We start from the raw sequence: 57,671 nt of genomic DNA on the forward strand, positions 1-57,671 counted from the left end.
AGAAACTTGTAGATGACCAGAAGAAAGCATTACAAGTATTTGCTTTTAGCGGTGCTCAAGAAGATTACGGTTCTTACTTAATAGGAGCGTTACCTCTAGGCGAAAACTCTCTAGAAGATTTAATAACAGAAATGGATGAGGAGATTGTAAAACTTCAAACAACGCTTATATCTGAAAGAGATTATCAAAAACTTCAAAATAAATTTGAAAACCGTTTTGTAAACTCTAACAGTAGTGTAGAAGGTATTGCAAATTCACTTGCTCGTAACTACATGTTATATGATGATACTAATCTTATTAATACAGAGATTGATATTTACAGATCTATAACAAGAGAGGACATTAAAGCAGCTGCTATAAAGTACCTCAAAGAAAATGAGCGTGTAATATTAGAGTACTTACCAGAATCTCAAAAAGAAAATTAATGAAAAAGCATATTATATTAGGTGCACTATTAATGCTAGCAACTGCTGGTTATGCACAAGTAGACAGAAGCATACAACCTAAGCCAGGTCCGGCTCCTGAGATTAATTTAAAAGATCCAATATCTTTTGAGCTCAAGAATGGCCTCAAAGTAATGGTTGTTGAAAATAAAAAGTTACCTAGAGTATCTATTCAACTTACGATGAATAATCCTCTTATTGTAGAAGGAGATAAGGCAGGCGTTGCTTCCCTTACGTCATCTATGCTGGGTAAAGGTTCTAAAAACATTGAAAAAGATGTTTATGAGGAAGAAGTAGATTACTTAGGAGCAAACATAGGTTTTGGTTCTCAAAGTGCATTTGCTAGCGGACTATCAAAGTATTTTGAGCGTCTTATAGAACTTACAGCAGATGCTGGTATCAATCCTAACTTTACACAAGTAGAGTTTGACAAGGAAAAGGAGCGTCTCATAGAAGGTTTAAAATCTAATGAGAAAAGTGTAAGTGCAATTGCAGGTCGTGTACAAAGCGTTCTTGCTTACGGTGCAGATCACCCTTATGGAGAATTTACTACAGAAGAGACGGTAAATAATGTAACTCTTGCAGATGTAAATAAGTTTCACTCAGATTACTTCAGACCTAATAATGGATATTTAATCATTATAGGTGATGTAGATTTTGATAATGTAAAGAAGATTGTAACGAAGAACTTCAAGAGCTGGAAAAAAGGAAACATTCCTGAAACACCATTCTCAGAGCAAGGAAATGCATCTACTACAGAAATCAACTTCATAAACATGGATAACGCTGTACAGTCAGAAATTGCTGTTCAGAACACTGTAGAATTAAAAATGACTGATGCAGATTATTTTCCTGCATTGATTGCAAACAACATCTTAGGTGGTGGTGGAGAAGCTCGTCTTTTTAACAACTTACGTGAAGATAAAGGGTATACTTACGGTTCTTATTCTAGAATAGGATCTAACGAGAAAACGGTAACACGTTTTAGCGCTACAGCAAGTGTACGTAACGTAGTTACAGATAGCTCTGTGGTTGAGATTGTAAAAGAGATTAATCGCATGGGATCTGAGCCAGTATCTGCCGAAGAGCTTGCAAATGCTAAGGCAAAGTATACAGGTAATTTTGTACTAGCGTTAGAGCGACCACAAACTATCGCAAACTATGCTTACAATATTGAGAGCAAAGGACTTCCTAAGGATTTCTACAAAAATTACCTTTCTAATATTGATAAAGTATCTCAACAAGACGTGCAGAATGCTGCAAGTAAATTGTTTAAAGGAGATAATGCTAGAATCGTAGTTACTGGTAAAGGTAGCGAAGTTATTGATAACCTCAATAAGGTTGTTATTAATGGTAAAGCTGTACCTGTAAAGTATTTTGATGTGTACGGTAAAGCAATTGCAAAGCCAGAATTCAAGAAAGAACTTCCTGGAGATTTAACGGTAAATAAAGTGCTTGAATCTTACATTGCTGCCATAGGTGGCAAGGATAAGATTGCTGCAGTAAACTCTGTGTATATCAAGGCACAAGGTACTGTGCAAGGTATGACGTTAGATTTTGAGCTTAAAAAGACTACCAAAGAGCAATTTGTACAGAACATCATGATGGGAGGTAATTCTCTTTCTAAGCAAGTGCTAGATGGTGAGACCGCTTATATGGTAGCACAAGGACAGCGTAAAGACCTAGAAGGTGATGATATTGCCAAAGTAAAAGCAGAATCTTCTCCTTTTCCAGAAGTAAACTGGTTAAGTGGTGGAGCTACTCTAGAAGGTATGGAAAAAGTAAATGGTGAAGATGCTTATGTTGTAAAGGTTGATGGAGGTAAAATGGCTTATTACAGTGCAAAAACTGGACTTAAACTTCAAGAAGTTTCTGTACAAGAAGCACAAGGTCAAACGTTCAAGACTACGATCGTTTATAGCAAGTATCAAGATGTAGGAGGAATTATGTTTCCTTTTACATTGAGCCAGTCTTTAGGCCCACAAGCTATAGAATTTAATGTTACAGAGATCAAAGTAAATGAAGGAGTTTCAGATGCAGATTTTGAGTAATCATTAATCACATAATTTTAAAAAGGTCAGCGGTTGCTGGCCTTTTTTTATGCTCTTAATTTCCCTTGCACATTGTTATAAACTCCTTATTGCTACTTTACTTCTCAGAATATTCAAAAAAAGCTGGAAGTATATGGTTTTACGCTTTCGCGAAAGCGTAATAATAACCCATCAAAAAAGAGAAATTATAAATTTTACAATGTATTAATTGGCTATTTGCTAATGAGGTTGACTCATAAACGAGTGTAATTATGAGATTCTGAAATTTAACAACCCTATATAGTAAGTGAAAAGTGATATGTACTTTTAATAAAAATAATACCCATGTCTAGAGAACCAAAAATTGAGAGATTTAATACAAATGTAAAGTCAAAATATGAAGTGTACAACGCTATATTTATGACACTTCCCTTTGACGGTATTTCAAATACGGGAGTACTTCTACCGCTTTTTCATTCTATTTGTAAAGCAGGATATGAAGACAATAAAAATCCTTCTGAAATCATTGAGTACTTTTTTGAAAGATACATGAGAGATGCTTCGGTAAAGGAAAGGGAAGATTTGCTGTTTAAATTTATACAATATATAGAGCGTCAAGTGGTACTTTTTGATGCGATAGAGGATGCTTCATATCGTATTGTAAATAACATGGACGGCCGCGGAACACTGCGTAACATAAAAGAAGAAGCAGAGGCAACTGGTAAAAAAGAAGAGCTTATTGCTTATTTAAATACTTTTAAAATAAGACCAGTACTTACTGCACACCCTACGCAGTTTTATCCAGGAGTGGTGCTAGGTATTATTAATGATCTTAGTGAAGCAATACGAGAAGACCGTCTAGAAGACATAAAATCATTACTGGCTCAATTAGGAAAAACACCCTTCTTTAAGAAAGAAAAACCAACGCCTTATGATGAGGCAGTAAGTTTAATATGGTACCTAGAAAATGTGTTTTACCATAGTGCAGGTGCTATTTATGATTACTTACATAAACACTTAATACAAGACGAAGCTTTTAGTAACTCACTAGTAGACCTAGGATTTTGGCCAGGTGGAGATCGCGATGGTAATCCATTTGTGACTACAGCAATCACGCTTAAAGTTGCACGTAAATTACGCAGCACCGTACTAAGAAATTATTATCGCGAACTAAGACAACTGCGTCGTCGTATAACTTTTCAAGGTACAGAGGAACTTCTGGGATCATTAGAGGCTGCGTTGTATAAAGCGATTTTTATAGAAGGTAAGCCAGAGATTGATCAAAAGCATATTCTTACCGTTCTTAAAGAGGTGCGTGATGTAGTAAGAGATAAGCATCAAAGTTTATACTTAGACCATATAGATAGCTTAATTCACAAAGTAGAACTGTTTGGGTTGCATTTTGCCTCCCTAGATATAAGACAAGATAGTAGCATCCATAAAATTGTGTTTGAAGAAATAGTAGCACATGCTCAGATAGATGGTAAAGCTATATTTCCAGAGAACTACTTGAGTCTAGATGACGAAGCGCAGATTGCATTTTTAAATGATGTTTCTGGCTCCTTAGATCCAGAGAGTTTTAGTGAAGAAGTTGTCACGAAAACACTAGGTTCTATTTATGCAATGAAAACCATTCAAGAAGAAAATGGAGAAAAAGGTTCCAACCGTTATATCATAAGTAATTCACAAAGTGCATTGCATGTAATGCAGGCGTTTACTTTTTTAAGACTATGTGATTGGGATATGCCTACTGCAGATGTTTCCCCACTTTTTGAGACCGTTCCAGATTTAATTGCTGCTCCAGAAGTGATGGAGGCGTTATATACAAACCCAACATACAGTGCGCATTTAAAGCGTCGTGGCATGCGCCAGACTATTATGCTAGGCTTCTCTGATGGAACCAAGGATGGTGGGTATCTCATGGCAAACTGGAGTATTTTTAAAGCCAAAGAAGCGATGACTGCCATGTCTAGAAAATACGGAGTTACTGTAATCTTCTTTGATGGTAGAGGAGGGCCACCAGCACGTGGAGGCGGAAAGACACATCAATTTTATGCATCTTTAGGGCCAAAAATTGAAGCCCAAGAAATACAACTTACAGTACAAGGACAGACCATCAGTTCAAATTTTGGGACATTGGATTCATGTCAATATAACCTGGAGCAATTATTAAGTAGTGGTGTTGCAAATGAAGTTTTTGCTTCTGCAAATAATGACATTACAGATACCGACAGAGCAACACTAGAAGCACTAGCTCAAAAGAGTTATGAAGCTTATACAGCTTTTAAACAGCACGATAAATTTTTGCCATACTTGGAGCGTATGAGTACGCTTAAGTATTATGCAAAAACAAATATTGGTAGTAGGCCAAGTAAGCGTTCTCAGAAGTCTACGCTAGATTTTGGGGATTTAAGAGCAATTCCTTTTGTGGGAAGTTGGAGCCAACTTAAACAAAACGTTCCAGGATTTTATGGCGTAGGTACTGCGCTGGCTTCTTTTGAAGAAAAAGGAACACTTGACGAGGTAAAAGAGCTTTATAAGAACAGTTCATTCTTCCGTACGCTGCTTGAAAATAGTATGATGAGCCTTACCAAGTCTTTCTTTGGCTTAACCGCTTACATGGCAGATGACGAGGAGTTTGGTGCTTTCTGGAAAATTCTATTTGATGAATATGAGCGTAGCAAGCGATTAATGCTTGAAGTGTCAGGACTCAAGGAGTTAATGGAAAATGAGCAAGCTGGTAAAGCATCTATACAAGAAAGAGAACGCATTGTATTACCCCTTCTTACCATCCAGCAATATGCATTAAGAGCTATACAAGAAATGCAAAAATCTGGAGAACAGTCAGATAAGCTTGCTGTGTATGAGCAGATGGTGACGAGATCATTATTTGGTAATATTAATGCGAGTAGAAACTCGGCATAAAAAAGCATCATAAGGGAGTAATGCGTTGCTCCCTTATAATAGTTAGAGTACCTTTGCGCCAGCAGGCCGCCTTATTGATCCAGCAATGGATAGGAAAGTCCGGACACCAAAGGATAGCATAGCGGCTAACGGCCGTCACGCTAAATTTATTTTTAGTGGAGGACAAGTGCAACAGAAAGAATGTACAGGTAATGCTGTAGCGAACCCAGGTAAACTCTATGCGGTGCAATGTCAAGTATACTCACAGTTAAGTGCGATCCGCGCGTTGTGGGAGGGTAGGCAGATAGAGGTTACTAGTAATGGTAATCCCAGATAAATAATAAGGAATCTCTAGAATCATCTAGAGTGAACAGAATCCGGCTTATAGGCCTGCTTTTTTTTAAGATTTTACAAGCTTTTTATAGCAAATAAATCCCGCTAGTTGCGGGATTTATTTGTTATACTATATGTTGTTACGCTTCCCGAAGTTAATTCGGGACGAGTCTCGCGAAAGCGTGCTTGAATAAATTACTATTCCTCTTCGTCGCTTTCTGGCATTTCAAAAAAGCTGAAGGCATTCCCACCATAATTACGTGTTTGTACATAATTAGAAAACGAGTCCATTTTAGTATATTTTCCGTGTTCTATGATCAAGGTACCATCTTGATCTAGCAAATTTTGTTTAAAAACAAGCGTTGCTATTTTTTCAAAATCCTTAATGTCGATGTCGTAAGGTGGATCTGCAAAAATGATATCATAAGTGCCTCTTGCACGCTCTAGATACTTAAATACGTCACTTTTTATGGTTTGAATTGAAAATTCAAACTCCTCTGCCGTTTTATTTATAAACTGCACACAACCATAATTTGCATCTACGGCTGTAATCTGGTCTGAGCCGCGTGAGGCAAACTCATAACTTATATTTCCTGTACCAGCAAAAAGGTCTAAAACCCTAAGCTGGCTCATATGGTAATTGCTTCTCAGAATATTAAACAATGCTTCCTTTGCCATATCTGTGGTAGGGCGAACGGGTAATTTTTTTGGAGCAGCGATGCGACGTCCTTTATATTTTCCTGAGATTATTCTTGTCATAGTAGTGTTGCGAGTAGGGATTGAGATCTTGTGAGGCTGGTAGACGGACTATCTTTAATAATAAGATGTCTGATGTACGTATGTGCTATACTATAAAATTCTTCATCCTTTTCTATAGTACCTGTAAGTGTTACAGGTGTATTTTCTGGATTGAGTTCTAGTTGTTCTAGTGTAAAGAGTAGGTAATATATAAAATCTTCTTTGGCGCGTATTTCAAACCTATTAATAAAAAGTAGTTTTTTATTCTTTACAACGCCCATCTCAAAATACGAGCTTTGTAAATTTATTAATACTTGAGCTTCTTCATTATTAGAATACTCCGTAAGAAGATGTTTTGCAAATATTGTAGTGCTGTGATAATACTCAAAGGATCCAAAAGTGTCAAAAAAGAAGTTGTTTATGTTTGAATACGGCACGTAAACATTGATAAGATCATAAAAATCTATGGTGTCATGTGCAATATAATCGGTACTTAAAATCTTTGTATTAAACTTAAGATAGTCTGCTGCCTTCTCACTATCAAATAGCGCCTGTGGGACAAGCGTAAACAATTCGTTAGCATATACCACAGTAACCTTAGAAAAGGGTTGTGCAAGCGCCTCTATCTCTTTGAAAGCCTTTTCTATCTCAACAAGTAGGGTGGTAGGATTCACGTTTTCGCGAAAGCGTACTACCTCTGCATCCTTTACATCCTTAGAATGGATATGTTGAGTAAAAAAAGAAAGTCCATCCAAATGTATTTGGATGGACAGACTATATAATGAATTTGTATGCTTGCTATTAGTCATTAGCACCGTAACTCTTAGGCCAGTTACCATTTGTATTAATAGAAACCATTGACCCTACTGTCAAGGCATCACCATTTACACCATCTACAGATACAATTTGTTTTTCTTTTTGAAGATAGTCTCTATCTTGATCTGCAAGTAAAATTTCCTTTTTTATAGATATTTCAAAAACAGGATACATTGTGTTACTTTTCTCAATTTCTCCAGCGTCCATAGTATACTTTGCATCAATCCCTTCAATAGGAACATTTATCATTGTCTTATAGCGATCTGAACCTTTAAATAAAGAGTCCTTGATAGATTTAGTACCTAATGTATCTGTAACAACAATTTCTTTGAAAGTATCTACACGGAAACGCTTAGTTTTTTCTACATCAAGTATAGTTGTATCTCTACGTTGAGTTATTGTGAACTCAGCTGTGTCTATAAAACGAACTAGTTTGTCAAAGTCTTTTTCATATTTACCTGTTACAGTTTTATGAGCTAATTGAGCCTGACGTAAGTCTCTCATATTGGTAATAGCGGCCTTATATCGCTTTTCTTTTATTTCATTAAATTCTACCTCTCCCCAAACTGCGTTAAAAAGAAGGTAACCTAAAGCGGCAATTACTACCCAAAGTACAAGCTGTATTACTAGTTTCATGTAATGATGTTTAAAATTAGTTATGGTTAGGAACAAATCTACAATTTTTTTTTACACACAAAAATTTATTATCTCATTTTTCATTATGTAATTTGCGAGCATTCTCAACCTCCTATGATTAAAGAACCCAGAGCATTCTACAAGCAGTTAGTTAAAGACTTTGTACACACACCTACTTTAAAGCAAGACAGGCTGTTAGAGCAACTGTCTACTTTTCTATTTGACACATCTAAGGATAAAGTGTTTGTTCTTAAAGGGTTTGCAGGTACAGGTAAAACAACAGTAATTGGGACTGTAGTTAAAAATTTATGGCAAGCTGGCATGACATCTGTGCTCATGGCACCTACAGGAAGAGCGGCAAAGGTGGCGAGTAATTACAGTAAAAAGCAAGCCTATACCATCCATAGAAAAATTTATTTCCCAAAAAAAGAGCGAGGAGGCGGCGTTTCTTTTAGTCTGCAACCGAATAAGCATAGAAACTGCATTTTTATAGTTGATGAAGCATCTATGATTTCTGATAGGGCTGCAGAGTCTAAGTTTTTTGATAATGGGTCACTACTGGATGATATGATGCAATACATTTATAGCGGTCATAATTGTAAGCTCATTCTGGTAGGTGATGAGGCGCAGTTACCACCAGTAAAGCTTGATATGTCTCCTGCACTTGACATTAATCTGCTTTCCATGCAGTATAATAAAAATGTTGAGACCATACAGCTTGATGAAGTAATGAGGCAAGCAGAGGATAGTGGTATCCTTATGAACGCAACCGCTTTAAGGGAGCAACTCTCTGAAGAGTTTTATGAAGGTTTTAAATTTGATATCGCAGGATTTACAGACGTGGTGCGACTTATAGATGGTCATGAGATTATGGATGCTATCAATGACTGTTATAATAGTGTAGGTACAGAAGAGACAGCCATTATCGTACGATCGAACAAACGAGCAAACTTATATAATCAGCAAATAAGAAACAGAATTCTATTTCAAGAGGAAGAAATTTCGGCTGGAGATCACTTAATGGTGGTAAAGAATAACTACTTCTGGATTGATGCAAAAAGTGATGCTGGATTTATTGCAAACGGCGATATTGTAAAAGTGCTAGAAATTCTAGCAATTAAGGAACTCTACGGTTTCCGTTTTGCAGAGGTAAAAGTGCAAATGGTAGATTATCCACAGATGCAACCTTTTGAAACTGTTGTCATGCTTGACGTACTTACCCTTGAGACGCCAGCACTTCCTTATGAGCAAGGTGACACCTTATATAAGGAAGTTCAAAAAGATTATGCAGACGAAACTTCTAATTACAAACGTTTCCAAAAAATAAAGAATAATAAATTCTTTAATGCCTTACAGGTTAAATTCTCCTATGCAATCACCTGTCACAAATCACAAGGTGGACAGTGGGATAATGTTTTTATAGAGCAACCCTATCTTCCTGACGGAATGAATAAAGATTATTTGAGATGGTTATATACAGCCATCACACGATCTAAAAGTAAGCTGTACTTAATAGGCTTTAAAGACGATATGTTTGTAGAAGAGGCTTAAGTTGTAGGTCTTTTGGAGCTATTTCCCGCTTTACGTTACAATTCCTCATCGCGGCTACGCCAGCTCCTGCGGGATTTTCACTGCAATCGGGGCTAGGGGATAGGTTAGTTCGTTGGCACTTTTCTTTTTCATTATTACCTTGTGCACATTATTAGTTAAGTTTACCATTATGAGTTTTGAATTAATTGTAAGTATTATTCTAGGATTTTCTCTGGCGGCATCTGCAGGCTTTAGAGTGTTTGTCCCTTTATTAGTATTAAGTCTCTCGGCTCATTTTGGCTGGTTTCCTGTAAACAATTCATGGGAATGGGTGGGAAGTGTTCCCGCATTAGTGTTACTAGGAGTCGCCACAATTTTTGAAATAGGAGCCTACTTTATTCCTTGGGTAGATAATATTCTAGACACTATATCGGTACCACTAGCTGCAGTAGCAGGTACATTACTAATGGTAGCAACGATGGGAGATATGGATCCTACCATCACTTGGGCACTTGCTATTATCGCTGGAGGCGGAGCAGCGGCAGCAGTTTCTGGCACTACAAGCGCTACAAGATTGGGAAGTACTGCAACCACTGGCGGACTCGCAAACCCGGTAATCGCTGGGACAGAAACAATTGCTGCGACTACAGTCTCTGTGGCAAGTATATTTTCTCCTATTTTGGCACTTATTCTCGTATTGTTATTAGTAGGCTTAGTTTGGAAGGTAATTCGTCGTCTTAGAAGAGCATAGCTTTTGTACTCTTTTCACTAACTTCGCTACTTGTTTTGAGGTGATGTATCACGCTGTCGAGAAACTCGTCCCGAATTTACTTCGGGAAGCGTAAACACATCCTTTGTAATTTTCTAAAAATATCTTTTTTGAGTAAACAACTTAAAATTATAGCCATGATTCCTGCTCGCTATGCAGCCTCACGTTTCCCAGGCAAAATGATGAAGGATTTGGCTGGTAAGCCAGTAATTGTGCGCACTTACGAAAGTACTGTGGCAACGGGACTTTTTGATGAAGTATTTGTAGTTACTGATAGTGAGGTTATTTACAAAGCGGTAGAAGATGCTGGAGGTAAAGCAATCATGAGCATAAAGGAACATGAGTGTGGTAGCGATCGTATTGCAGAAGCTGTTGCAAGTCTTGATGTAGATATTGTGGTAAATGTACAAGGTGATGAGCCTTTTACTACACGAGAAGATCTTGCACCGGTACTAGATGTATTCTATGGTGACGATGCAGATCAAATAGATCTTGCAAGTGTAATGATGCCCATTACAGATGTATCTGAAATTGAAAATCCTAACAATGTTAAGGTAATAGTAGATAACGCAGATTTTGCTCTGTATTTTTCTAGATCTCCTTTGCCTTACGTGAGAGATACTACAGCTGGAATAACGACCTACAAGCATAAGGGAATATATGCTTTTAGAAAGCAAGCTATTTTAGACTTTGCTTCTATGAACATGACACCATTAGAAAAAGCAGAAAAGATAGAATGCATCCGCTTTTTAGAATATGGTAAAAAGATAAAAATGGTACGTTCTTCCAAGCTAGCCATAGGAATTGATACTCCAGAAGATCTTGAGAAGGCAATAAAAATTTATAAAGATTTATAAAAGTTATGGGATTTTTTAAATGGATATATAACGATGTTATAGGCTGGAAAGCAATAGGTGATTTTTCTCAAGATACTGTAAAAAAAGCAGTGGTAATCGCTGTGCCGCATACCAGTTGGCATGATTTCTATATGGGGATTTTATTACGAAGCGCACTTGATGTAAAAATAGGTTTTATAGGAAAGAAAGAACTGTTTAAGTGGCCTATGGGTCTTCTTTTTAAGGCAATGGGAGGCGCACCTATAGACAGAACTCCAGGTCAAGATAAAGTACAGTCTATCGCAGATGTCTTTAAGGATAAAGAAGAATTTAGACTTACAATCGCTCCAGAAGGAACGCGTAAGAAAGTTGATAAACTAAAAACCGGCTTTTATTACATAGCCTTAGCAGCAGAAGTACCTATCATTATGGTAGCTTTTGATTTTGGTAAGAAAGAGCATCGTATTTCTCAACCATTATATCCATCTGGAAATATTGAGGAAGATATGAAAACTATCTATGCATTTTTTAAAGGAGCAGTAGGGAAGGTGCCTGAGTATAGTTTTACTCCAGAGGAATAAAAGAATTGTTACAGACGTAAAAAAGCTCAATTACAAAATAGTAATTGAGCTTTTTTAGTAACATATGTGTTAAACTTATGCTTCAGTGTATGTTCCTGCTGTTTTCTTTCTCCATGCATCCAGCATCCAGCTTGTTTTTTCTAATTCACGTATATATGCTCCAATGAGATCAATAGTCCCTTCGTCACCAGCGTCATCTGCTTTCTTCACAACAGCACTTAGTTGTTTTAAAATAATTCCATGATCTTCAAGAATGTTATCGACCATATCTCTATCTGATAAATCTGATTTTGCCTCTTTGATGCTTGATTTTTCTAAGTAGTCAGAAAGATTACTAGTAGGTGCAAATCTTAGTGTAAGAATACGCTCTGCGATTTCGTCAATTTTTAATTTTGCATCATCGTATAATTCTTCAAATTTAATATGTAAGTCAAAGAAATTTACTCCTGAAATGTTCCAGTGAAAGTTACGGAGCTTTTGGTAGTACACGTGGTAATCTGCAAGCAGCGTGTTGAGTTCATTTACTGTATGTTTACTCTTTTCTGTATCTAAGTTCAAATAATTCATAGTTTTATTTTTTTATTTAAATAAAGTTACAAATGTGTTTAGGATTAATATCAAATATACATTTGGTTTAGTATAAGTTTAACCACAAATGCTAAGGATATGGTAAAACAAACAATCTTCTTTAGACAGTCAAAATACTTTATATTTGCTCAAAATTTTTTTTATGATTGATAGTGTATATTCTCAAGTCGAGGGAAAGAAGGTGTTAGTAACTGGCGGAGCTGGATTTATAGGTTCAAATATTTGCGAGGTATTGATTGAGAATGGAGCAATTGTTACTTGTTTAGATAATTTGGCTACAGGCCATAAACATAACCTTGATGCTATTATATCAAATCCTAACTTCACATTTATAAATGGTGATATTAGAGATATTAAAGTGTGTGAGAACGCTGTTTCTAATAGTGACTATGTACTTCATCAAGCAGCATTAGGCTCAGTTCCAAGGTCTATTCAAGATCCAGCAACAAGTAACGAAGTAAATGTAGGAGGTTTCTTGAATATGCTTATAGCATCTAAAGACAAAGGCATAAAACGTTTTGTATATGCTGCCAGTTCTTCTACTTATGGTGATTCCCAGGGGTTACCTAAGAAAGAAGATATTATTGGTAAACCATTATCACCATATGCCATCACAAAATATGTGAATGAGCTTTATGCAGATGTATTTCATAAGACATATGGATTAGATTGTATAGGACTTCGATATTTTAATGTTTTTGGTCGTAAGCAAGATCCTAATGGAGCGTATGCAGCTGTTATTCCTAAATTTACAAAGTTATTAATGGACCATGAATCACCAGTTATGAACGGTGATGGTACTTTTTCTCGTGATTTCACGTATATTGACAACGTAATTCAAATGAATATCAGAGCAATGCTCACTGAGAATGAGGAGGCAATTAATACAGTTTACAATGTTGCTTACGGAGAAAGAACTGATTTAAACGAACTTGTTAAGATTCTAAAAACTGAATTAAGTCAATTTGACAGTGGAATTGCAGATGTTGAAATAAAATTTGGACCCAAAAGAGCTGGTGATGTTCCGCATAGCCTAGCAAGTATTGATCGTGCAAAAATGAGAGTAGGATATGATCCTAAGTATAGTATTAAGGATGGTCTCAAGGAAGCGATGGCTTGGTATTGGAAAAATTTAAAATAAAAGTAAAGGTCTTTACAATAAAAGCATATAAAGAAAATTAATATGACAAAAATTAAAGTAGGAGTTATTGGATTAGGTTATGTTGGATTACCATTGGCTAGGTTATTTGGAACTAAGTATAACACGGTAGGATTTGATATAAATGAAAAACGTATTGCAGAACTTCAATCAGGTACAGATAGCACATTAGAGGTTTCTGATGAGGTGTTACAAGGCGTACTTAAGACTGAAAATAATGACTTAAATGGATTGTTATGTAGTGCAGATAGTAAGGATATTGAAGATTGTAATTATTATATTGTAACCGTGCCGACTCCGGTTGATAAAAATAACAGACCTGTTCTTACTCCTTTATATAAAAGTAGTGAGACTGTAGGTAAAGTTTTAAAGAAAGGTGATATCGTTGTTTATGAAAGTACTGTGTATCCTGGTGTAACAGAAGATGAGTGTGTGCCAGTTTTGGAACGCGTAAGCGGACTTAAGTTTAATGTAGACTTTTTTGTAGGGTATTCTCCAGAACGTATTAATCCAGGAGATAAAGAACATACTGTAGAGAAAATACTAAAAGTGACCTCTGGAAGCACTCCTGAAATAGGGAAGAAAGTAGATGATTTGTACAGCTCTATAATTACTGCAGGAACGCATCTAGCTCCAACTATAAAAGTAGCAGAAGCTTCTAAAGTAATCGAGAACTCTCAACGTGACATCAATATTGCTTTTGTAAACGAACTAGCTAAGATTTTTAATTTGATGGGTATCAATACACATGATGTTCTAGAAGCAGCAGGTACAAAGTGGAATTTTTTACCATTTAAACCTGGCCTAGTAGGAGGTCACTGTATAGGTGTAGATCCATATTACCTAGCACAGAAAGCACAAGAATTAGGATATCATCCAGAAATTATTTTAGCAGGACGTCGACTTAACGATAGTATGGGAGCATATGTAGCCTCTGAGGTGGTAAAGCTTATGCTTAAAAACGATATCAAAGTAAAAGGTTCTGAGTTATTGATTCTAGGTATCACTTTTAAAGAAAACTGTCCAGATGTACGTAACACGAAAGTTACAGATGTTATAAGACACTTGAAAGAATTTGGGGTTAATGTAACTATCTTTGATCCATGGGTAAATGCAGCCGAGGTACACCATGAATACGGTCTAGATGCTCTTACAGAAGTTCCAAACCAAAAATATGACGCCATCGTGCAAGCCGTGGCGCATAAAGAATTTGCTTCTTTAGATTTAAATTCTCTTAAGAATGATAAATCTGTAGTTTATGATGTAAAAGGGGTGTTAGGTAATAAAGCAGATGCTAAGCTGTAATGAACATTCTTATTACAGGTGGAGCAGGTTTTATAGGGTCTCAAGTGGTGAGACTATTTTTAGAAATTTTTCCCAAAAGTCATATTTACAATCTTGATGCGCTTACTTATGCTGGAAACCTAGAAAACCTTTCTGATGTAGAAACTTCTAGCAATTATACATTTATAAAAGGGGACATCAATGATGCCCCTTTTTTAATGAATCTGTTTTCTAAATATCAATTTGATAAAGTAATTCATCTAGCTGCCGAATCTCATGTTGATAGAAGTATAAAGGATCCAATAGCCTTCGTGCAGACTAATGTTATTGGAACACTTAACCTTCTTAATGCGGCAAAGAGTATTTGGAAAGAAGATTATTCGTCAAAACTTTTCTACCATATCAGTACAGATGAAGTGTACGGTACACTTGGTGATACTGGTTTGTTTACAGAGAATACGTCATACGACCCAAACTCGCCCTATGCAGCGTCTAAGGCGAGCTCAGATCATTTTGTAAGAGCTTATGGAGAAACTTACGGTTTGCCATATATTATTAGTAATTGCTCTAATAATTATGGTCCTAACCAATTTCCAGAAAAATTAATTCCTTTATTTATAAATAATATTATCGAGGGTACATCTTTGCCTGTTTATGGCGATGGAAATTATACGAGAGATTGGTTATTTGTAAAGGACCACGCAGTAGCAATAGCACTCATATTTGAAAAAGGTACATTAAAGGAAACCTATAACATAGGCGGTTTTAATGAGTGGAAAAATATTGACTTAGTAAAGCTATTATGTGATATAATGGATGAGAAGCTTTCGCGAAAGCGGGATTCTTCAAAATCACTTATAACTTACGTGAAAGATCGTCCTGGTCATGATAAGAGGTATGCAATAGATGCAACAAAAATTGAAAAAGAACTTGGTTGGAAACCATCAGTTACCTTTGAGGAAGGTCTATCGCTTACCGTAGATTGGTATCTTGCTAATGATCAGTGGCTCAAAAATGTAACTTCTGGATCTTACCAAGAATATTATAAAAAAATGTACTCATAATGAAAGGTATTGTACTAGCAGGCGGCTCGGGGACGCGTTTATCACCACTTACCATAGCGGTAAGTAAGCAGTTGTTACCTGTGTATGATAAACCTATGATTTTCTATCCTATCTCTGTGTTAATGCTTGCGGGTATAAGAGAGATATTAATAATAACTACACCTGAAGATGCTCACCTTTTTGAGCGTTTATTGGGTGATGGAAGCGCGCTAGGCTGTAATTTTCAATATGAAGTTCAAGAATCACCTAACGGACTCGCAGAGGCATTCATAATAGGTGAATCATTTATAGGTCCTGATAAAGTAGCACTAGTTCTAGGAGATAACATTTTTTACGGTAATGGCCTTAGTCAGTTATTGCAAAGTAAGAATGATGTTGATGGTGCGGCTATTTTTGCTTATCCCGTTAGAGATTCAGAACGATTTGGTGTTGTGGCTTTTGATAAGGAAATGAAGGCAACAAGCATTGAGGAAAAGCCTAGTATACCAAAATCTAATTACGCAGTTCCTGGAATTTATTTCTATGATAACGAGGTAGTCGGGATTGCAAAGAAAATAAAACCGTCAGAACGCGGAGAGCTAGAAATTACTACAATCAATCAAGAATATCTCGAGAAGAAAAAACTTTCAGTAGGTATCATGAGTAGAGGTATGTCTTGGTTTGATACAGGTACAGTAGACGCGCTAGATGATGCAACAGAATTTATAAGAGTGATACAGCGCAATCAAAGTACAATGATAGCATGTCTTGAAGAAATTGCTTACAAAATGAATTGGATATCATACGAAGCACTTAAGGCAAGTGCATCAAGGTATGGTAAAGGTGCTTATGCACAATATATAAATACACTATAGTGGAATTTCAAAAAACAGCATTCAAAGATTTAATTATATGCACTCCAAAGGTGTTTGAAGATGACCGAGGATATTTTTATGAATCATATAATTCAGAAGCTTTTAAAAAATTTGTAGGTTTCTCCCCATCGTTTGTTCAAGATAATCAGTCTAAATCTACGTACGGGGTACTAAGAGGGCTCCATTTTCAGATAGGAATACATGCTCAGTCTAAGCTTGTAAGAGTCATTGAGGGTGAGGTGCTAGATGTTGTTGTAGATCTTCGTAAGGAAGAACCTACTTATGGCGAATCTTTTGCTATCAAACTTTCAGGTACTAATAAAAAGCAACTCTTTGTACCTAAAGGGATGGCGCATGGATTTATTACATTGAGTGATACTGCTGTCTTTGCATATAAGTGTGACGCGTTTTATGATCAAAAAAGTGAACGTGGACTTGCTTACAATGATGTATCATTAAAGATTGATTGGTTGCTTGACGAGCATGAATTTTTGCTTTCTCCTAAGGATTTAGAAAACCCTATGCTCAGCGAACTTAAAAACATTTCTTTTTAATGAATGTTACTGCGAGTAATAGAGAGTTCACTTTAAAAAAGATTCTAGTCACTGGAGCTCTTGGTCAGCTGGGAATGGCTTTACTAGAGCAGTCTAAGTACCATAAGGATTTTTACTATGTGTTTCTTTCAAGAAAAGACTTTGATATAACTTCTCGTGATAATATCTCATCAGTGTTTGATACACATCAACCAGATGTTGTTATCAACACTGCTGCATATACAGCCGTAGATGCTGCCGAAGACGATAAAGATCAAGCATTCCTTATTAATGAAACAGCTGTGGGTTATCTCGCAGAGGAGTGTAAAAAGCGCGATTGTGCATTAATTCATGTCTCTACAGATTATGTTTTTGATGGTAATAAATCCACTGCATATGTAGAAAGTGATAAGCCTAATCCGCAAACAGTTTATGGTGCGTCAAAACTAGGCGGAGAACTCTTAATTGAGGCATCCAATATAACAAAATACGCTATTATTCGTACGTCATGGGTTTACAGTGTGTACGGTCATAATTTTGTAAAAACAATGCTGCGATTAGGGCAAGAGAGGGGTCAGCTCTCTGTTGTAAATGACCAGTTGGGTTGTCCTACTTGGGCAAATGACCTGGCATATGCTATTTTAACTGTTGCCCGAGAATTGAAAGAAGATAATTCCGGTGTATATCATTTTTCTAATATGGGAAGTATTACTTGGTATGATTTTGCGAAAGCCATCTTTGAGAACTCACAAATCGATGTTCTCATTACTCCAGTTACAAGCGATTTGTTCCCCACCAAAGCAGAACGCCCTAAAAATAGTGTGCTAGACACGCATAAGATTGAAAAGCAATTTCAAGTTGATATTCCAGAATGGGGTAGTTCGCTGCAAAAAATGCTCAAAAGACTATAATGAATAAATCTTGGAAAACTATCGCAATTAAAGCTGCAATAAGAGCAGGGGAAGTTATTATGGATGTTTACCGTCGTGACTTTGATGTAGCACATAAATCAGATAATTCTCCGCTCACTGAGGCAGATTTAAATGCTCATGAAGCTATTGTAGCTCATCTTGAGGAAACTGGGATTCCAATATTGAGTGAGGAAGGAAGTGAAATACCTTTTGAAATTCGTACAAAATGGGATCAATTTTGGATGGTAGACCCTCTCGATGGTACCAAGGAGTTTGTAAAACGCAACGGTGAGTTTACGGTAAATATCGCTTTAGTAGTAGATAATAGACCTGTTTTTGGTGTGATTTATGTTCCTATAAATAATACTTTGTATGCTGGTGGGTCAGATGATGGAGCTAGTTATAAGTTGGTTGATCCCAAAGATGATATCTCATGGAAAACGTTGATAAGTAAGGCAATCCGGCTTTCGCGAAAGCTTAAAAACTACAATGACCTTAATGTCGTCAAAGTAGTCACTAGTCGCTCTCACTTAAATTTAAAAACGCAAGAATTTGTTAAGGACTTGCAGAACGCAGGTAAAAATACAGAAGTAGTACCATCTGGTAGTGCGTATAAGTTTTGTCTAGTTGCAGAAGGAACTGCAGATGTATATCCGCGTTTTGGGCCTTGTATGGAATGGGATACTGCAGCGGGAGACGCTATTTGTGAAGGAGTAGGAGGAGCTGTTTATTTTGAAAATACCAGGGAGAAACTATTATATAATAAAGAATCACTTTTTAGTCCTAACTTCGTAGCACATTAATTGATTTATGAAAATTCTTGTTACTGGCGCTGCTGGATTTATAGGCTATCACCTTTGTAAACGCTTACTGAGCGAGGGTCACGCTGTGGTAGGCCTCGATAATATAAACGATTATTATGACCCACAACTCAAGTTTGATAGACTTAAAGAGCTGGGTGTAGTGAAGGAACAGGCAGAAAAGTGGAATACACTTTCTGCTAGTACTGTAGAAGACGACTTCTCATTTATTAGATTAAATCTTCAAGATAGAGCAGCGCTACCAAAACTGTTTAGCTCAAATTCCTTTGATCAAGTCTGTAATCTTGCAGCTCAAGCAGGAGTGCGATACTCTATAGAAAACCCAGAAGTGTATGTGGATACTAATATTGTGGGTTTCTTGAATATTTTGGAATGTTGTAGAGATTATAAAGTTTCAAAATTAGTTTATGCTAGTAGTAGCAGTGTTTACGGTAATAGTAAAGAGGTCCCTTTTACAGAAAAACAGTCTGTAGATGAGCCCATAAGTATTTATGCAGCGACTAAGAAATCTAATGAGTTAATGGCGCATACGTATAGTCATCTATTTAATATAGAGACTGTAGGATTACGATTTTTTACCGTTTACGGGCCTTGGGGAAGACCAGATATGGCGATGTTTTTATTTACAGATGCTATATTAAATAACAAACCTATTAAAGTCTTTAACGAAGGTAATCTCTCACGTGATTTTACATATATATCAGATATCATAGATGGTGTGATGACAGTAATTTCTAGTGCTTCGCAGTCTAAAAACCCAATTTATAATATTGGGAATAGTAAACCGGTAAGGTTGTTATATTTTATTTCGGCATTGGAATCAGAGCTAGGCCTAACTGCTACAAAGCAAATGATGCCTATGCAAGATGGAGATGTACACAGAACATGGGCAGATGTTTCCTCATTGCAAAAAGATTTTGGCTATGAGCCTTCAGTCTCTGTTGCAGAAGGGATAGCAGCTTTTGTAACATGGTACAAGTCTTATTATGTAAAGTCTTAAGTCCGCTTTCGCGAAAGCGTAAAGGAATACCACAACTACCTTATTATTCAAACCGCTATATTTGCGATTTGCCACAAATTAGACTAGAATGAAGATTAAAAATATTTGCTGTATAGGTGCAGGATATGTAGGAGGTCCTACCATGTCTGTAATAGCATTAAAGTGTCCAGATGTCAAAGTAACCGTTGTAGATCTGAATGAAAAACGTATTGCCGCTTGGAATGATGAAAACTTGGACAACTTACCAATTTATGAGCCAGGACTTGCCGAAGTAGTAGGAGAGGCTAGAGGAAGGAATTTATTTTTCTCAACAGAAGTAGATAAGGCAATAGATGAAGCAGATCTTATATTTATCTCTGTTAACACACCAACGAAGACCTATGGTGTAGGAAAAGGCATGGCTGCCGATCTTAAGTATATCGAACTATGTGCTCGCCAAATTGCTAGAGTAGCAACGTCTGATAAGATTGTAGTGGAAAAATCAACACTTCCCGTACGAACGGCGGAGGCACTTCAAAATATCTTACATAATACGGGTAATGGTGTGCGCTTTGATATTTTATCAAATCCTGAGTTTCTAGCAGAAGGAACTGCAATTCAAGATTTGTTAAATGCAGACCGTGTTTTAATAGGTGGAGAGTCTACACCAGAAGGAATAAAAGCAACAGATGCACTTGCAGAAATTTACGCAAAATGGTTGCCGGAAGAACGTATTTTGAGAACAAATGTATGGTCTTCAGAGCTTTCTAAGCTTACGGCAAATGCTTTCTTAGCACAGCGAGTATCTTCTATAAATGCCATGTCAGAACTATGTGAAGTTACTGGAGCAGATGTTCAAGAAGTTGCTAGAGCAATAGGTACAGACTCACGTATAGGTCCTAAATTTTTAAAGGCTTCTGTAGGTTTTGGAGGTTCTTGTTTTCAAAAAGACATTTTGAACCTTGTTTATATTGCCAAAACGTATGGGCTTGATGAAGTAGCCGATTACTGGGAGCAGGTAATTATTATGAATGATTATCAAAAAAGGCGATTTGCAGAAAAGATAGTAAAAACGCTGTTTAACACTGTTTCTGGTAAGAAGATTACATTGTTAGGATGGGCATTTAAAAAGGACACTAATGATACCCGAGAATCTGCGGCCATTTATGTAGCAGATTATTTACTCAATGAACAAGCAGAGGTTGTTATATACGACCCAAAAGTTTCTGAGGAAAAGATTCTAGCAGATTTAGATTATTTAAACTCTCGTTCTGAAGCAGAAAACAGGGCTTTAGTTACGGTGGTCACAGATCCTATGGAAGCTTGTGAGAATGCCCATGCTATTGCGATTATGACCGAGTGGGATGAGTTTGTAGGATATGACTGGCAGCAAATTTACAATCTGATGCAAAAGCCTGCTTTTGTTTTTGATGGAAGGGCATTGTTAAACGCAGAGTTTTTAAAAAATATAGGTTTTGATTATTACGCTGTAGGGAAAGGATAGTTGTTCAGTATGTTTTTACATTGTTGTTTGTTATACTAGCTAAAAAAGCGGCTTTTGAAAGATTAAATTTTAATTAGCAGATGAGAATCAAAGAAACTATATTTGCAACTAGTTCAAAATCACGAAAAACTTTTATTTTTTTATGCCAAAACTAACATACTTTGCTCATGAAACGGCAGTTATAGATGAAGGTTGCTCTATTGGTCTAGGAACAAAAATCTGGCATTTTTCTCATATAATGCCTGGCTGTGTTTTGGGGGATGACTGTAATATTGGTCAAAATGTTGTTATATCTCCTCAGGTTATATTAGGTAAGAATGTAAAAGTTCAAAATAATGTATCTATATATACAGGTGTGATTTGTGAAGATGATGTCTTTCTTGGGCCATCTATGGTTTTTACAAACGTAATCAATCCTCGTAGTGCAGTAAACCGCAAAGCAGAGTATGCTCAGACTAGAGTTAAAATTGGTGCCTCTATCGGTGCAAATGCAACGATAGTTTGTGGAAATGATATTGGGAAATTTGCATTTATTGGTGCAGGAGCAGTAGTCACAAAAGAAATACCAGATTACGCCTTAGTGGTAGGTAATCCCGCAAAACAAATAGGGTGGGTAAGTGAATATGGACATCGTTTAACTTTTGACGAAAATAATCTTGCTTTTTGTCCAGAGACACAACAAGAGTATAAAATAGTAAACAATACAGTACAAAGAATAGCATAAAATAGATATGAAGAATTTTGCATTAATCGGAGCAGCAGGATATATAGCTCCTAGACATATGAAAGCTATAAAAGATACAGGTAACAATCTAATAGCTGGATTAGATAATTTTGATAGCGTAGGTATAATAGATAGTTATTTTCCTAATGCGGACTTCTTTGTAGAGTTTGAACGTTTTGATAGACATATTTCTAAATTGAAATATGATAAAAATGTACAACTAGATTTTGTGAGTATTTGTACTCCTAATTACTTACACGACGCTCATATCCGGTTTGCATTGAGACAAGGTGCAGATGCAATTTGTGAAAAACCGTTAGTACTAAATCCTTGGAGCGTTGAATCATTAAAGAATATTCAAAAGGAAACAGGAAAAAAAATCTATAATATTCTTCAGTTAAGAGTACATCAGAGTATTATAGACTTGAAAGCAAAAATTGACAATGGTCCTAAAGATAAGATTTATGACGTAGATCTTACATATCTCACCTCAAGAGGTAATTGGTATTATACTTCATGGAAAGGCGATGAGTCTAAGTCAGGAGGAATAGCAACAAATATTGGAGTTCACTTTTTTGATATGTTATCATGGATTTTTGGAGGTGTTAAGCAAAATATAACCCATATTTATGAGCACGATAGAGCTTCTGGATATTTAGAACTTGAAAGAGCCCGTGTACGTTGGTTCTTATCGATAAATGAAGATGTTCTGCCTAAGGAAATAGTTGAAAAAGGACAACGAACATATAGGTCAATAACTATTGAGGGTGAAGAGCTTGAGTTTAGTGGTGGCTTTACAGACTTACATACTACAAGCTATAAAGAGATTTTAAAAGGCAATGGTTACGGAATAGAAGATGCTTCACAAGCTATAGATATTGTATACGACATACGTAACTCTAGCCCAGTAGGTCTTAAGGGAGAATATCACCCTTATGCAAAGAAGAGCTTAGCTATCCATCCTTTTAGAAAGAAATAGATAATGAAAGTAGTTACAATCATAGGAGCTAGACCTCAATTTATTAAATCTGGAGCGGTAAGTAGATCTTTTATAGAGTTTAATAATACTAGACCACCAGAAACTATTGATGAAGTAATAGTTCATACAGGACAGCATTACGATAGTAACATGAGTGATGTCTTTTTTGAGCAAATGGATATACCTAAGCCAGCATATCAATTAGATATCAATGGGTTAGGGCATGGTGCGATGACCGGGCAAATGCTTGAAGCTATTGAAAAAGTATTGCTTGAAGAAAAGCCTGATTGGGTAATGGTGTATGGCGATACAAATTCAACACTTGCTGGAGCTCTAGCGGCATCAAAGCTCCATATAAAAATTGCACACATTGAGGCTGGATTACGATCGTTTAATATGCGTATGCCGGAGGAGGTTAACCGTATTCTTACTGATAGAGTGAGTACTGTTTTGTTTTGCCCAACAGACTCGGCAGTACAAAATTTAGAGAATGAGGGTTATAATGATTTGGATATCGCTATTGTAAAAAATGGTGATGTGATGATGGATGCTAGTTTAATGTTTTCCGCTTTCGCGAAAGCGCCCAAAGAAAGTATACCGGCTGAATTTGTTTTAACAACAGTTCATAGAGCAGAAAACACAGATGATCCGGCTAGATTGAGGGCTATATTTAAAGCACTCAATACAATATCTAAAGATACTCCCGTAGTACTGCCATTGCATCCTCGAACCAAAAGTTTTATAGCGAAATATAATATTGAGATTGGTGAGCAACTGCATTGCATTGATCCTGTAGGCTATGTTGAGATGTTATATCTTCTTAAGAATTGTTCACTAGTCTTAACAGATAGTGGAGGACTTCAAAAGGAAGCATATTTTTTTGAAAAGTATTGTCTCACTCTAAGAGACGAGACAGAATGGGTAGAGCTTATAGATAATGGGTTCAATCAGCTAGTAGGAGCAAATTTTGATGTTATTATGAAAGCATTTAATGATGTCAATACTAAAAAGCCAGATTTCTCATTAGACCTTTATGGTAATGGTGAAGCTAGTAAAAAGATTATAGAAGGCCTTTTAAAGTATAAATAAAACAGTAGTTTAATATTAAGTAAATTATGACTAGATAATTTTTTAATATGAACAATACATCAGAATCAATGATAATATCTAAAAAGTTAATTTCTGTATTTGCAATTTGTTTTGTTCTTATCGCAACGACAAAATCTTATAGCCAAACAGTTGAAGATATTAATGCAATGCCATCTCAAGATGTTCAGAGTCTAATCTCTAAAGCTAAGGCAAGTGGTTATACACCTGAGCAGCTAAAGGCTTTAGCTCTATCTAAAGGACTATCTCAAGATCAAGTAAATGCTTTAGTAGGAAAGGTGGGTGAAAATCAAGCAGGAAATCAAAGTACTCCTGATAATCTTGCGATTACTCCCAATACTAATGTGGATACTTCATTAGACAATACGAGGGTGCCAAAAAAGTCAACATTATTTGGTTATGATTTTTTTAATAATCCAAATATTAGTTTTCAGCCTAATGTTAATCTTGCTACACCTGTAAATTATCAATTAGGTCCTGGTGATGGTCTTGTTATAAGTTTATGGGGAGCAGCAGAGAATACATATGATCTAGTAGTAAACAGAAATGGTAGCGTTAAAATACCTAATGTAGGTCAAGTATTGGTAAGCGGCCTAACTATGGAAGAAGCCAGTTCTAAAATAAAAAGTAAATTACTTAATGTTTATAGAGGCATATCCGCACCAAATAATAGTCCATATAAAATCTTCACAGACATTTCCTTGTCTAGTGTAAGAACAGTACAAGTAAATATTATAGGAGAGGTAGCGGTGCCTGGCACTTACTCTTTAAGTGCATTATCTACAGTTCTTAATGCGTTGTATGCAGTGGGAGGGCCTACTGATCAAGGTACTTTTAGAGAAATTAAATTAGTTCGTAACGGTGTTGAGATGCCTTTGTTTGATATATATGATTACTTGATTAATGGTAGTCAGGTAGGGAACGTTACTTTAAGAGATCAGGATGTAATTATTGTAAAACCCTATGTTTCTAAAATAAACATAGCAGGAAGTGTTAAACGTCCAGGGGTGTACGAAATAAAAAAATCAGAAAAGTTCTCCGATTTATTAAAATATGTAAGCGGTTTTACGTCTAATGCATTTAGAGAAATTATAAAACTAGAGAGAATACAAGGTGATAGAAAAGTACTTAAAGAAATAAGCTTAAATGATTTTAGAAATGAGCAACTCTTTGACGGAGACGTTATTACTGTTGGTTCTATCATCGATAAGGTAGAAAATCGAGTTACCATAAATGGAGCTGTTTATAGACCTGGAGATTATGAGTATACATCTAATATGTCCTTGCAAGAGTTGCTTAGTAAAGCAAGTGGTCTTAAGGAAACAGCCTATCTTGATAGAGTTGTTATTACAAGTAATATAGAAGGGCAAAATAGAACTTCTCAATCCTACTCATTAACGACAGATGGAGATATTTACTTGAAGGTAAATGACGTAGTCAATGTTTTTGACAAGAATAGCGTGCGTGAGCTAGGTACAATCACAATAGGAGGCGCAGTCAAAAATCCCAAAACAATATCTTATATAGAAGGAGTTAGTCTTGAAGAACTTGTTATTATGGCAGGTGGTTATGAAAAGGAGGCAGACGCGCGTGTTATTGATGTAACTAGAGAGGTTATAGATGACGACTATAAAACAGTTTCAGAAACATTTAAAATCTCGGCAGAGGGGGGATTAGATGTCAATACCAATACTACATTTGTATTTGAGCCTAATGATAAAATCACTGTACGCTATTTGAAAGGTTCTGGAGACAGAATTGCCGTTTCTGTTACAGGTGAAGTCCTTTATCCAGGAAGTTATGATGTAAGTTTAAAAAACGAGCGCATACTTGATCTTGTAAATAAAGCAGGAGGTCTCTCACCATATGCTTTTGAACAAGGAGGAAGCTTAGTGAGGAAAAATCCATATTACAAAGAAGTTATACAACAATTAACTTCAGATAATGTAAATGACAGTACTGCCACAAAAAATATAAATATTAACCTTAATAATCTAGAAGAGTATCGTGTGGGAATTGACTTTAAAAAACTCATGAACGACGGAGAAAACTCTAAATATAATATGGTGCTTAAAGATGGTGATCGATTAATTATACCATCTATAAAGCAAACTATAAAAGTAGAAGGAGAGGTGATGTTACCATCATTAGTGCGATATGACAAGTCTATCAGCTTTAAAGAATACATAAGTAAATCTGGAGGCTTTAATAGTAAAGCATTGAAACGAAAATCTTATGTGATATATGCAAATGGTGATATTAAAGCGACAAAGAATTTTCTGTTTTTTAAATCTTACCCATCCATTGAACCAGGAGCATTAGTTATAGTGCCAGCAAAGAAGGAACGTGCAGGAGGAATTAGTACTCAAGAAATCTTAGGTGTCACTACTGGTTTTGCAACTGTAGCTTTATTAATAGAAAGATTATTTTCCAATTAATATGAAAGAACAATTAGAAGAGTCTAGCGAGAATGATTATAAGATAGTATTAGGGTTTGTAAAAGGTTTTTTAGAGACAAAGAAATTTATAATCAGTTCAATCATTATATTTCTTATTATTGGAATTTTAGTGGTTTTCCTAACTCCAAAGAAATATAGTTCGCGTGTATTATTCATTACACAAGACGCAAGTAGTTCACAATCTGGAGGTTTAGGAGGTATAGCGTCCTTAATAAGTGGCGGTGGTATGAAAGCTACAGGTAATGGAGATATTCCAACATTTTTATACCCACAGATAATAGAGAGTTGGGAATTTAGAAAACAACTTTTTGATATTCCGTTAAAATTAAAATCAGAAGATTCACTAATAACTTTTGAAGAATATGCAATTAATAGAGAAAAATTATCCACAGGTCAAATAATAGCAAAGTACACCATAGGATTGCCTGGCTTAATTTTTGGAAAGAAAGAGTCTAAAACTGTTGCACCTATTAAGCGCATTGACTCATTAGAATATATTACGAGTAATGATAACAAAGTACTTCAATCTTTGAGGGATAAAATATCTTTTAGTATAAATAAAGAGGATGGTACTTTAGAGATTAAAACAGTTTTAAAAGAGGAACCTGTCGCTGCTGCTCAGCTAGCGCAGCAAGTACAATTGCGTTTACAACAAGAAATAATTAGGTATAGAATAGCAAAAGCTAAGGAGAAGTTTGAATTTATTGAAAATCAATATCAAGAGACTAAACAAGAATATAAGGACGCCCAAATTAGACTTGCAAGTTACACTGACCGTAATAGATTTAATGCTACCGAGTCTTCTCTTATAAGAAAAAGACAACTCGAAAATGAAGCAACCTTGCTTTACACTTTATATTCAGATTTAGAGCAACAAAGAATAAACCAAAGCTTAAAGATTAAGGAGGATACACCTAATTTTACTGTAATTAATCCTGCAACAGTACCATTAGGAGCTGAAAACAGTAATGCACTTACAACTATAATTATATACGCCTTCATAGGCTTTATCGTGGCTATATTACGATACGTATATATTGTTACTAGAGATTATGTAAAAAGTTTGTGGGTCGAAGTTTAAATTAATTTCCAAATTAAAATTTGACGTGTATACATCGAAAGATGTTTTTATATAATTTATTAAAATACACATATAAGAAATATCAGTTTATGCAAAATATATTAAGCTTAATAGGTAGAGATAAAGCACTATTTAAAGAAGACATAAATAATGCAGAAGACTCTTTAAGAAAGGAGATTTCAAAATCTAGTTTTTTAGTAATAGGAGGTGCAGGATCAATAGGGCAGGCAGTCACAAAAGAGATTTTTAAAAGAAATCCTAAAAAGTTACATGTTGTAGACCTTAGTGAAAATAATCTAACAGAATTAGTAAGAGATCTTCGTAGTTCTTATGGTTACATTGATGGAGATTTTAAAACCTTTACTATAGATGTGGGTTCTCCAATTTATGATGCCTTTTTCAAGTCTGATGGCAAGTACGACTATATTCTAAATTTATCAGCTCTTAAGCATGTAAGAAGTGAAAAAGATCCTTTCACACTTATGCGCATGATAGATGTGAATGTCTTTAATACTGATAAAACAATTGAACAAGCAATAGCTTCTAAGTGTACAAAAAAATATTTTTGCGTTTCGACTGATAAGGCAGCAAATCCAGTAAATATGATGGGTGCTTCAAAGCGTATCATGGAAATGTTTTTAATGAGGCGTAGTAAAGAAATCAAAATATCTACAGCTCGTTTTGCTAATGTTGCATTTTCTGATGGATCATTGTTGCACGGATTTAACCAAAGAATTTTAAAACAACAACCTATTGTAGCTCCTAATGATATTAAACGTTACTTTGTTACGCCTCAAGAGTCGGGCGAGCTGTGTTTAATGTCTACAATTTTCGGTGATAATAGAGATATCTATTTTCCTAAATTGAGTGAGAAGTTAGATTTAATTTCGTTTGCTGATATAGCTGTAAAATATCTTGAAAACTTAGGTTACGAGCCTTATCTATGTAAAGATGAAGATGAAGCTAGAGAATTAATGAGCACATTACCTCAAGAAAAAAAGTGGCCTTGTTTATTCACCAAAAGTGACACTACTGGAGAGAAAGATTTTGAAGAGTTCTTTACAGAAAATGAAACTATTGATTTAGAAAAGTTTGAAAACCTCGGGGTTATTAAAAATGAGTTACATATAGAGACAGACAAACTAACTTATTTTGAAAGCGTTATTGCTTCAATGAAAAGTGAGGGAGTCTGGACTAAAAGTCCGATTGTTGATTTATTTAATAAAATGATTCCAAATTTTAATCATAAGGAAAAAGGTAAGTACCTTGATTCTAAAATGTAAAATTCTAATATAATATGGATTATAAAATACCTTTATTCGATTTAAATTTTGACGAAAAGGAAGAGCAGGCTGTACTAGAGACAATTCAATCAAAATGGATTTCAACTGGACCAAAATCTCTTGCATTTGAATCAAAATTTGCTGAGATGTTACATGCAAAACATGCTATTTCTCTTGCAAATTGTACTGTAGCATTGCACCTAGCAATGAAATTATTAGATATTAATGAGGGAGATGAAGTTATCTGTCCTTCTTTAACATTTGTAGCTACTTGTAATGCGATACGTTATGTTAAGGCTACTCCAGTATTTGCAGATGTAGTAAGTACTTCAGATCTCACTATTGATCCTAAAGATATAGAAAGAAAAATTACATCAAAAACTAAAGCTATTATCGTAATGCATTTTGGTGGTTTTGCATGTAATATGGATGAGATTATGGCGCTTTCGCGAAAGCATAATCTTAAAGTAATAGAAGATGCTTGTCATGCACCATTATCAGAATATAAAGGAAAAAAACTAGGTACAATAGGCGATTTAGGTTGTTACAGTTTTTTCTCAAATAAGAATATAAGTACAGGTGAAGGTGGTATGCTTATTACTAATAACGAAAGTTATTATGAAAGAGCAAAACTATTACGTTCGCATGGTATGACCTCAATGTCTTATGAGCGCGCTAAGGGACACTCAACAACATATGATGTAGTGGATAATGGTTTTAATTATAGAATGGATGACATTAGAGCATCTATTGGACTTGTGCAGTTAGATAAGATTCAAGATGATCTCAACAAGAGGGCAGAGAATAGAAAAAGTTATCTCAATTCTTTAAAAAACATAAAAGGAATTACAATTCCTTTCGAAAAGAGATCTGATTTTTCTTCTAATTATATTTTCACTTTTGTATTAGATAATTCTACATATGAAAAAAGAGATAAAATTAGGGAGCTTTTATCTCAAGAGGGTATACAGACTAGTGTACACTATCCGGCAGTTCATAGATTTTCTATTTATGAAGATTATGCTACTCCATTGGAAATCACTGAGTACATAGCTGATAATTTAATTACATTACCAATGTATTCTAAATTAGAAAAATCTCAGATTGAGTTTATTGCACAAACACTAGAAGACATTTTACAGGCAAATTAATATAATTAAGCTAATGTGATGATTATGTTAATTCATATTCACCCTAGCATTCTTTAAGAGATTAATTTATGATTGAATATAGAAAAGTAGTACTTGAAGAAATAGATGCTATTATAAAATCTTGTTCGAGAAGTCATTTCGAATATCAAGAGCATCGTTCTTTAAGTATTGAACAGCTTTCTAAGTATGCAAAAAATAGCTTAGATAGTCTTATTGCAAAATCAAGTACTTTAGCTTATTCTGCTCATGATAATGATGTTTTACTAGGAATTATATTTGCTTCAAAAAATGAATTCGATAGTGAAATGTTTGATCTTTGTTGTTATCAGATATCAAAATTATTTATATTTTCTGAGGATGCTTCACATATAAATGAAATAAGTACTGGACTTCTGGATAAACTAGAAACAGAACTTAGAGATACTTATGACGAAGTTCATGTATCCATGGGTTTAAATAATAATATCCAAAATATGGATGTTATTTTCAATACACTAACAGCAAGTAATTATCACTATCTACACACTCTTTTAACATTTAGTAGCAGTAAAATTGAAAATACCAATCTAATAGTAGAACCTAATAATAATGTGATCATTAGAGAGGCTACTGACAATGATGCATTACAAGTTGCAAGTCTTGCAAAGAAGTCATTTAAGTTTAGTCGTTTTCATCTCGATCCTTTCTTAGATAATATAAAGTCAAGTATTTTATTAGAAAATTCTGCTAAGAATTCTATATTAAACGGCTTTGTAGATGTCATGTACGTGGCTGAAATTGATTCTAAAGTTGTAGGTTACTATAGTTGTAAAAAGAGCTTTATAAAAGAATTTGATAAAACAATAGCAACTATTGGCGTTTCGGCAGTTGATTCAGATTATAGAGGTTTAGGTATTTTTGGAACTCTTGATAATCATATAGCATCATGGTGTGGTGAGAATGCTGATTTTGCTGAGATGGGAACCTATTTGGCAAATTATCCAATACATAAAACGTGGATAAATAAAGGTTTTAAGCTTATAAGAGGTACGCATCAATTTTCAAAACTGCTTAATAAAAGCACACCTAAAAAGTAATTCAATAAATGGATAAATCTATTTCAAATCTATCATTATTACAAAGTGAATCCATCTTATTCGCACTTAAGCGCATGGATGATGTAGGCAATAAACTACTGATAGTTGTAGAGGATGGTTTATATCTTGGTCTTATATCAATAGGTGATATTCAAAGAGCAATTATAAGAAATGTTGATTTAAATGAGTCTATCTCAACTATTATGAGAAACGACTACGTTGTATCAAAAACTACAGATTCGATTGAGGATATTAAGGAGTTAATGCTGAGGATACGTTCAGAATTTATGCCTGTAGTGGACAGCAGTGGAAACATTGTGAAAATTCATTTTTGGGAAGAACTTTTTAATTCTAAAGAAAGTAAACCTTTGAAGGATTTTAAACTTCCTGTTATTATTATGGCGGGTGGTTTTGGTACTAGATTAAGGCCGTTAACACATGTGATCCCAAAGCCGTTGATTCCTATTGGAAAGAAAACAATGCTTGAGGAAATATTTGACAGATTTGGAAAATACGGATGTGATGAGTTTCATATTTCTGTAAATTACAAAGCAGATCTTATTAAATATTATATTGAAAGTCAAAAATTGCCTTATAATGTATCCTATTTTGAAGAGGATAAGCCTATGGGAACTGCTGGAAGTTTGAGTCTTCTTAAGGATAAAATTGATTCTACTTTTTTTGTAAGCAACTGTGATATTTTAATAGACCAAGATTATTCAGAAATTCTTGAGTATCATAAGCAAAATAGGAATGAAATAACGATAGTTGCAGCTTTAAAGCATTATCCTATTGCTTACGGAACTATTGAAACAGGGGAGGATGGTCTTTTAGAAGATATAACAGAAAAGCCAGAACTTACTTTTAAGATTAATAGTGGTATGTATATTCTAGAGCCACATCTTATAGATGAAATTCCTACCGATGACTTTTTTCACATTACTCATTTAATAGAAAATTTAAGATTACAAGGACGTAAAGTAGGTGTTTTTCCAATTTCTCAAAACAGTTGGACTGATATTGGTACTTGGGACGAGTATATGCAAGTACTAGGCAAGTAATAAGAGATATGAAAATATTAATATTACATCAATTTGTAAATCATAACACGCTTGTTAATACGCTATGTAAGAAGCTCAATGCAACCGAACTTAAAGTTGATAGTTTTAATATATCAACTTGGGAATACGTTAGTTCTGGATGTGATTTGCCATTTTTTTTAAGGGTTTTAAAGGTGCTATTATTTGATTATAGACTCAAACTCCTTGTTGTTCAAAAAGCTCCTTTTTTATTAAATGGAATGCTGAGAAAATATGATATAGTTGATATTCATTTCTTTGGGACGTTCTATTATAACACGATAGATTTATTGAAAAAATTAGGTGGTAAAGTAAAGATAACTATATGGGGATCTGATTTCTACAGAGCTTCAGATATTATTAAGGAGAAGCAGCGTGACTACTATAAAAAAATAGATTGTATTCAAATAGGAACAGATGCAATGAAAGATGACTTTGTTGCATATTATAAAGATTTTGATGATAAGATTCAATTAGCTCATTTTGGAATTACCCAATTTGATTTAATAGACAAGATTGCTGGAGCAGAAAATATAGAAGATATTAAGTTTAAACTAAAATTACCTATCGATAAGAGAGTGGTAACTTGTGGATATAATGGATCTGCTGGACAACAACACCTTGCTATTTTAGATGCTGTTTTAAAGTTAGATAATGCTTTAAAAGAAGAAATTTTCTTGTTATTACCAATGACGTATGGAGTGACGGAAGAAATCTTGGATAAAGTGCGAGACCAATTAAATGTATCAGGGATAGAATATTTAATTTTAACTGAAGATTTGACTTCAGAAGATGTTTCTAGATTGAGACTTGCTACGGACATAGCAATTAATATTCAGATAACTGATGCCTTTTCTGCATCTATTCAAGAGCACCTATATGCCCAAAATATAGTGATTGTAGGTGAATGGTTACCTTATAATAAACTTGAAGAAAATGGTGTTTATTATTTCAAATCATCCCTAGATAACTTGACTTTACATATAGAAGAGGCTATTACAAATTATGCAGTTATCAAGGAAAACAGCCTAGTAAATAAGGAAAAAATGCACCAATTATCATCCTGGGATGTAGTAACTAGAGATTGGGTTAATCTCTACTCATCTTTAGTGTAATGGATATCAAAAAAATAGCCGCATCTGGCGTTAAGTGGACAACGTTATCATCTGTAGTATCGAGTATCGTTAAGCTTGCTCAAGTAGCAATATTAACGAGATACCTAACCAAAGCTGATTTTGGTATTATTGCGATTGCCATTCTTTTTATAAGTTTTACTCGTATATTTTTAGATATGGGCCTGTCTACGGCTATAATGCACAAACAGCAGATATCTAAAAACGAATACTCATCACTCTTTTGGCTCAATGTTTTTACAGGAATTATACTGTCTGTATTATTAATGCTCTGTGCTCCATTAGTATCTATGTACTATGAGGAGGAGATTTTAACACCTATTATACAGCTATTAAGCCTAAATATTTTCTTTTCATCTATAGGTAGACAAAGTAAGACCATTAGACATAAACAGATGAATTTCAAGTTTATGTCCATAGTTGATAATAGTGTATCTATTCTTACACTTGTGCTAGTTGTCGTTTTAGCAATGAATGGATATGGAGTATATTCTTTAGTGTATTCAACCATGTTTGAGATTATACTTTCTAATATTATTTATTTAGTACACGGCATTTATACAGATAAGAATATTTCAACTCATTTTAGTTTTGCAGAAACTAAAACTTATTTAAATATTGGAGTCTATCAACTAGGCTCATCAATACTTGACTACTTTGCTAGAGAAATAGATGTATTTTTAATTAGTACAGCATTTGGTAAAGAAACATTGGGTGCGTATAGTTTGTGTAAACGTATAGTGCAAATGCTTTATGCTATTATATCTCCGATTTTATTAAAAGTTGCAACACCTATATTAGCTACGCTACAAGACTCAAAAGAAAATATGTCTAAGGCGTTTATAAAAATGCTTAACATAGTTTCACTAATCAATTTTCCAATCTTTACACTTGTAGCATTACTCTCACCGTTGATTTTAAAGATTGTTTACGGAGATAGTTATGTGGAGTATAGCTTCATTCTCACATTGCTTGCAGGTGTTTATGCAATTACGGCTGCAGCAGGTTCTGTATCATCTGTACAGATTGCTCTTGGAAGAACAGATATAGGTCTCTATTGGACTATTTATAGGATTATAGCAAACGCCATTGTATTATACGTAGGTTCTTTATTTTCTCCAACTATAATGGTAGCATTATTACTCGTAAGCACCATTGTCAATTTATGGCCTTTTTGGAGAATTCAAGTGAAGGCTATGTTATCCATAAGCTTTTTTAATTTTTTAAGACCTATGCTTTTTCCATCCATTTTGTCTTCAGTACTCTTAGTAGTATTCTATGGATTTATAGATAGTGAGCATATTATAAAGGCTATCATTATAACATTTATATTTGTTCTAGTTTATCTAGTGGGGGTGTATAAGTTTAAAGAGGAATATATTCCTAGAGCTTTTAAAATTAATAATTTACTTAGAAAATAGTAAGTACACAGCAATCTCTTGAATGGAGATTCTATTTTTGTAAATTGAATGGATAGCTAAATAGAAAAGGAAAATTAATTATGCAAAAAAGAAAAATAGATCTAGAATTACCACTTTTCCTTTTGTGGCCATTTGGATCTTTTTTACTGGCATTGAGATCAATACCTTCTCGTAAGAGTGGGTTTATATATGTGCTCTTCACCACTCTTTTTGGATATGCATTTTCATTTACTACAATTTCTGCAGACTCATATAGAGTAGCTTGGGGATTTACAAATTCGCATTATACAATCGAGAAGATTTTTTTCAATTATAGTATTGGGGCAATAACTGATGTGTATAAATCCTTAATGTATTCCTTGACGCATTCATTTTCTGAAAACCCTAAAGTTTTATTTGCTTTATTTGGCTTTGTTTTTGGATTATTTTCATACACCTCACTCAAGTTACTCTTAGATATTAAATGGAAGCAAAGAGATAAATTTGTAGCCATAATAGCGCTTGTTTATTTTGCTTCAAATGCAATCATAAATATTAATGGAGCACGATTTTATACAGCTGCAATAATTGCTCTCTGCGCTATAATAAATTTATATTACTATAATAGAAAGATTTGGAGTATCGCTTTGGTAGCAACGATATTTATTCATTTCTCATATCTCTTTATAGTTCCTGTTATATTACTCTTTTATTTTTTCAAATCGGCTCTGTTTAATTACAAAAAAACACCTACATGGATTTATCTTTCATTTTACATAGGTTTCTTCTTATCCTTTTTGTCAGATACTAATTTGTTGAATTTTGATTTCCTATCTGGAATTTTATCAACAAGCGTTGCAGATAAGGTTGAGCTTTATAATAGTTCTGAACTATCTGAACGTTATGAGGAAAGGGGAGAAACTTTCTTTCACACAGTTAGTAGATCATTTTCAACGATAGTCAAGGTATACTTGTTCATTATAGTCCTATACATAAAAAGAAGGCTTAAGAACGGTGTTGTGTTAGGTGAAAAACATCAAATGCTCTTTTCTTTTGTACTACTATTTTTTGCTATAACTTTTGCACTTTCAATTGTACCATCTGGAGGTAGATTTATTACAATCGCAAATCAACTTTTTCTATTCTTTTTAGTTCATTACTACTTAATAGATAAAACAAAGAACACAAAGAGATTGATTGTTGGATTATTGCCAGCATTTGCTTTTCTATTATTATTCCAAATTGGATACCTCGGTGTAGTACTTACAAGTAGTACAATATGGTATGGAAACTTAATATGGCTAATTTATGAGGGATGGGATTATACCTTTGTTTATTTGTAAGTCTAAGAAGAAATCAACTATCTATTTATTTAATTGAGCATAAAAAATGAAAAACATTCTCATCATAAGCTACATTTATCCTCCTTACAATGCTCCAGCAGCAAGAAGACCATATAGTTGGGCAAAATATTTAGATAAAACAAAATATAATGTCACCGTGCTTACGTGTAGCAATCCTGATAGTTCATTGGGAGTAGATGATACAATGAATAATGAGCTACCACATGTCAAGTTAATTGGTATAAAAAGTAAATTAAATAATAACTTGGGTGCTGGATTTAGGAATGCAAAAATGCAAGCTGGCTCACCTGGAATTAAGTCAAAGCTTAAATCAAAAATAGTACAATTAGGTACTTACTTCTTAATTCCAGATAAAGCGATTTTCTGGTATGCTAATGCCAAAAAGTATTTAAAACAAAATAATGATTTTGTTAGTAATTTAGATATAGTGATTTCTACATCACCGTCTATGACTAATCATCTGTTAGGGATGTATCTAAAGCAATTACAACCAAAACTTAAGCTCATAGGGGATTTACGTGACTACCATTATATTGAGGGACAGCAATTGCACTCGCCATGGCCACTTTCTTTATTTCATAAGAGGTTTGAGCGAAATATTCTACATAAGGCAGATAAGATTACTTTTATATCAAATGCGATGCGTGAGATATATGCAAACCACTATAAGAAAGATTCCGCAAAATTCTCTGTTATCTATAACGGTTTTGATCAAGATGATTTTAGTGTTGAAAAAACTTTAATAAAAGAGAAGTCTAGTAAGATTAGAATCTTTTATGCGGGAAGTTTTTATGGAGGTGTAAGATCTCCTAAAGGGTTGCTCCAGCTTATTGATTGGGCTGTAGAGGATAAATTAATGACGCTTGATGATGTAGAAGTCGTAATAGCTGGAAATTTCGAAAAGTCCTTACAAGAAGAAATGGCAATCTTTAAGTCATATAAAACAGTTAATTACATTGGTAAAATACCACGTAATGAGGTGATTAAACAATATGAACAATCAACCATATTATGGTTAATTGTAGGAGAGCAAATTTCTCATTATACTGGAGTTCCTTTAAAATTTTATGAATATCTCGCGGCAAATAGGTTTATAATGAATTTTGCTCCGAATAAATCAGAACCCACAGCATTAATTAAAAAATATGATTTAGGTGCTAATGTTGATATTCATAATGATACAAAGGAAGAGCAACTCAAAGTATGGGGTATTATGATAAGCAAGTGGCAATTAGACGGCCTTAACGTTGCACCTCAAGATGATGTATTATCAATATTTGATCGAAAAAACCAAACTACATTATTAGAAAAATTAATCGACTTAGATTAAGAGTCCCTTAAAAGAGATAACACAAATGACGTGTTTAGTATTTTTGAATAATAGAATAATTACTCTTGGTGAATTTTGAAATCAAAGAAAACAGTAGAAAGTTTTTGGCTTCTTATGTTTAGCTAATGAGAGAATAACAATATTATAATGAGAGAAGTAATCTATCAATTATTACCAAATTTTCTGCAAAATATCTTAGTGAGTTTGTATAATTACAAAAGCAATAATGTTAGGTATAAAGGTAAATATCAGTATTACAGAGATTTATTTAAGAAAAATAAATCCCTCACTTTAGACGAATTGCAAAAATTACAAGAAGAAAAGTATGCTGCTTTTATTTCTCATGCAATTGAAAATTCTCCATATTTCGCTAAACGTCTAGATGGTAATATTGAATTTAGAAAGTTGGAAAATATATCTCAACTTCCTATTTTATCAAAAGAGGAAATACGTAAGCATGTAGATACTATTTATACAATACCTAAAGCAGATGCTGTTGTCTCCAAAACAGGAGGCACTACTGGAAAATCGTTAGAAGTACTTTTTACTAATGAAGACTTTCAAGAACGTTTTGCCATGTTAGATAATTTTAGATCTAACTTTGGTTATGAACTAGGTAAAAAAACTGCTTGGTTTTCGGGTAAAAATATTCTAACTAATCGGGATATAAAGAAAAATCGATTTTGGAAAAAAGATTATATATATAATGTAAAATATTATTCAACATTCCACATTAAGAAAGACTATCTTAAATTCTATATAAAAGATCTTATTTCATTTGAGCCCGAGTATTTGGTAGGTTTTCCATCTAATATTTTAGAGATAGCCAAATATGGACTTAATAATAATTTACCTTTTCCCCAAGGAGTAGTAAAAGCAATTTTTCCCACAGCAGAGAGTGTGACTGCTTTAAATAAAAAATTAATAGAGTCTTATTTTAATTGCGGGGTTTATGATCAATACGCATCATCAGAAGGAGCTCCGTTTATTATAGAATGCTCTAATAAGAAATTGCATTTAGAATTGCAGAGTGGTGTTTTTGAGGTGTTAGATAATGATAATCAACCCGCGCAATCTGGAAAACTAGTGCTTACAAGTTTTACAACACACGGAACTCCATTAATTAGATATGATATAGGTGATTCTATAGCGCTAAGCGAAGAATTATGTAGTTGTGGTAATAATAACCCTTTAGTAAGAGAAATACTAGGCAGAGTAGATGATTATGTGTTTTCTCCTGAAACTGGTAAAATAAATCTTGGTAATATTTCAAACACCTTAAAAGACGTACAAGGGATTGTAAAATTTCAAGCTACTCAAAATGAATTAAATCGTATCATAATTAAAGTAATTATAGACAAGAGTATATTTACAAAAAAAGCAGAGGATAAATTTCGAGCTAACTGGGTGGATAGGGTAGGCAGCAAGCTACAACTAGAATTTGAATACGTCACATCAATACCCGTTGAGAAAAGCGGTAAATTCCGTTTGGTTAAAAATAATATTAAGCATTTGATAGAATAATTATTTTGAATAAATTAATAAGAATTACAACGGTACCTATCTCATTAGATAAGCTCCTTGAGGGGCAGCTTGACTTCATGAAAGATTATTTTGAGGTTATTGCTGTATCTTCTCAAGAAGAGGAGCTTAAAAGAGTAGCTAGAAAGCAAGGTGTGCCTTATTTTTTTCTTGAAATGACAAGAAAAATAACGCCATTACAAGACCTCAAGGCTGTATATAAACTTTATATATTTTTAAAGAAAGAGAAACCTGTTATTGTTCATACGCATACGCCTAAAGCGGGCATTGTAGGTATGCTCGCCGCAAAGCTTGCTGGAGTACCTCTAAGATTGCATACAGTAGCTGGGTTACCATTACTAGAGGCTACTGGTGCAAAAAGAAAACTGCTAGATATTGTTGAAAAATTAACCTACCGTTTTGCAACAAAAGTGTATCCTAACGCTCAGGGTCTTAAAACTATTGTGGAGGAATTAAAATTTGTTGAATCTTCAAAGCTTAAAGTGATAGGAAAGGGCTCTTCAAATGGGATAGATACTACTTATTTTTCAAAAGATTCTTTAGTAAATAATAGTCTAGATGTCAGTGACGAACTCAAAATAGCGGTTAGTGATTTTACATTCATTCTTGTAGGGCGACTAGTAGGAGATAAAGGTGTGAATGAATTGGTAAAAGCATTTGTAACTGTTCAACAAAAGCATCCAGAGACATCATTACTGCTTGTGGGTCCTCTAGAAGAGGAACTGGATCCACTTTTACAGACTACACAAGATATTATTAAAAAGCATCCTAAGATTTATACAACAGGATATGTAGATGATGTAAGACCTTATCTTGCTTTCGCGAAAGCGTTAACCTTTCCATCATATAGGGAGGGATTTCCTAATGTGGTATTACAAGCAGGTGCTATGGGGTTGCCGTCTATAGTATCAGATATAAATGGATGTAATGAGATTATCGTAAACAATCTCAATGGATTAATTGTTCCAGTAAAAAGTAGTGTCGCACTCGAAATAGCAATGTATAAGCTTATAGAGGATAAGGACTTTTATAGTCGTACTCAGGCAAATGCTAGAGCAATCATAACAAGTAGTTATGAAAGAAAAGAAATTTGGCAAGCGCTACTTCAAGAGTACAACACATTATTGGCCACTTTAAAGGGTAACAAAAATTAAACTCATGTTATATAATAAAATTTTGAAACCCCTTGCAGATTTTTGCTGTGCATTAGTAGGTCTTATTCTTATTGCTCCTGTATTTATTGCAATCACAATACTGCTGGCTATTGCAAATGCGGGAAAGCCTTTTTATACACAGTTAAGAACAGGGAAAAAGGATGTGGTTTTTAGAATTATAAAGTTTAGATCAATGAATAATAAATGTGATGCTTCTGGTGATCTTCTTCCAGATGCAAAACGACTTACTCCTGTAGGAAAGTTTATTAGAAAAACATCTCTTGATGAGTTACCACAACTTCTTAATATTCTTAAAGGTGATATGAGTTTTATAGGCCCACGACCTTTGCTGCCAGAGTATGTTCCATTATACTCAGCAGAGCAACGCAAACGCAGCAATATAAATCCAGGAATTTCTGGCTGGGCCCAAGTAAATGGCCGTAACGCCATAAGCTGGGAGAAAAAATTTGAACTTGATGTGTGGTATGTAAACCATCAATCTTTTCTTTTAGATTTAAAAATTCTATTTTTAACTGTTAAGAAAGTATTCATTAGTGAGGGGATTAGTGCAGAAGGAGAAGCTACAATGACTAAGTTTGAAGGGTAATGAAAATATTTGGAGCAAGCGGGCACGGTAAAGTAGTAAATGCGATAGCCATTAATAATGATATAGTTGTAGATGGTTTTGTAGATGATAATTATGAACAAGATTCCTATTTAGGAATTCCCGTGAATAATGTTTCAAAAACTGATAAAATAATTATTGGAATAGGGAACAACGCTATTAGAAAGATTCTTGCATATAAATATGAACATCAGTGGCATAATGCTCTTTTGCATAAATCGGCAAGTGTTTCCTTGCAAAGTCAAATAGGATTAGGTACCGTAGTTATGCCCCATGCGGTTATCAATGAAGCTTATGCTATAGGCAATCATTGTATTATAAATACAGCAGCAGTTGTTGAGCACGACTGTATAGTTAAAGACTTTGTTCATATTTCTCCTAATGTGACATTATGTGGTGGAGTTGTAATAGATGAAGGCACTCATGTGGGTGCTGGATCTGTAGTTATACCTGGAATTAAAATAGGTAAATGGTGCACCATAGGAGCAGGTACTGTAGTTATCAGAGATATTCCAGATTATGCCGTAGTAGTTGGTAATCCTGGGCGTATTATAAAATATAATAAAGGTGATTAAATCTACCTTAGACTTTATTTTTGCACTATTAGGAATTTTATTGCTATTACCTCTTTGGATCATTATAGTTTTGACGCCAACAGTATCAATCTTTAAGCAAACGCGCATAGGTAAGTATGGCAAGCCATTTACTATCCACAAAATACGCACAATGACTAACGGAAAAGTAACTAAAAAGGGGCAATTTATGCGAAAAACTAAGATTGATGAGCTTCCTCAGTTATTTAATATATTAATAGGAGACATGTCTTTTGTAGGTCCTAGGCCTGATGTTCCTGGATACTATGACCTTTTGCGCGGAGAAAGCAGACAAATTTTAAACTGTAAGCCTGGTCTTACTAGCCTAGCAGCTTTAAAATATTTGAATGAAGAAGCACTATTATTAACAAAGGGCAATCCTCAAGGATATAATGATACTGTCATATTTCCCGATAAAGTTAAGATGAATCTCGATTATTGTAAAAAAAAATCCCTTAGGCACGATCTCTATATCATAGGTCTTACGCTAAAAGCTATATTTGTAAAAAATAAAATCACCGCATAGTGTATGTCAAGTACTAGTAAAATCTGGCTCTCTTCTCCTCATATGGGAGGAAATGAGCGTAAATATGTAACAGAAGCTTTTGATACAAACTGGGTAGCTCCTTTAGGACCTAATGTAAATGGTTTTGAAAGCGATCTTAAAGAATATCAAGATAACGATGTAGAAATAGCTGTTCTTAGTTCTGGAACAGCAGCTATTCATCTTGCATTAATACAGTGTGGTGTTGTAGCAGGAGACGAGGTAATCTGCCAGTCTTTTACATTTTGTGGTAGTATTAATCCTATTAAATATCTAGGTGCAAATCCTGTACTTGTAGATAGTGAGAAAACTACATGGAACCTTTGCCCTGTGCATCTAGAAGTAGCAATAAAGGATAGAATTGCAAAAGGTAGAAAACCTAAAGCTATTGTTGCTGTACATTTATACGGTATGCCTTATCAAGTAGACTTGATAAATGAAGTTGCTATTAGATATGATATTCCGGTAATAGAAGACAGTGCAGAGGCTCTTGGATCAACTTTTAAGGGGCAGAAATGTGGAACGTTTGGTCGTTTTGGAATTCTATCATTTAACGGCAATAAGATCATCACAACAAGTGGAGGAGGAGCAATGGTTTGCCATTCACAAGAAGATAAAGAGAAGACAGTATTTCTTGCTACACAAGCACGTGATGATGCTCCGCATTATGAGCATACAACGATAGGTTATAACTATAGACTCAGTAATATTTCGGCAGGGATTGGTAGAGGGCAAATGGAAGTGTTAGATAAACATATAGGTTTACGTAGATCTATGAATGCGTTTTATGTTAAGGCATTTAAAACCATAAGTGGTGTTACTGTTTTTCAAGAACCATCAGATCATTATTTTAGTAATCACTGGCTTAGTGCTATACTTATTGATCCATCAAAAACTGGCGGTATTACTAGAGAAGATTTGCGCCACGCTTTCGCGAAAGCAGATATAGAGTCAAGACCACTTTGGAAACCTATGCACTTACAGCCTGTTTTCAAAGGTGTTCCATATTACGGTAGTGGAGTATCTGATGAGTTGTTTGATAATGGGTTATGTCTTCCATCTGGTTCAAATTTAACAAATGATGATAGAGTGCGCATCGAAAAAGTTATCTTTGAAGTCTTCAAAAATTGTTTGACGAATGTTCAATAGGTTATTAAGTGCAATAAATAGATTGTTTTCTGAGGAGAACAAACTCGATATAAGGAATGTAAGGTACTTGCCGAGATGGGCGGTACTTTTTATTGATACCTTCTTAATTTTTTGCTCATTAATACTTACTTATTTATTACTTCTTGATCTTAATATAGCTCCTCTAAAGGCAATATCAAATACACAACAACTAAGCCTTATTGTAGGTGTAAACTTTGTCTTTCTTTTAATATTTAAAACGTATGCAGGGCTTATAAGGCATTCATCTTTTATGGATGCTCTTAAGTTAATGTTTGCTACCATCTCAACATTTGGAGTTTTGATGATTATTAATATCTTCTGGTTGGAGATTGAGAACCAGAAGCTATTTATAAATGTAGGGCTTATTTTATTCTCTTTTATTTCATTTACAGCGCTCTTTACCTTTAGACTTGCGGTAAAGCAATTATACGAACGATTTAAGATTGCTCAAAAGCACGAAGAGATTATTAGAGCGGTAATTATTGGAGTAGATGATGGTGCAATTTCAATTGCAGCAGCGCTTGATATCGAGCATCCGCAACGTTTTATAATCACTGGCTTTATTTCAAAAAGGCAAAACAAAAGCTTGAGGATTTTAGATAAACCTGTGTTAGAGTTGGATAAAGGTATTTCTGATTTGTTAGAAAAGTTAAATGCAGAGGCAATAGTCTTTGCAGGAAACTCCATGACTGCCGAAGAACGTTTTTCTATAGTAAAAGAGTGTCTTGAGCACGACATTAAAGTCTTCAATTCTCCATTAGTAATAAACTGGAGTGAGAAAACTACAGTTACAGATCAGCTCAAAAGTTTACAAATAGAAGATTTGTTAAATAGAGATCCAATACAACTTAACGACAGTGTTAAATCAGGTAAAATACAAGGTAAGATTATACTTGTTACTGGTGGTGCTGGATCTATAGGTAGTGAAATCGCAAGACAAGTAGCATCTTACAACCCTAAGAAGCTTATTGTATTAGATCAAGCAGAAACGCCGTTACATTCTCTAAGTTTAGAACTTATGGGAGCATTTCCTGACATAGATTTTGAATTTGTTATCTGTGATGTAGCAAACCGTAACCGATTGAGAGTTCTTTTTGATGCTTTTAAAATTGATATTATCTATCATGCAGCAGCTTATAAGCATGTGCCATTAATGGAGAATAATCCATCTGAGGCTATACTCACAAATATTTACGGAACAAAAAACCTTGCAGATATAGCCGCAAAGCATAAAGTGAGTCACTTTGTAATGGTAAGTACTGATAAAGCAGTAAACCCAACAAATGTAATGGGTGCAACCAAGAGAGCTGCCGAGATGTATGTCCAGTCTAAGCATTTTAATCTCCTTAAAAATGGCAAGAAAAGAAATACTAAGTTCATAACTACCCGTTTTGGAAATGTTCTTGGATCTAATGGGTCTGTGGTTCCTTTATTTAAAAAGCAAATAGAAGCTGGAGGGCCTGTTACCATAACACACCCAGATATTATTCGTTATTTCATGACAATTCCTGAGGCTTGTCAGTTGGTACTAGAAGCAGGCGTAATGGGTAAGGGAGGTGAAATATTTATTTTTGATATGGGGGAACCTGTTCGCATCATGGATCTTGCCGAAAAGATGATTAAGCTTGCAGGGCATACTCTCAATCAAGACATTGAAATAAAAATAACAGGTTTACGTCCTGGTGAAAAATTATATGAAGAGCTTCTAAGTGATGAAAGTACAACGCTTCCTACACATCATAATAAAATAATGATAAGTGAGGACATGGAGAATGATTATGAACAGATTAATGAAGTGGTAAACTCCATTATTAAGGCTGCTATCAAAAATAATAACTCAATTAGTGTTGCAAAACTTAAATCTCTCATTCCTGAGTTTAAAAGTAACAATTCTGAGTATGAGATACTTGATATAGAGGTGTCACAAGAAAAAGGGGCGGTTGGTGCAAAAAATATTGCCTAGCACCAAATCACTATTTTTCAAAACATAATAAAAAATCCCCCTACTTAATGCGAATTTTTAAAATTCTAGTAATTTTATTACTTGTGAGCACATGTTTGTCCTCCTGTATTTCCAAAAAGGAAGTGCTTTATTTTCAAGATATTGAAAGGTTAAACACAAGTAAGAATGAAATAAGTTACAATACAATAATAAGACCTAATGATTTACTTTCCATTTTTGTAGTTGGAGGTTCTCCAGAAGTAGTCTCAGCGTTTAACCCCACAGTAGGTGTTGCACAACAGGATGGAAGTTCTACAGGATATTCACCTTCTAATACCTATTTAGTTGATCAATATGGAGCTATTGAGTTTCCATTAGTTGGTTCAATTACAGTTGGTAATCTAAGCCGTACAGAAGCGCTGCAAAGGCTAAAGGAAGCAGTAAGCATCTATGTAAAAGATCCAGTTATTAATTTACGTATAATAAATTTTACAATTTCTGTATTAGGCGAGGTAAAACGACCTGGTACATACTCCATTAACGATGAGAATATTTCATTGCTTAAAGCATTAGGTCTTGCTGGCGATTTAACTATATATGGAGATAGAAAGAATGTAGTACTCATAAGAGAATCTAATGAGTCTAAAATCTATAAAGTAATTGATCTGACATCGGCATCGATTCTAGGTTCTGAGTTTTACTATTTACAACAAAATGATGTTCTTATTGTTTCCCCTAATAAGGCACAAGTTCAAAGTGCAGCCTTTTCTAGGAGTACTACCATTTTATTTTCTATAGCTGGTTTAGCACTTGCCGTAATAACTCTCTTTACTCGTTAAGTAATATGCAAGAATCAACAAATTCTTCTAAAGAAGATGATTTAAATATTAAAGAGGAAGTACTTAAATATCTAAAATTCTGGCCTATAATTATCTTTAGCTTTATTTTAAGTTTGACATTGGCATTTTTATATTTAAAATTTGCTACACACATTTACGAAAGTCAAACTACTATACTTATTAAAGATCAAAATAATAGTGCAGTATCTGAGCTTGCTGCTTTTGATGATTTAGGAATTGGAAGTACAGCTTTAAGCCCATCTTCATTTGATAATGAAATAGAAATAATCAAATCGAAACGTCTTTTAGGGTATGTTGTTGATAATTTAGAGCTTACAACGAATTATATTGACGAGGAAAATTTGAAGTCCGTTTATATTTATAAGAACATCCCATTTAAAGTCTTATTCTCTTTAGATAATACTTCAATTCTTAATAAGAATATTTATATCAAAGTGCTATCTAAAACGCAATTTGCTATGAAGGAAAAGAAGGATGAAAATTCGAAGACATACAATTTTGGAGAGAGAATTGTTTTATCCGACGTTAGTATCACAGTAGTACCAACCAACGGTGATGAGTTTGCCAAAATAGACTATGCAGATCAACATTTTGTACGTATCCTTTATGTGGATAGAGGGAACACCGTAAACCGACTTCAAAATAGTTTGTCAATAACTCAAACTACTAAGTATAGCAGCGTGTTGCGCTTGTCAATTAAAGGGCCTAATAAAGATCAAGGTGAAGCAATTCTCAATAATCTCATAACTGTCTATAATGAGGATGCTATTAATGATCGTAATCTGGTATCAAAAAATACTGCAAATTTTATTGACAATCGTCTATCCATAATTACAGCCGAATTAGATTCAGTCGAAACGGATAATGTAAAATTTAGAGAACGTAATGAGATTATTAATTTAGAAACGGAGGGAAGGCTCTCTCTACTAAATGCAAATGAACTTGTAAAAAAACGTGTAGAACTTAACACGCAAGTTAAGTTGTTTGATCTTATGACTGAATATCTTAAAACCGATAATCAAACAGAGCTTCTTCCCACAAATACTGGTATAGCTCTTGCCGGTGCCGAGGGACAGCTAGAAAATTATAATACACTTATATTAGAGCGAAATAGACTGTTACAAAATGCAACAGAGTTAAACCCAGTCGTTGTACAATTAACGAGTCAAATTGAAAGTTTAAAAGACAATATTTTAAACAGCCTAAAGTCTGTAAAGAAATCATTTTTAATTCAGAAAAATGATTTAAATAATGAACAATATAATATAACAGATAAGCTATCGACCATGCCTAATTTGTCTAAAGGTGCGCGTGATATAGCAAGACAACAAGGTATAAAAGAATCGCTATATCTCTATTTATTGAAGAAAAGAGAAGAAACAGCTATATCTCTTGCAGTGGCAACACCGAAAGCAAAAATAGTAGATAGGGCATACAGTCTAAGAAATTTGGTCTCTCCTCAGAAGAATATTACATATTTGAAATTTGGCACTCTCGGTTTACTTATACCAATTTTGTTAATTTATTTAAAGGAGTTATTTGATACTAAAATTCATAATCGAGATGATGTTGAGAGATACATATCAAGCTTATCCTTTTTAGGTGAAATACCTATTTTAAATAATAAAGATAGTGACGTAATTACAGCTAATGATCGTTCCGTTCTTGCAGAAATCTTTAGAATTATTCGGACTAATATCGCTTATGTTTTAAAGAGAAATGCTAATGAGAAGGAAAATGTCATTTTTGTTACGTCTGCAGTGAAGGGCGAGGGAAAGACTTTTGTCGCTTACAATTTGGCGTTAACACTTAATAGTACAAGTAAATCTGTATTATTAATAGGAGCAGATATCAGAAATCCTCAGTTGCACAGGTATATAGACAAAGAAGAATGGAATATTGGACTATCTGAATATTTAAATGACTCAACTTTAGATATTGAAACCATAACTAATAGAGCAGATGGAGGTGATAGTTCATTTGATTTAATATTGTCAGGACATATTCCGCCCAATCCAGCCGAACTTTTAATTAATTCGAGATTTGATAATCTAATAGATGAAGTTAAGTCAAAATATGACTATGTCATTGTTGATACTGCGCCTACGCTATTAGTTACTGATACGCTACTAATTAGCCAGAAAGCAGATATGACAGTATATGTATCACGCGCAAACTATACAGATAAGAAACTAATTAAACACCCAAAGGAGCTCATTGAAGAAGGAAAATTAAAGAATGTGGCGTTTATTATAAATGGTGTTAAAATGACTAATTTGGGTTATGGCTCTCAATATGGATACGGTTATGGTCTAGAAGAACCTAGTTTAATGAAGAGAATAAAACAAAAATTAGGGATAGGTTTCTAGCTTTCTATTATTTCAAGGGATAACATATTTGTTCTTGATAATAGTTTATATTAATTTCATTACACTTAATAATTTCAACTAGAGAATACTTTTGTCGTTTTAGAACATATATCAGTTAACCTATTTTTATATTGTTTAGATAATTTCATAGTCTCAATTTTTTCAAGGTGATCTATTTTGTGAGCATCAACACCGATGAAATCATAAAGGCCTTCTTTCAAAAGTTTAAATGCAACCCTTTGGCAAGAATTTCCATAATGGGGTGTGAGTGCTAGAGCGTTTAGCTGTAAAAGGCAGCCTTTTCTTTTGAGTTCGGAATAGATATGGTATTTATCATGATAATATTTATAGCGTTCAGGATGTGCTAGTATAGGCATGTATCCTTTAGACTTTAATTTATAAATTAACTCATATAAATTTTCAGGAGGTCGCATGTAAGACATTTCTATTAGTATGTACTTATCTTTAAGAGGGATTATTAGATCTTCTTCAAGAAGATTATTAAAATTATCATCTAACATATATTCAGAAGAGTAAGTAAGTTTAATCTCGGGAATATTGGGTACAGATTCAAAAGCTTTTTTGATGGAATGAATAGTATTATTGTAAATTCCATTCATTGTATGAGGCGTTGCAATAATCCTTTTACAGCCTAATTGTGCATATTTTTCAAGAAGGTTGAGACTTTCTATTTTGTTTTTTGGCCCATCATCAATTCCTGGTAGTACATGACAATGCATTTCTGGAGTACCACTCCAAATATTTATAAAGAGTACTTTTTTATGAAAGAAGCTGAGTATATTTAAAAACATAAGTAGTAGATGAGATTTCAGTACTTTTAATTTTCAAAGATATAGATATGACACAGCGATTTGTCCAACTTTTAGTAACTCTTTTTGTTTGCTCTCAAATTATAGCACAAGAGAGTGTCAAAGTCGAGGGGTCAATTAATAGTCGGGTGTTTTTGTCGTCAGAATCATTGCCTTTTTGGATGTATTCTAATAATAATGGATACGTAAATGAACAATCAACCTTTGGTATTCACGCTTTCGCGAAAGCGGAATTTAAAATCTCCGATAAAAGCTCATTAGAAGGAGGGACGTCGTTATTTTATAGAGATGGAACTAACGAAAATTTACAAAGAGGTAATCTATTTATATCATATACGGCTCCTTATTTCAAGATTACTGTGGGAGCAAAAGCTTCTGAAAGTTTAAATGTATTATCAACCACAAATGAAAATATATTATTGAGTGGAAATGCAAGGGCTTTACCTGGGATAGTCATTGAAGCACCATCATTTATTAATCTTACTGATAAAATTTCCATTGATTACGGCTTAGGACATTATATTCTGAATGATAATCGGTTTGTAGATAATACTAAGGTTCATTATAAACGATTGAATTTAAGATACAGAACTAATGATTCAGAAAATTTTACAATAGGAGTTCAGCACTTTGCACAATGGGGAGGAACGAGTAGAACACTTGGTGATTTGCCTGATGGACTAGGAGATTATTTTAAAATATTTTTGGCTCAAGGAGGAGGAGAAGATTCTACAGATGGCGAACAGGTAAATGCACTAGGCAATCATCTAGGTAGTTTTGATTTTAGTTATGAAAAACAATTAAAACGAGGAACTATAAAAACTTATCATTTGCATCTCTTTGATGATGGGTCAGGAACAGCTTTTAAAAATTTTCCGGATGGGGTATGGGGTGCTCAATACACATTTAATAATAATTCAATCTTTGAGACTATAATGTACGAATATGTTGACACTAGAAGCCAAAGCGGGAGTTCTGGTAGATCAGGTCGAGATAACTATTTCAGTAATGCTGGATATCGTAGTGGTTGGACTTATGAAGGTAGGATAATAGGATTACCATTCTTTGAACTTAATCCAGAAACGGGATTAGGAATTACAAACAATAGAGTTATAGCTCATAATATAGGAGTTTCTGGTACTTTAAAAAGTGTTAAAATATCAGGTAAAGCAACTTATTTACAGAACTTAGGAACATATGCAGGTCCATTACAAACTAGACAAAAAAAGCTTCTTTCCTACTTGTCTTCAACTTATAGAACTCATAATTGGGGAGAAATTAGCCTTTTAATGGGTATAGATCTTATAAATAGTGAGCCTGATAATTATGCGCTAAGCATTGGGTATAGATTTTTTATCAATTAAAAAACCAAAATATTCGTCAAGGAAATATTTTTTGCAATTCGAATTTATATTTCAATGTTAAAATATTATTGTTACTACTTTGTAATTGTAGTACTATCTATTCAATTAATTCATGAACTAGATAATAAACAATTAGAATTTTACTAAATAAGATTTTCCATATTTCAAGTACCTTTACATTACGTGAAACCTTATTTTTAGGTCGTAGTAATTACGCAGACACTATTACCTAATCCCAAATTTAAATTTTAATGTCAAAATTATACACTCCATTTACAATAAGAGGGTTAGAATTATCAAATAGAATTGTAGTTTCTCCCATGTGCCAGTATAGCTCAGTTAACGGAATGGCAAATGATTGGCATCTTGTTCATTTGGGTTCTAGAGCTGTAGGAGGGGCCGGATTAATAATTACTGAGGCTGCTGCAATTTCTCCAGATGGAAGGATTACACCATCAGATATGGGAATTTGGTTAGATGAGCATATTGAGCCTCTTAAACGGATTACAACATTTATTAAGGAACAAGGAACAGCAGTGGGAATTCAGCTAGCACACGCTGGGAGAAAAGCAAGTACGTTACCTCCTTGGGAAGGTAGTAAGGCGCTTAACAGTGAAAATGGAGGGTGGTTTCCTGTGGCGCCGTCCCCTATATCATTTAATGATGAAGGAATGGTGCCCAAAGAACTTTCTACAGATGAAATCAAAAATATCATAAAGTTATTTGTGGATGGAGCTAAGAGAGCTGTTGAAGCAGGTTTTGATGTTATTGAAATTCACGCAGCACATGGTTATCTCTTAAATCAATTTTTATCACCTCTTACTAATAAAAGAGTAGATGAATATGGCGGTACTTTTGAAAATCGAGCACGTATGCTATTAGAGGTGACAGAAGAAATTCGAACGGTGATCCCTGTTCAAATGCCTTTATTTGTTCGTATATCTGCTACGGAATGGGCAGAAGGTGGTTACACTATTGAGGATTCTTTGAAAATCTCTCAACTCCTCAAAGATAACGGAGTAGATTTGATAGATTGTTCAACCGGGGGTGTTGTTAATAATCAAGAAATTCCAGTTGAAAAAAACTACCAAGTTCCTTTTGCAGAAGAAATCAAAAAGAAAATAAATATAGCCACGGGCGCAGTTGGCTTAATTGATGACGCCATTCAAGCGGATGAGATTTTAACTAAAGACAAGGCAGATTTAATATTTATAGGTAGAGAAATGTTACGAAATCCATATTTTGGATTATTAAGTCCTGAACTTGGCGGAAAGAAGATTGCTTGGCCAAATCAATATCAAAGAGGAAAACCTAGATAATAATTATACCCCTTTGAAATTATATCATCTATAATAAGTCCTATTTTATTATAAAATTATATTTAAATTATTGTTGATCACCATTTGCCGATTGCTTAACAATATAGAAACATTGCACACTGAGTTTGGTTGTAGATTTGCAAAAATCATAACTAAAAACTCACTCAATGAAAAAAAAACTACTCAGTGCGCTTTTGTGCATTGTATTGGCATTTCTTAGTGCTAATATAAATGCTCAAGGCGTTTTTATTAATGAATTACATTACGACAACGCCGGAGGCGATGTTAATGAAGTAATCGAGCTTGCTGGTCCTGAAGGAATGGATTTAGCCGGATGGTCATTAGTTTTATACAATGGTTCTAATAACGAACCTTATAGAACTGTAGATCTTTCAGGAGTAATAGCCAATCAACAAAATGGTTATGGAACAGTAAATTTTCCTATTACAGGAATTCAGAATGGTGCTCCAGACGGTATCGCTCTTGTAGATACAACAGATAACGTGGTTCAATTTCTATCATATGAAGGAGAGCTTACTGCTATAGGCGGTCCGGCAGATGGACTTACTAGTAGAAATATAGGTGTAGCCGAAGGTGCAGATACTTCAACCGAAAGTTCACTGTCTCTATCTGGAAATGGCACAGAAGCAGGTGATTTCACTTGGGAAATTACAAATACAAATACCTTTGGAGCGGTAAATACAAATCAAGTTTTTGGTACTTTGATAATTACGCCTGTAATTAATGAATTTGTATTTAATCATACTGGTTCTGATACGGACGAGTTTATAGAAGTTCTAGCAGGTGCTAATGAAGATCTCTCAGCCTATTCACTTTTAATTATTGAGGGGGATGTAAATTCTGTTGGAACTATTACTTCAATATTTCAATTAGGTGCTACTACTGCAGATGGGCTTTACACAATACCTTTTCAAAACAATGTGTTTCAAAATGGATCTCAAACGATTATTCTTGTTACAAACTTTAGTGGTAACATAGGAGAAACTATTGATACAAATGTAGATGGATTAATTGATGTTAATCCTTGGGATGAGATTATTGATAGTGTAGCGGTAAGTGATGGTGATGAAGGAGATATGTCATACAGCGATGTGGTACTAACCAATGATTTTGATGGAGGAATTTTTACAGTAGGTGGAGCATCTAGAATTCCTAGTGGAACTAATTCGGGAAGCACAACAGACTGGATTAGAAATAATTTTAATGGGGCTGGGCTTCCAAGTTTTCCAAGTGCAATACCATCTGCAGGAGAAGCTATCAATTCTCCAAATTCTGAAAATATCACAGTTCCTTCAGAACCAACAAACGATGCGGTGTTGCTTATTAATGAAATTGATGCAGACAATACTGGTACAGATACCATGGAATTTATAGAATTATATGACGGTGGAACGGGTAATACATCTCTTGAGGGATACACTTTAGTATTTTATAACGGTTCTAGTGATACAAGTTATGCATCTTATTCATTAGATGGTTTTTCCACAAACGCAAATGGTTTTTTTGTTTTAGGAAATGAGTCAATAGGTTCTGCAAGCATCGTTTTTGCTAATAATGGGATTCAGAATGGAGCAGATGCTATTGCTCTTTACAAAAATGCAACTATTGATTTTCCAAATGGAAGTCCAGTAAATCTTGACAATCTTCAAGATGCCGTTGTTTACGATACTAATGATGCAGATGACGATGGTTTGCTCATACTTCTAAAAGAAGGTCAAGAACAGCTTAATGAAGATATTTTAAGTAATAAGGATATATTCTCTTTACAGAGATTTACAAATGGATCAGGTGGTTTAAGAGAAACTACAACTTATGTGAGTGCATTGCCTACTCCTGGAGCCACAAATAGTAATGCTACTGAGCCAATTACTTTAGTTATTAACGAACTTGATGCAGACACCGCAGGATCAGATTCACAAGAATTTCTTGAAATTTACGATGGTGGACAGGGTAATACCTCTCTCTCTGGATTTGTAGTTGTTGCTTATAATGGAAATGGCGATGCTGTTTATAACACTTTTGACTTAGAAGGCTTTACTACGAATGAAGAAGGATACTTTGTTTTAGGAAATGCAGATGTTTTAAATGTAGATTTAGTAATTCCTGGCAACTCCTTTCAAAATGGAGCAGATGCTATAGGTTTATATCAGGGAACTGCGGTTGATTTTCCAAATGGAGCAGTACTAACCCTTGATGGACTAGTTGATGCAATAGTTTATGGAACTGATGATGATACAGATATAGAACTAATAATATTATTAAATCCTGGACAAGAGCAACTAAATGAGAATTCAAACGGAAGTAAAGACTCAGAGTCTTTACAGAGAATTCCAAATGGACAAGGAGGAACTAGAAATACAGCAAACTATGTTGGTCAGACTCCAACACCAGGGAAAGCAAATGATGCCATTGTTACGCCAGGGGAAATACTTACTATCGCGCAGGTGAGAGCAGCTGCTGAAGGAGATACCGTAACAACTACTGGAATCCTAACAGTAAGTGATCAGTTTAATGGACCTGCATTTATTCAAGATGCAACAGGAGGAATTGCAATATTTGATAATCTTGTTCATGGTGAGAATGTATTTGCTATCGGTGATTCTATCACAGTTACAGGTACAAGAAGTACATTCAATGATCTTGCTCAGATAAGTCCTGTAAATATTGTGGAAATTAATGCACCGCCTACAGGTGTTATAGAACCTATAACTATCACTTTATCACAATTATCTAATTACGAAGGACAATTAGTGCGTGTTGTAAATGCGAGCTTTCCTAATGAAGGAGACTTACTATTTGGAAATTCTAATTTTGAACTAACAGATAGCAGTGGAACAGGTCAGTTGCGTATAGACGGGAATGCATCTTCACTTATTACATTAACACAACCTAGTAATTGTGATATTGTAGGAGTTGTAGGTCGTTTTGGTGATAATTTCCAACTATTACCTAGAGTAGCAAGTGATATACCATGCGCTACTCCTTTTGAAAGTCCAGATGAAACCTCTGATGTTTCAAGGGATGATAGCTTTGATGTAGTCGCGTGGAATATTGAGTGGTTTGGAGATGAAAATAATGCTCCGCCAGCTGGCAGACCTATGTCTGATGAAATACAGAGAGATAGCGTACGTACAGTACTAAGAAGATTAGATGCAGATGTTATTGCTGTAGAAGAGATTGCAGATGATGTACTTTTCGCAGAACTAGTGGATGGATTGGAAGGCTACGATTATATCCTTTCTGATGCTGTTTCTAACCCAACAGGAACACCACCTTTTCAAAAGCTTGGTTTTATTTATAAAACTGCTACGGTGAATCTTGTAAAAACTCAAGCACTATTAGCTACGATCCATCCATTATACAATGGAGGAGATGATAGTGCTCTAGTAGATTATCCTAGTACTACAGATCGTTTTTACGCAAGTGGACGGTTACCATTCCTAATGACTGCAGATGTTACCATCAATGGAACCACAGAGCAAATAGATTTAATAGCATTACATGCTCGTGCAAATGGTAGTACTCAATCTCAAAATAGATATGATATGCGTCGTTATGATGTAGAGGTTCTTAAAGATTCTCTAGATGTACAATTTTCAGATAGAAAGGTTATTCTTTTAGGAGATTACAATGATGATGTAGATGAGACGGTTGCAGATGGTGTGCCCACAACAGAATCATCATTTATAGCTTACGTACAAGATCCAGAAAACTACAATGTTGTTACAAGTGTATTAAGTGATGCTGGATTTAGATCTTTTGTATCTAGAGAAAATATGATTGATCATATTGCAATCACAAATGAGCTTTTTGATAATTATATCGAGAGCAGTGCATCAATAGGATATCAATTTTATGATGAAGACTATGCATTTACAGCGTCAGATCACTTTCCTGTTTCAGCTAGATTCTTATTTGAAACTATAGAGCCTTTAGAAGTGGCATCTATAGAAACATTTGACATCACTTGTTTTGGTGCAAATGATGGAGTCGCTACCGTTTCTATAACTGGAGGTGTTGCGCCGTATAGCTATGTTTGGAGTGACGGGCAGACAGAAAATTTTGCAGAGAATCTATCTGAAGGTACCTATTCAGTAATTATTAGTGATAGTAATGATGAAGAGCTCCTAGTTGAAAATATTAATATATCTAGCCCTGCACAAATAACATTGTCAGTATCTGAGGATGTGACTATATACAAAGGTTATGATTCTGGTTGTACGACATTATCTGTATTTGATATTGTAGCAGAAGGTGATACATCCATACTATGGAGTACGGGGGAGACTACAGAGAGTATTACTTTTTGTCCTGAAGAAACAACAACCGTATCAGTTACCATAATGGACTATAATGGATGTGAGACTACAAAGGAAATTATTGTTACAGTAGAGGATGTTACATGTGGTAATAACTCATATATACAACGCGTTCAAGTTTGTTATAAGGGGCGTTCACTCTGTGTAAGCCGTAATGCAGCCAGAGTATTTTTGAGAAAAGGAGCAACTTTAGGTTCTTGTAATAATTCTGCAAATATTATTTCTAAGATTAAAGTATATCCTAATCCAGTAATTAAAGATGCCAACGTGAAAATCACTAGCTCTATAGATACCGAAGTGTCTTTCGAACTATACAATATTTTTGGAGTTCGTGTATTTTCTCAAAATGCAATAGTTTCTGAAGGTCAATCTATTACGTCTCTTCAATTAGAAAATTTACATAGAGGTTTTTATTTCTTAAAGCCAACTGTAAATGGAGTAGAACAGGGAACGAAAGTTCTTATCAAGAGATAATAAGGAGTACTATATCTTTATAATTTTAAGGCTGAGCAATACTATTATTGCTCAGCCTTTATTATTTAATATACTCAAATGAAGGTTTTCTAAATACTAATACTCCGGAACTATTTTTTGATGAATGTAGGATTGATTTATAAAATGTTAAAGAAAAATTCTAAATCAATCTACTTTGCAAAATTTCTAGGAAGATTCTTATATTTTTTTGCTCGTTACCGTAATTACTTCCCGATACAAAAGTTTGCAAAAATATTTCCAAGTAGCTCATCATTAGTAACTTGTCCGGTAATTTCTCCAAAATGATAGAGCGCCTCTCTAATATCTATTGCCATAAGATCTCCTGAGAGATCTGTATCTAGTCCGTATTGCACTTTTTCTATTTCTTCAAGTGCTTTAAGTAATGCATCGTAGTGTCGACTGTTTGTAACAATAGTCTCGTCGTTGCGTAAGGCACCAGTGTTTACAAATTCTAGAAGTTTAGTTTTAAGTTCATCAACTCCTTTGTTTTCTTTAGCAGAAAGTAAATGGAGATTTGGTATTTGATTAATTATTTCTTTAACGTCACTCTCAGAAACTTGATCAACTTTATTGGCGACAATAACAAGAGGCTTTAGTGGAAACTTGTTTTTGATTTTTTCAATTTCTGTTTTGAAAGACTCGGCATTTGCAAGAAATTCATTTGCACTAAATAATAAAATAACTACTTGTGCCTGCTTGATTTTTTCAAATGTTTTCTTTATTCCTAAGCCTTCAATTACATCTACAGTTTCTCGTATACCAGCAGTGTCTATGAACCTAAAACCAATACCACCTATTGATAGCTCATCTTCTATAGTATCTCGGGTAGTACCTGCGATATCTGATACAATAGCGCGCTCTTCATTGAGCAGTGCATTTAATAATGTTGATTTCCCTACGTTAGGTTCGCCCACAATAGCTACAGGAATTCCATTTTTTATCACATTACCAGTAGCAAAAGAATCTATGAGACGCTTGAGTACTTTTGTGATACGAGCGATGAGTTCTTTAAATTGGCTACGGTCTGCAAACTCAACATCTTCTT

47 protein-coding genes and 1 other RNA gene (2 of these 48 running past the window's edge) are annotated in these 57,671 nt (G+C 34.5%); 42 read left to right on the forward strand and 6 right to left on the reverse strand.

Going from position 1 to position 57,671, the window contains the following annotated elements; translation table 11 throughout:
• The 4 genes from ACJJVW_RS14140 to rnpB form a co-directional block, all read left to right on the forward strand.
• Positions 1–425, forward strand: the end of a protein-coding gene (locus tag ACJJVW_RS14140) for a pitrilysin family protein (protein ID WP_013752284.1). Its footprint begins 895 nt before the window's first position; 425 of the gene's 1,320 nt are visible here — the last part of the coding sequence; its start codon lies off the left edge, out of view; the stop codon is at positions 423–425.
• Positions 425–2,494 (forward strand): M16 family metallopeptidase, encoded by a 2,070-nt coding sequence (locus ACJJVW_RS14145; RefSeq protein WP_405252699.1) that lies wholly within the window; start codon positions 425–427, stop codon positions 2,492–2,494. Before ACJJVW_RS14140 ends, ACJJVW_RS14145 begins: the two co-directional genes overlap by 1 nt.
• Positions 2,495–2,818: 324 nt before the next feature.
• Complete coding sequence (locus tag ACJJVW_RS14150; RefSeq protein WP_405252701.1) at positions 2,819–5,398, forward strand: phosphoenolpyruvate carboxylase; 2,580 nt, start codon at positions 2,819–2,821, stop codon at positions 5,396–5,398.
• A gap of 58 nt (positions 5,399–5,456) precedes the next feature.
• Positions 5,457–5,778, forward strand: an RNA gene (gene rnpB, locus ACJJVW_RS14155) — RNase P RNA component class A.
• Positions 5,779–5,908: 130 nt separating this feature from the next.
• On the opposite strand, the gene ACJJVW_RS14160 is transcribed toward rnpB, so the two are convergent.
• From ACJJVW_RS14160 to ACJJVW_RS14170, 3 genes are read right to left on the reverse strand one after another with little or no spacing between them, the layout of a single operon-like run.
• Positions 5,909–6,469 carry an RsmD family RNA methyltransferase gene (locus ACJJVW_RS14160; RefSeq protein ID WP_405252703.1) on the reverse strand — a complete coding sequence of 187 codons (561 nt, stop codon included), beginning with the start codon at positions 6,467–6,469 and terminating at the stop codon, positions 5,909–5,911.
• Positions 6,466–7,287 carry a DUF3822 family protein gene (locus ACJJVW_RS14165; protein WP_405252705.1) on the reverse strand — a complete coding sequence of 274 codons (822 nt, stop codon included), beginning with the start codon at positions 7,285–7,287 and terminating at the stop codon, positions 6,466–6,468. Before ACJJVW_RS14165 ends, ACJJVW_RS14160 begins: the two co-directional genes overlap by 4 nt.
• The gene (locus ACJJVW_RS14170; RefSeq protein ID WP_298324747.1) at positions 7,250–7,900 is read right to left on the reverse strand and encodes a hypothetical protein; all 651 of its coding nucleotides are present in this window, start codon (positions 7,898–7,900) and stop codon (positions 7,250–7,252) included. The genes ACJJVW_RS14165 and ACJJVW_RS14170 overlap by 38 nt, the downstream gene beginning before the upstream one ends.
• A gap of 114 nt (positions 7,901–8,014) precedes the next feature.
• Between ACJJVW_RS14170 and ACJJVW_RS14175 the strand changes: the two genes are divergently transcribed.
• The 4 genes from ACJJVW_RS14175 to ACJJVW_RS14190 all read left to right on the forward strand — a co-directional run bounded on the left by ACJJVW_RS14175 (position 8,015) and on the right by ACJJVW_RS14190 (position 11,616).
• A complete protein-coding gene (locus ACJJVW_RS14175; RefSeq protein ID WP_405252707.1) occupies positions 8,015–9,451 on the forward strand; it encodes an ATP-dependent RecD-like DNA helicase in 1,437 nt (478 codons plus the stop codon).
• A 169-nt stretch (positions 9,452–9,620) separates the two neighbouring features.
• Entirely contained in the window at positions 9,621–10,181 is a 561-nt protein-coding gene (locus ACJJVW_RS14180; RefSeq protein ID WP_298324753.1) for a DUF4126 domain-containing protein, read from the forward strand.
• Positions 10,182–10,336: 155 nt separating this feature from the next.
• Complete coding sequence (kdsB, locus tag ACJJVW_RS14185; RefSeq protein ID WP_405253115.1) at positions 10,337–11,056, forward strand: 3-deoxy-manno-octulosonate cytidylyltransferase; 720 nt, start codon at positions 10,337–10,339, stop codon at positions 11,054–11,056.
• Positions 11,057–11,061: 5 nt separating this feature from the next.
• A complete protein-coding gene (locus tag ACJJVW_RS14190) occupies positions 11,062–11,616 on the forward strand; it encodes a 1-acyl-sn-glycerol-3-phosphate acyltransferase (protein ID WP_298324758.1) in 555 nt (184 codons plus the stop codon).
• 75 nt (positions 11,617–11,691) lie between these two features.
• Here the strand turns inward: ACJJVW_RS14190 and ACJJVW_RS14195 are convergent, their stop codons facing one another.
• The gene (locus tag ACJJVW_RS14195) at positions 11,692–12,183 is read right to left on the reverse strand and encodes a Dps family protein (protein WP_339844678.1); all 492 of its coding nucleotides are present in this window, start codon (positions 12,181–12,183) and stop codon (positions 11,692–11,694) included.
• A 163-nt stretch (positions 12,184–12,346) separates the two neighbouring features.
• On the opposite strand from ACJJVW_RS14195, the gene ACJJVW_RS14200 reads away from it, so the two are divergent.
• The 31 genes from ACJJVW_RS14200 (at position 12,347) to ACJJVW_RS14350 (ending at position 48,278) form a co-directional block, all read left to right on the forward strand.
• Positions 12,347–13,345: an SDR family oxidoreductase gene (locus tag ACJJVW_RS14200; protein ID WP_298324764.1), complete on the forward strand. Its 999-nt coding sequence runs from the start codon at positions 12,347–12,349 to the stop codon at positions 13,343–13,345.
• Positions 13,346–13,387: 42 nt separating this feature from the next.
• Positions 13,388–14,668: a nucleotide sugar dehydrogenase gene (locus ACJJVW_RS14205; RefSeq protein ID WP_298324767.1), complete on the forward strand. Its 1,281-nt coding sequence runs from the start codon at positions 13,388–13,390 to the stop codon at positions 14,666–14,668.
• Positions 14,668–15,711, forward strand: a complete 1,044-nt coding sequence (rfbB, locus tag ACJJVW_RS14210) for a dTDP-glucose 4,6-dehydratase (protein ID WP_405252711.1) — start codon at positions 14,668–14,670, stop codon at positions 15,709–15,711. Before ACJJVW_RS14205 ends, rfbB begins: the two co-directional genes overlap by 1 nt.
• Positions 15,711–16,565, forward strand: a complete 855-nt coding sequence (rfbA, locus tag ACJJVW_RS14215) for a glucose-1-phosphate thymidylyltransferase RfbA (protein ID WP_405252713.1) — start codon at positions 15,711–15,713, stop codon at positions 16,563–16,565. The genes rfbB and rfbA overlap by 1 nt, the downstream gene beginning before the upstream one ends.
• Entirely contained in the window at positions 16,565–17,119 is a 555-nt protein-coding gene (gene rfbC / locus ACJJVW_RS14220; protein ID WP_405252715.1) for a dTDP-4-dehydrorhamnose 3,5-epimerase, read from the forward strand. Before rfbA ends, rfbC begins: the two co-directional genes overlap by 1 nt.
• Entirely contained in the window at positions 17,119–18,009 is an 891-nt protein-coding gene (rfbD, locus tag ACJJVW_RS14225) for a dTDP-4-dehydrorhamnose reductase (protein WP_405252717.1), read from the forward strand. Before rfbC ends, rfbD begins: the two co-directional genes overlap by 1 nt.
• Positions 18,009–18,812 (forward strand): 3'(2'),5'-bisphosphate nucleotidase CysQ, encoded by an 804-nt coding sequence (gene cysQ, locus ACJJVW_RS14230; RefSeq protein WP_405252719.1) that lies wholly within the window; start codon positions 18,009–18,011, stop codon positions 18,810–18,812. Before rfbD ends, cysQ begins: the two co-directional genes overlap by 1 nt.
• Positions 18,813–18,819: 7 nt before the next feature.
• On the forward strand, positions 18,820–19,830 hold the full coding sequence (locus ACJJVW_RS14235; protein ID WP_405252721.1) for an NAD-dependent epimerase: 1,011 nt from the start codon (positions 18,820–18,822) through the stop codon (positions 19,828–19,830).
• Positions 19,831–19,918: 88 nt separating this feature from the next.
• Positions 19,919–21,313: a UDP-glucose 6-dehydrogenase gene (locus ACJJVW_RS14240; RefSeq protein WP_405252723.1), complete on the forward strand. Its 1,395-nt coding sequence runs from the start codon at positions 19,919–19,921 to the stop codon at positions 21,311–21,313.
• A 142-nt stretch (positions 21,314–21,455) separates the two neighbouring features.
• Positions 21,456–22,037, forward strand: coding sequence for an acyltransferase (locus tag ACJJVW_RS14245; RefSeq protein WP_298324791.1), 582 nt, complete (start codon positions 21,456–21,458; stop codon positions 22,035–22,037).
• A 7-nt stretch (positions 22,038–22,044) separates the two neighbouring features.
• Positions 22,045–23,016 (forward strand): Gfo/Idh/MocA family protein, encoded by a 972-nt coding sequence (locus ACJJVW_RS14250; protein ID WP_298324793.1) that lies wholly within the window; start codon positions 22,045–22,047, stop codon positions 23,014–23,016.
• A 3-nt stretch (positions 23,017–23,019) separates the two neighbouring features.
• On the forward strand, positions 23,020–24,105 hold the full coding sequence (gene wecB, locus ACJJVW_RS14255) for a non-hydrolyzing UDP-N-acetylglucosamine 2-epimerase (RefSeq protein WP_405252725.1): 1,086 nt from the start codon (positions 23,020–23,022) through the stop codon (positions 24,103–24,105).
• 47 nt (positions 24,106–24,152) lie between these two features.
• The gene (locus ACJJVW_RS14260) at positions 24,153–26,561 is read left to right on the forward strand and encodes an SLBB domain-containing protein (RefSeq protein WP_405252727.1); all 2,409 of its coding nucleotides are present in this window, start codon (positions 24,153–24,155) and stop codon (positions 26,559–26,561) included.
• A 1-nt stretch (position 26,562) separates the two neighbouring features.
• Positions 26,563–27,663: a hypothetical protein gene (locus ACJJVW_RS14265; RefSeq protein WP_405252729.1), complete on the forward strand. Its 1,101-nt coding sequence runs from the start codon at positions 26,563–26,565 to the stop codon at positions 27,661–27,663.
• A gap of 89 nt (positions 27,664–27,752) precedes the next feature.
• Positions 27,753–28,946, forward strand: coding sequence for a UDP-N-acetylglucosamine 4,6-dehydratase (locus tag ACJJVW_RS14270; RefSeq protein ID WP_298324804.1), 1,194 nt, complete (start codon positions 27,753–27,755; stop codon positions 28,944–28,946).
• Positions 28,947–28,960: 14 nt separating this feature from the next.
• The gene (locus tag ACJJVW_RS14275; protein ID WP_298324807.1) at positions 28,961–30,097 is read left to right on the forward strand and encodes a DegT/DnrJ/EryC1/StrS aminotransferase family protein; all 1,137 of its coding nucleotides are present in this window, start codon (positions 28,961–28,963) and stop codon (positions 30,095–30,097) included.
• A gap of 68 nt (positions 30,098–30,165) precedes the next feature.
• Positions 30,166–31,173, forward strand: coding sequence for a hypothetical protein (locus ACJJVW_RS14280; RefSeq protein ID WP_405252731.1), 1,008 nt, complete (start codon positions 30,166–30,168; stop codon positions 31,171–31,173).
• 74 nt (positions 31,174–31,247) lie between these two features.
• Positions 31,248–32,234: a nucleotidyltransferase family protein gene (locus ACJJVW_RS14285; RefSeq protein WP_405252733.1), complete on the forward strand. Its 987-nt coding sequence runs from the start codon at positions 31,248–31,250 to the stop codon at positions 32,232–32,234.
• An 8-nt stretch (positions 32,235–32,242) separates the two neighbouring features.
• A complete protein-coding gene (locus ACJJVW_RS14290) occupies positions 32,243–33,367 on the forward strand; it encodes a hypothetical protein (RefSeq protein ID WP_405252735.1) in 1,125 nt (374 codons plus the stop codon).
• Entirely contained in the window at positions 33,367–34,806 is a 1,440-nt protein-coding gene (locus tag ACJJVW_RS14295; RefSeq protein ID WP_405252737.1) for an MOP flippase family protein, read from the forward strand. Before ACJJVW_RS14290 ends, ACJJVW_RS14295 begins: the two co-directional genes overlap by 1 nt.
• Before the next feature lie 80 nt (positions 34,807–34,886).
• Positions 34,887–36,128 carry a hypothetical protein gene (locus tag ACJJVW_RS14300; protein ID WP_405252738.1) on the forward strand — a complete coding sequence of 414 codons (1,242 nt, stop codon included), beginning with the start codon at positions 34,887–34,889 and terminating at the stop codon, positions 36,126–36,128.
• A 46-nt stretch (positions 36,129–36,174) separates the two neighbouring features.
• Positions 36,175–37,479, forward strand: a complete 1,305-nt coding sequence (locus tag ACJJVW_RS14305) for a glycosyltransferase (RefSeq protein ID WP_405252739.1) — start codon at positions 36,175–36,177, stop codon at positions 37,477–37,479.
• 147 nt (positions 37,480–37,626) lie between these two features.
• Positions 37,627–39,003: a phenylacetate--CoA ligase family protein gene (locus tag ACJJVW_RS14310; protein ID WP_298324823.1), complete on the forward strand. Its 1,377-nt coding sequence runs from the start codon at positions 37,627–37,629 to the stop codon at positions 39,001–39,003.
• Positions 39,004–39,008: 5 nt separating this feature from the next.
• Positions 39,009–40,175, forward strand: coding sequence for a glycosyltransferase family 4 protein (locus tag ACJJVW_RS14315; protein ID WP_405252741.1), 1,167 nt, complete (start codon positions 39,009–39,011; stop codon positions 40,173–40,175).
• 4 nt (positions 40,176–40,179) lie between these two features.
• Positions 40,180–40,782 (forward strand): sugar transferase, encoded by a 603-nt coding sequence (locus tag ACJJVW_RS14320; RefSeq protein WP_405252743.1) that lies wholly within the window; start codon positions 40,180–40,182, stop codon positions 40,780–40,782.
• The gene (locus ACJJVW_RS14325; RefSeq protein ID WP_405252745.1) at positions 40,782–41,375 is read left to right on the forward strand and encodes a NeuD/PglB/VioB family sugar acetyltransferase; all 594 of its coding nucleotides are present in this window, start codon (positions 40,782–40,784) and stop codon (positions 41,373–41,375) included. Before ACJJVW_RS14320 ends, ACJJVW_RS14325 begins: the two co-directional genes overlap by 1 nt.
• The gene (locus ACJJVW_RS14330) at positions 41,368–41,919 is read left to right on the forward strand and encodes a sugar transferase (RefSeq protein WP_298324834.1); all 552 of its coding nucleotides are present in this window, start codon (positions 41,368–41,370) and stop codon (positions 41,917–41,919) included. Before ACJJVW_RS14325 ends, ACJJVW_RS14330 begins: the two co-directional genes overlap by 8 nt.
• Before the next feature lie 3 nt (positions 41,920–41,922).
• Positions 41,923–43,086, forward strand: coding sequence for a DegT/DnrJ/EryC1/StrS family aminotransferase (locus ACJJVW_RS14335; protein ID WP_298324854.1), 1,164 nt, complete (start codon positions 41,923–41,925; stop codon positions 43,084–43,086).
• Positions 43,076–45,070, forward strand: coding sequence for a nucleoside-diphosphate sugar epimerase/dehydratase (locus ACJJVW_RS14340; RefSeq protein WP_298324858.1), 1,995 nt, complete (start codon positions 43,076–43,078; stop codon positions 45,068–45,070). Before ACJJVW_RS14335 ends, ACJJVW_RS14340 begins: the two co-directional genes overlap by 11 nt.
• 47 nt (positions 45,071–45,117) lie before the next feature.
• On the forward strand, positions 45,118–45,888 hold the full coding sequence (locus ACJJVW_RS14345) for a polysaccharide biosynthesis/export family protein (protein WP_298324861.1): 771 nt from the start codon (positions 45,118–45,120) through the stop codon (positions 45,886–45,888).
• Between the two features lie 5 nt (positions 45,889–45,893).
• Entirely contained in the window at positions 45,894–48,278 is a 2,385-nt protein-coding gene (locus tag ACJJVW_RS14350) for a GumC family protein (protein WP_405252748.1), read from the forward strand.
• Positions 48,279–48,352: 74 nt separating this feature from the next.
• Here ACJJVW_RS14350 and ACJJVW_RS14355 read toward each other — a convergent pair whose 3' ends face one another.
• Entirely contained in the window at positions 48,353–49,090 is a 738-nt protein-coding gene (locus ACJJVW_RS14355; RefSeq protein WP_298324867.1) for a tyrosine-protein phosphatase, read from the reverse strand.
• A 152-nt stretch (positions 49,091–49,242) separates the two neighbouring features.
• Between ACJJVW_RS14355 and ACJJVW_RS14360 the strand changes: the two genes are divergently transcribed.
• From ACJJVW_RS14360 to ACJJVW_RS14370, 3 genes are all read left to right on the forward strand, one after another.
• On the forward strand, positions 49,243–50,472 hold the full coding sequence (locus ACJJVW_RS14360) for a capsule assembly Wzi family protein (protein ID WP_405252751.1): 1,230 nt from the start codon (positions 49,243–49,245) through the stop codon (positions 50,470–50,472).
• 251 nt (positions 50,473–50,723) lie between these two features.
• Positions 50,724–51,791, forward strand: a complete 1,068-nt coding sequence (locus ACJJVW_RS14365) for an NADH:flavin oxidoreductase/NADH oxidase (protein WP_405252753.1) — start codon at positions 50,724–50,726, stop codon at positions 51,789–51,791.
• Between the two features lie 167 nt (positions 51,792–51,958).
• A complete protein-coding gene (locus ACJJVW_RS14370; protein WP_405252755.1) occupies positions 51,959–56,605 on the forward strand; it encodes a lamin tail domain-containing protein in 4,647 nt (1,548 codons plus the stop codon).
• 224 nt (positions 56,606–56,829) lie between these two features.
• Here the strand turns inward: ACJJVW_RS14370 and mnmE are convergent, their stop codons facing one another.
• Positions 56,830–57,671, reverse strand: the 3' portion of a protein-coding gene (gene mnmE, locus ACJJVW_RS14375) for a tRNA uridine-5-carboxymethylaminomethyl(34) synthesis GTPase MnmE (RefSeq protein ID WP_405252757.1). 547 nt of this gene lie beyond the right edge of the window; only the last 842 of its 1,389 coding nucleotides appear in the window; its start codon lies beyond the right edge, outside the window — the gene reads right to left on this strand; its stop codon occupies positions 56,830–56,832.

The sequence above is a fragment of the Dokdonia sp. Asnod3-C12 genome (assembly GCF_045063975.1).
GTDB lineage: Bacteria > Bacteroidota > Bacteroidia > Flavobacteriales > Flavobacteriaceae > Dokdonia.

Excerpts from the sequence above, each read along its gene's own strand:
- ACJJVW_RS14145 (WP_405252699.1), top strand. The coding sequence starts at position 425 with ATGAAAAAGCATATTATATTAGGTGCACTATTAATGCTAGCAACTGCT.
- ACJJVW_RS14150 (WP_405252701.1), top strand. The coding sequence starts at position 2,819 with ATGTCTAGAGAACCAAAAATTGAGAGATTTAATACAAATGTAAAGTCA.
- ACJJVW_RS14160 (WP_405252703.1), bottom strand. The coding sequence starts at position 6,469 with ATGACAAGAATAATCTCAGGAAAATATAAAGGACGTCGCATCGCTGCT.
- ACJJVW_RS14165 (WP_405252705.1), bottom strand. The coding sequence starts at position 7,287 with ATGGTAACTGGCCTAAGAGTTACGGTGCTAATGACTAATAGCAAGCAT.
- ACJJVW_RS14170 (WP_298324747.1), bottom strand. The coding sequence starts at position 7,900 with ATGAAACTAGTAATACAGCTTGTACTTTGGGTAGTAATTGCCGCTTTA.
- ACJJVW_RS14175 (WP_405252707.1), top strand. The coding sequence starts at position 8,015 with ATGATTAAAGAACCCAGAGCATTCTACAAGCAGTTAGTTAAAGACTTT.
- ACJJVW_RS14180 (WP_298324753.1), top strand. The coding sequence starts at position 9,621 with ATGAGTTTTGAATTAATTGTAAGTATTATTCTAGGATTTTCTCTGGCG.
- kdsB (WP_405253115.1), top strand. The coding sequence starts at position 10,337 with ATGATTCCTGCTCGCTATGCAGCCTCACGTTTCCCAGGCAAAATGATG.
- ACJJVW_RS14190 (WP_298324758.1), top strand. The coding sequence starts at position 11,062 with ATGGGATTTTTTAAATGGATATATAACGATGTTATAGGCTGGAAAGCA.
- ACJJVW_RS14195 (WP_339844678.1), bottom strand. The coding sequence starts at position 12,183 with ATGAATTATTTGAACTTAGATACAGAAAAGAGTAAACATACAGTAAAT.
- ACJJVW_RS14200 (WP_298324764.1), top strand. The coding sequence starts at position 12,347 with ATGATTGATAGTGTATATTCTCAAGTCGAGGGAAAGAAGGTGTTAGTA.
- ACJJVW_RS14205 (WP_298324767.1), top strand. The coding sequence starts at position 13,388 with ATGACAAAAATTAAAGTAGGAGTTATTGGATTAGGTTATGTTGGATTA.
- rfbB (WP_405252711.1), top strand. The coding sequence starts at position 14,668 with ATGAACATTCTTATTACAGGTGGAGCAGGTTTTATAGGGTCTCAAGTG.
- rfbA (WP_405252713.1), top strand. The coding sequence starts at position 15,711 with ATGAAAGGTATTGTACTAGCAGGCGGCTCGGGGACGCGTTTATCACCA.
- rfbD (WP_405252717.1), top strand. The coding sequence starts at position 17,119 with ATGAATGTTACTGCGAGTAATAGAGAGTTCACTTTAAAAAAGATTCTA.
- cysQ (WP_405252719.1), top strand. The coding sequence starts at position 18,009 with ATGAATAAATCTTGGAAAACTATCGCAATTAAAGCTGCAATAAGAGCA.
- ACJJVW_RS14235 (WP_405252721.1), top strand. The coding sequence starts at position 18,820 with ATGAAAATTCTTGTTACTGGCGCTGCTGGATTTATAGGCTATCACCTT.
- ACJJVW_RS14240 (WP_405252723.1), top strand. The coding sequence starts at position 19,919 with ATGAAGATTAAAAATATTTGCTGTATAGGTGCAGGATATGTAGGAGGT.
- ACJJVW_RS14245 (WP_298324791.1), top strand. The coding sequence starts at position 21,456 with ATGCCAAAACTAACATACTTTGCTCATGAAACGGCAGTTATAGATGAA.
- ACJJVW_RS14250 (WP_298324793.1), top strand. The coding sequence starts at position 22,045 with ATGAAGAATTTTGCATTAATCGGAGCAGCAGGATATATAGCTCCTAGA.
- wecB (WP_405252725.1), top strand. The coding sequence starts at position 23,020 with ATGAAAGTAGTTACAATCATAGGAGCTAGACCTCAATTTATTAAATCT.
- ACJJVW_RS14260 (WP_405252727.1), top strand. The coding sequence starts at position 24,153 with ATGAACAATACATCAGAATCAATGATAATATCTAAAAAGTTAATTTCT.
- ACJJVW_RS14265 (WP_405252729.1), top strand. The coding sequence starts at position 26,563 with ATGAAAGAACAATTAGAAGAGTCTAGCGAGAATGATTATAAGATAGTA.
- ACJJVW_RS14270 (WP_298324804.1), top strand. The coding sequence starts at position 27,753 with ATGCAAAATATATTAAGCTTAATAGGTAGAGATAAAGCACTATTTAAA.
- ACJJVW_RS14275 (WP_298324807.1), top strand. The coding sequence starts at position 28,961 with ATGGATTATAAAATACCTTTATTCGATTTAAATTTTGACGAAAAGGAA.
- ACJJVW_RS14280 (WP_405252731.1), top strand. The coding sequence starts at position 30,166 with ATGATTGAATATAGAAAAGTAGTACTTGAAGAAATAGATGCTATTATA.
- ACJJVW_RS14285 (WP_405252733.1), top strand. The coding sequence starts at position 31,248 with ATGGATGATGTAGGCAATAAACTACTGATAGTTGTAGAGGATGGTTTA.
- ACJJVW_RS14290 (WP_405252735.1), top strand. The coding sequence starts at position 32,243 with ATGAAAATATTAATATTACATCAATTTGTAAATCATAACACGCTTGTT.
- ACJJVW_RS14295 (WP_405252737.1), top strand. The coding sequence starts at position 33,367 with ATGGATATCAAAAAAATAGCCGCATCTGGCGTTAAGTGGACAACGTTA.
- ACJJVW_RS14300 (WP_405252738.1), top strand. The coding sequence starts at position 34,887 with ATGCAAAAAAGAAAAATAGATCTAGAATTACCACTTTTCCTTTTGTGG.
- ACJJVW_RS14305 (WP_405252739.1), top strand. The coding sequence starts at position 36,175 with ATGAAAAACATTCTCATCATAAGCTACATTTATCCTCCTTACAATGCT.
- ACJJVW_RS14310 (WP_298324823.1), top strand. The coding sequence starts at position 37,627 with ATGAGAGAAGTAATCTATCAATTATTACCAAATTTTCTGCAAAATATC.
- ACJJVW_RS14320 (WP_405252743.1), top strand. The coding sequence starts at position 40,180 with ATGTTATATAATAAAATTTTGAAACCCCTTGCAGATTTTTGCTGTGCA.
- ACJJVW_RS14325 (WP_405252745.1), top strand. The coding sequence starts at position 40,782 with ATGAAAATATTTGGAGCAAGCGGGCACGGTAAAGTAGTAAATGCGATA.
- ACJJVW_RS14335 (WP_298324854.1), top strand. The coding sequence starts at position 41,923 with ATGTCAAGTACTAGTAAAATCTGGCTCTCTTCTCCTCATATGGGAGGA.
- ACJJVW_RS14340 (WP_298324858.1), top strand. The coding sequence starts at position 43,076 with ATGTTCAATAGGTTATTAAGTGCAATAAATAGATTGTTTTCTGAGGAG.
- ACJJVW_RS14345 (WP_298324861.1), top strand. The coding sequence starts at position 45,118 with ATGCGAATTTTTAAAATTCTAGTAATTTTATTACTTGTGAGCACATGT.
- ACJJVW_RS14350 (WP_405252748.1), top strand. The coding sequence starts at position 45,894 with ATGCAAGAATCAACAAATTCTTCTAAAGAAGATGATTTAAATATTAAA.
- ACJJVW_RS14355 (WP_298324867.1), bottom strand. The coding sequence starts at position 49,090 with ATGTTTTTAAATATACTCAGCTTCTTTCATAAAAAAGTACTCTTTATA.
- ACJJVW_RS14365 (WP_405252753.1), top strand. The coding sequence starts at position 50,724 with ATGTCAAAATTATACACTCCATTTACAATAAGAGGGTTAGAATTATCA.
- ACJJVW_RS14370 (WP_405252755.1), top strand. The coding sequence starts at position 51,959 with ATGAAAAAAAAACTACTCAGTGCGCTTTTGTGCATTGTATTGGCATTT.